48 protein-coding genes and 1 riboswitch (1 of these 49 only partly in view) are annotated in these 57056 nt (G+C 73.6%); of the genes, 21 read left to right on the forward strand and 27 right to left on the reverse strand.

Annotated features, from left to right (window positions below):
• Positions 1-130, reverse strand: the beginning of a protein-coding gene (locus tag AC5L34_RS18635; protein ID WP_494826134.1) for a glycosyltransferase family 2 protein. The gene continues 1442 nt to the left of window position 1, outside the view; the window shows 130 of its 1572 coding nt (coding positions 1-130); it begins with the start codon at positions 128-130; its stop codon lies off the left edge, out of view.
• Positions 127-1698 (reverse strand): glycosyltransferase family 4 protein, encoded by a 1572-nt coding sequence (locus AC5L34_RS18640; RefSeq protein ID WP_494826217.1) that lies wholly within the window; start codon positions 1696-1698, stop codon positions 127-129. The genes AC5L34_RS18635 and AC5L34_RS18640 overlap by 4 nt, the downstream gene beginning before the upstream one ends.
• A 287-nt stretch (positions 1699-1985) precedes the next feature.
• On the opposite strand from AC5L34_RS18640, the gene AC5L34_RS18645 reads away from it, so the two are divergent.
• Positions 1986-3263, forward strand: coding sequence for a hypothetical protein (locus AC5L34_RS18645; protein WP_494826136.1), 1278 nt, complete (start codon positions 1986-1988; stop codon positions 3261-3263).
• 15 nt (positions 3264-3278) lie between these two features.
• On the opposite strand, the gene AC5L34_RS18650 is transcribed toward AC5L34_RS18645, so the two are convergent.
• Both AC5L34_RS18650 and AC5L34_RS18655 read right to left on the reverse strand, forming a co-directional pair.
• Complete coding sequence (locus AC5L34_RS18650; RefSeq protein WP_494826138.1) at positions 3279-5090, reverse strand: DUF6311 domain-containing protein; 1812 nt, start codon at positions 5088-5090, stop codon at positions 3279-3281.
• Between the two features lie 103 nt (positions 5091-5193).
• On the reverse strand, positions 5194-6753 hold the full coding sequence (locus AC5L34_RS18655; RefSeq protein WP_441176489.1) for a glycosyltransferase family 4 protein: 1560 nt from the start codon (positions 6751-6753) through the stop codon (positions 5194-5196).
• A 222-nt stretch (positions 6754-6975) separates the two neighbouring features.
• Here AC5L34_RS18655 and AC5L34_RS18660 point away from each other — a divergent pair, with 222 nt between their 5' ends.
• Positions 6976-8157, forward strand: a complete 1182-nt coding sequence (locus tag AC5L34_RS18660; RefSeq protein ID WP_494826140.1) for an acyltransferase — start codon at positions 6976-6978, stop codon at positions 8155-8157.
• A 141-nt stretch (positions 8158-8298) separates the two neighbouring features.
• Here AC5L34_RS18660 and AC5L34_RS18665 read toward each other — a convergent pair whose 3' ends face one another.
• From AC5L34_RS18665 to AC5L34_RS18680, 4 genes are all read right to left on the reverse strand, one after another.
• Positions 8299-10863, reverse strand: a complete 2565-nt coding sequence (locus AC5L34_RS18665) for a glycosyltransferase family 4 protein (protein ID WP_441176346.1) — start codon at positions 10861-10863, stop codon at positions 8299-8301.
• Positions 10864-10944: 81 nt separating this feature from the next.
• Positions 10945-11982, reverse strand: a complete 1038-nt coding sequence (locus tag AC5L34_RS18670; protein WP_494826143.1) for a Gfo/Idh/MocA family protein — start codon at positions 11980-11982, stop codon at positions 10945-10947.
• Positions 11979-13088 carry a DegT/DnrJ/EryC1/StrS family aminotransferase gene (locus tag AC5L34_RS18675; protein WP_494826145.1) on the reverse strand — a complete coding sequence of 370 codons (1110 nt, stop codon included), beginning with the start codon at positions 13086-13088 and terminating at the stop codon, positions 11979-11981. Before AC5L34_RS18675 ends, AC5L34_RS18670 begins: the two co-directional genes overlap by 4 nt.
• Positions 13089-13181: 93 nt before the next feature.
• Positions 13182-13862: a TetR/AcrR family transcriptional regulator gene (locus AC5L34_RS18680; protein ID WP_441176344.1), complete on the reverse strand. Its 681-nt coding sequence runs from the start codon at positions 13860-13862 to the stop codon at positions 13182-13184.
• 151 nt (positions 13863-14013) lie between these two features.
• Here AC5L34_RS18680 and AC5L34_RS18685 point away from each other — a divergent pair, with 151 nt between their 5' ends.
• The 4 genes from AC5L34_RS18685 (at position 14014) to AC5L34_RS18700 (ending at position 19129) form a co-directional block, all read left to right on the forward strand.
• A complete protein-coding gene (locus tag AC5L34_RS18685) occupies positions 14014-14910 on the forward strand; it encodes an ABC transporter permease (protein WP_441176343.1) in 897 nt (298 codons plus the stop codon).
• On the forward strand, positions 14903-15718 hold the full coding sequence (locus tag AC5L34_RS18690) for an ABC transporter ATP-binding protein (RefSeq protein ID WP_441176342.1): 816 nt from the start codon (positions 14903-14905) through the stop codon (positions 15716-15718). Before AC5L34_RS18685 ends, AC5L34_RS18690 begins: the two co-directional genes overlap by 8 nt.
• A gap of 144 nt (positions 15719-15862) precedes the next feature.
• Positions 15863-17365 carry a D-ribitol-5-phosphate cytidylyltransferase gene (locus AC5L34_RS18695; RefSeq protein ID WP_494826149.1) on the forward strand — a complete coding sequence of 501 codons (1503 nt, stop codon included), beginning with the start codon at positions 15863-15865 and terminating at the stop codon, positions 17363-17365.
• Positions 17366-17401: 36 nt separating this feature from the next.
• Positions 17402-19129 carry a CDP-glycerol glycerophosphotransferase family protein gene (locus AC5L34_RS18700; RefSeq protein WP_441176340.1) on the forward strand — a complete coding sequence of 576 codons (1728 nt, stop codon included), beginning with the start codon at positions 17402-17404 and terminating at the stop codon, positions 19127-19129.
• A gap of 19 nt (positions 19130-19148) precedes the next feature.
• Here the strand turns inward: AC5L34_RS18700 and AC5L34_RS18705 are convergent, their stop codons facing one another.
• From AC5L34_RS18705 to AC5L34_RS18715, 3 genes are all read right to left on the reverse strand, one after another.
• On the reverse strand, positions 19149-19892 hold the full coding sequence (locus AC5L34_RS18705; RefSeq protein WP_441176339.1) for an alpha/beta fold hydrolase: 744 nt from the start codon (positions 19890-19892) through the stop codon (positions 19149-19151).
• Between the two features lie 105 nt (positions 19893-19997).
• Positions 19998-20849 (reverse strand): C39 family peptidase, encoded by an 852-nt coding sequence (locus tag AC5L34_RS18710; RefSeq protein ID WP_441176338.1) that lies wholly within the window; start codon positions 20847-20849, stop codon positions 19998-20000.
• A 230-nt stretch (positions 20850-21079) separates the two neighbouring features.
• A riboswitch (cyclic di-AMP (ydaO/yuaA leader) is annotated at positions 21080-21220 on the reverse strand.
• Positions 21221-21574: 354 nt separating this feature from the next.
• Positions 21575-22804 carry an acyltransferase family protein gene (locus AC5L34_RS18715; protein WP_441176337.1) on the reverse strand — a complete coding sequence of 410 codons (1230 nt, stop codon included), beginning with the start codon at positions 22802-22804 and terminating at the stop codon, positions 21575-21577.
• 309 nt (positions 22805-23113) lie between these two features.
• Between AC5L34_RS18715 and AC5L34_RS18720 the strand changes: the two genes are divergently transcribed.
• The 3 genes from AC5L34_RS18720 (at position 23114) to AC5L34_RS18730 (ending at position 26695) form a co-directional block, all read left to right on the forward strand.
• The gene (locus tag AC5L34_RS18720) at positions 23114-24439 is read left to right on the forward strand and encodes a polysaccharide pyruvyl transferase family protein (RefSeq protein ID WP_441176336.1); all 1326 of its coding nucleotides are present in this window, start codon (positions 23114-23116) and stop codon (positions 24437-24439) included.
• 112 nt (positions 24440-24551) lie between these two features.
• Positions 24552-25187, forward strand: a complete 636-nt coding sequence (locus AC5L34_RS18725) for an alpha-ketoglutarate-dependent dioxygenase AlkB (protein WP_441176335.1) — start codon at positions 24552-24554, stop codon at positions 25185-25187.
• Between the two features lie 179 nt (positions 25188-25366).
• Entirely contained in the window at positions 25367-26695 is a 1329-nt protein-coding gene (locus AC5L34_RS18730) for a uracil-xanthine permease family protein (protein WP_441176334.1), read from the forward strand.
• 194 nt (positions 26696-26889) lie between these two features.
• Here AC5L34_RS18730 and AC5L34_RS18735 read toward each other — a convergent pair whose 3' ends face one another.
• Both AC5L34_RS18735 and AC5L34_RS18740 read right to left on the reverse strand, forming a co-directional pair.
• Positions 26890-29379, reverse strand: a complete 2490-nt coding sequence (locus AC5L34_RS18735) for a DNA gyrase/topoisomerase IV subunit A (RefSeq protein ID WP_441176333.1) — start codon at positions 29377-29379, stop codon at positions 26890-26892.
• 29 nt (positions 29380-29408) lie between these two features.
• Positions 29409-31466, reverse strand: a complete 2058-nt coding sequence (locus tag AC5L34_RS18740) for a DNA gyrase/topoisomerase IV subunit B (protein WP_101409039.1) — start codon at positions 31464-31466, stop codon at positions 29409-29411.
• Positions 31467-31993: 527 nt separating this feature from the next.
• Between AC5L34_RS18740 and AC5L34_RS18745 the strand changes: the two genes are divergently transcribed.
• Positions 31994-33253, forward strand: a complete 1260-nt coding sequence (locus AC5L34_RS18745; RefSeq protein WP_441176332.1) for an SGNH/GDSL hydrolase family protein — start codon at positions 31994-31996, stop codon at positions 33251-33253.
• Positions 33254-33381: 128 nt separating this feature from the next.
• Here AC5L34_RS18745 and AC5L34_RS18750 read toward each other — a convergent pair whose 3' ends face one another.
• Both AC5L34_RS18750 and AC5L34_RS18755 read right to left on the reverse strand, forming a co-directional pair.
• Positions 33382-34023, reverse strand: a complete 642-nt coding sequence (locus tag AC5L34_RS18750; RefSeq protein ID WP_441176331.1) for a class I SAM-dependent methyltransferase — start codon at positions 34021-34023, stop codon at positions 33382-33384.
• A gap of 9 nt (positions 34024-34032) precedes the next feature.
• Entirely contained in the window at positions 34033-34530 is a 498-nt protein-coding gene (locus AC5L34_RS18755) for an RrF2 family transcriptional regulator (protein WP_441176330.1), read from the reverse strand.
• 112 nt (positions 34531-34642) lie between these two features.
• Between AC5L34_RS18755 and AC5L34_RS18760 the strand changes: the two genes are divergently transcribed.
• The 3 genes from AC5L34_RS18760 (at position 34643) to AC5L34_RS18770 (ending at position 38315) form a co-directional block, all read left to right on the forward strand.
• Positions 34643-35911: a globin domain-containing protein gene (locus AC5L34_RS18760; protein ID WP_441176488.1), complete on the forward strand. Its 1269-nt coding sequence runs from the start codon at positions 34643-34645 to the stop codon at positions 35909-35911.
• Positions 35912-36132: 221 nt separating this feature from the next.
• Positions 36133-37350, forward strand: coding sequence for a glycosyltransferase (locus AC5L34_RS18765; protein ID WP_441176329.1), 1218 nt, complete (start codon positions 36133-36135; stop codon positions 37348-37350).
• 101 nt (positions 37351-37451) lie between these two features.
• Positions 37452-38315, forward strand: a complete 864-nt coding sequence (locus AC5L34_RS18770) for an alpha/beta hydrolase family protein (protein WP_441176328.1) — start codon at positions 37452-37454, stop codon at positions 38313-38315.
• Between the two features lie 6 nt (positions 38316-38321).
• Here the strand turns inward: AC5L34_RS18770 and AC5L34_RS18775 are convergent, their stop codons facing one another.
• Together AC5L34_RS18775 and AC5L34_RS18780 are read right to left on the reverse strand one after the other, a co-directional pair.
• Entirely contained in the window at positions 38322-40100 is a 1779-nt protein-coding gene (locus tag AC5L34_RS18775) for a SpoIIE family protein phosphatase (RefSeq protein ID WP_441176327.1), read from the reverse strand.
• Positions 40101-40172: 72 nt separating this feature from the next.
• The gene (locus AC5L34_RS18780; RefSeq protein WP_172896549.1) at positions 40173-40343 is read right to left on the reverse strand and encodes a hypothetical protein; all 171 of its coding nucleotides are present in this window, start codon (positions 40341-40343) and stop codon (positions 40173-40175) included.
• Between the two features lie 202 nt (positions 40344-40545).
• On the opposite strand from AC5L34_RS18780, the gene AC5L34_RS18785 reads away from it, so the two are divergent.
• Positions 40546-41181: a hypothetical protein gene (locus tag AC5L34_RS18785; protein WP_441176326.1), complete on the forward strand. Its 636-nt coding sequence runs from the start codon at positions 40546-40548 to the stop codon at positions 41179-41181.
• A gap of 575 nt (positions 41182-41756) precedes the next feature.
• On the opposite strand, the gene AC5L34_RS18790 is transcribed toward AC5L34_RS18785, so the two are convergent.
• The 3 genes from AC5L34_RS18790 to AC5L34_RS18800 form a co-directional block, all read right to left on the reverse strand.
• Positions 41757-42284 (reverse strand): DinB family protein, encoded by a 528-nt coding sequence (locus AC5L34_RS18790; RefSeq protein WP_441176324.1) that lies wholly within the window; start codon positions 42282-42284, stop codon positions 41757-41759.
• Positions 42285-42360: 76 nt separating this feature from the next.
• A complete protein-coding gene (locus AC5L34_RS18795; RefSeq protein WP_363895589.1) occupies positions 42361-42552 on the reverse strand; it encodes a hypothetical protein in 192 nt (63 codons plus the stop codon).
• Between the two features lie 107 nt (positions 42553-42659).
• Positions 42660-43580 carry a DUF72 domain-containing protein gene (locus AC5L34_RS18800; RefSeq protein ID WP_441176323.1) on the reverse strand — a complete coding sequence of 307 codons (921 nt, stop codon included), beginning with the start codon at positions 43578-43580 and terminating at the stop codon, positions 42660-42662.
• A gap of 132 nt (positions 43581-43712) precedes the next feature.
• On the opposite strand from AC5L34_RS18800, the gene AC5L34_RS18805 reads away from it, so the two are divergent.
• The 5 genes from AC5L34_RS18805 (at position 43713) to AC5L34_RS18825 (ending at position 48088) form a co-directional block, all read left to right on the forward strand.
• Positions 43713-44216: a DinB family protein gene (locus tag AC5L34_RS18805; RefSeq protein ID WP_441176322.1), complete on the forward strand. Its 504-nt coding sequence runs from the start codon at positions 43713-43715 to the stop codon at positions 44214-44216.
• A 106-nt stretch (positions 44217-44322) separates the two neighbouring features.
• Positions 44323-45249, forward strand: a complete 927-nt coding sequence (locus AC5L34_RS18810) for a hypothetical protein (RefSeq protein WP_494826156.1) — start codon at positions 44323-44325, stop codon at positions 45247-45249.
• Positions 45250-45513: 264 nt separating this feature from the next.
• Positions 45514-46560 (forward strand): NAD(P)-dependent alcohol dehydrogenase, encoded by a 1047-nt coding sequence (locus tag AC5L34_RS18815; RefSeq protein WP_441176320.1) that lies wholly within the window; start codon positions 45514-45516, stop codon positions 46558-46560.
• A 24-nt stretch (positions 46561-46584) separates the two neighbouring features.
• On the forward strand, positions 46585-47100 hold the full coding sequence (locus tag AC5L34_RS18820) for a 2'-5' RNA ligase family protein (protein ID WP_089001207.1): 516 nt from the start codon (positions 46585-46587) through the stop codon (positions 47098-47100).
• A gap of 136 nt (positions 47101-47236) precedes the next feature.
• Positions 47237-48088 carry a S1 family peptidase gene (locus AC5L34_RS18825; protein ID WP_441176319.1) on the forward strand — a complete coding sequence of 284 codons (852 nt, stop codon included), beginning with the start codon at positions 47237-47239 and terminating at the stop codon, positions 48086-48088.
• 49 nt (positions 48089-48137) lie between these two features.
• Here AC5L34_RS18825 and AC5L34_RS18830 read toward each other — a convergent pair whose 3' ends face one another.
• The 4 genes from AC5L34_RS18830 to AC5L34_RS18845 form a co-directional block, all read right to left on the reverse strand.
• Positions 48138-49058: a carbohydrate ABC transporter permease gene (locus AC5L34_RS18830; RefSeq protein WP_441176318.1), complete on the reverse strand. Its 921-nt coding sequence runs from the start codon at positions 49056-49058 to the stop codon at positions 48138-48140.
• A 58-nt stretch (positions 49059-49116) separates the two neighbouring features.
• Positions 49117-50067, reverse strand: coding sequence for a carbohydrate ABC transporter permease (locus AC5L34_RS18835; RefSeq protein ID WP_441176317.1), 951 nt, complete (start codon positions 50065-50067; stop codon positions 49117-49119).
• A gap of 10 nt (positions 50068-50077) precedes the next feature.
• Positions 50078-51427 (reverse strand): extracellular solute-binding protein, encoded by a 1350-nt coding sequence (locus AC5L34_RS18840; protein WP_441176316.1) that lies wholly within the window; start codon positions 51425-51427, stop codon positions 50078-50080.
• Positions 51428-51585: 158 nt separating this feature from the next.
• On the reverse strand, positions 51586-52668 hold the full coding sequence (locus AC5L34_RS18845) for an NYN domain-containing protein (RefSeq protein ID WP_441176315.1): 1083 nt from the start codon (positions 52666-52668) through the stop codon (positions 51586-51588).
• Between the two features lie 277 nt (positions 52669-52945).
• On the opposite strand from AC5L34_RS18845, the gene AC5L34_RS18850 reads away from it, so the two are divergent.
• Complete coding sequence (locus AC5L34_RS18850; RefSeq protein WP_441176314.1) at positions 52946-54094, forward strand: endonuclease; 1149 nt, start codon at positions 52946-52948, stop codon at positions 54092-54094.
• An 82-nt stretch (positions 54095-54176) separates the two neighbouring features.
• Here AC5L34_RS18850 and AC5L34_RS18855 read toward each other — a convergent pair whose 3' ends face one another.
• The 3 genes from AC5L34_RS18855 to AC5L34_RS18865 all read right to left on the reverse strand — a co-directional run bounded on the left by AC5L34_RS18855 (position 54177) and on the right by AC5L34_RS18865 (position 56087).
• A complete protein-coding gene (locus AC5L34_RS18855) occupies positions 54177-54299 on the reverse strand; it encodes a hypothetical protein (protein WP_441176313.1) in 123 nt (40 codons plus the stop codon).
• 28 nt (positions 54300-54327) lie between these two features.
• On the reverse strand, positions 54328-54960 hold the full coding sequence (locus tag AC5L34_RS18860; protein WP_441176312.1) for a CG0192-related protein: 633 nt from the start codon (positions 54958-54960) through the stop codon (positions 54328-54330).
• A gap of 95 nt (positions 54961-55055) precedes the next feature.
• Positions 55056-56087, reverse strand: coding sequence for an MBL fold metallo-hydrolase (locus AC5L34_RS18865; protein ID WP_441176310.1), 1032 nt, complete (start codon positions 56085-56087; stop codon positions 55056-55058).
• A 131-nt stretch (positions 56088-56218) separates the two neighbouring features.
• Here AC5L34_RS18865 and AC5L34_RS18870 point away from each other — a divergent pair, with 131 nt between their 5' ends.
• The gene (locus AC5L34_RS18870; RefSeq protein WP_441176309.1) at positions 56219-57019 is read left to right on the forward strand and encodes a crotonase/enoyl-CoA hydratase family protein; all 801 of its coding nucleotides are present in this window, start codon (positions 56219-56221) and stop codon (positions 57017-57019) included.
• Positions 57020-57056 lie beyond the last annotated feature (37 nt).

The raw sequence follows: 57056 nt of genomic DNA on the forward strand, positions 1-57056 counted from the left end.
CGTCGTCGACCGCGACGACCTCCAACCGGTCCAGCCCGATGGTCTGCTCCACCAGGGAGGTCAGGCACCGGGTGAGGTCCGGCATCGTGTTGTAGACGGCCGTCACCACCGTCACGTCGGGCGTGGTCACGCGCCGACCCGCAGGGCTGGCGGCTCGGCGCCCGGGGTGGTGTCGTCGCCGCCGGCGCCGCGACCGGCGGGCAGCAGCCGGGAGTAGACGCCGTCCAACACCCGCGCCTGCGCCTCCCACGTCCACGACTCCAACAACCCCGGACGCTCGTACGCCTCCCGATAACGCCCCGGATCCGCCAACACACCCCGCACCACCCGCACGAAGTCCCCCACATCCTCCGCCCGGAACACCTCACCCTGACCCGTCGACCGCACCGTCTCCGCCATCGTCCGCACATCACTGACCACCAACGGCAACCGCGCATGCGAATACTCGAAGAACTTCGTAATCAACGCGATCTCATGATTCGGCCAATGATGAATCGGAATGACCCCCACCGAAGCCCCCGACAAGAACGGCACCACCTGATGATGCGGCACGTACGACAACACGTGCACCCGCCCCGCCACACCCAACTCCCCCGCCCGCACCACCAACCCCTTCACGTACGCGGAGTCGGGCTTGTTGACCACGAAGGCGACGTGCGTGTCGGGCAGCTGCGGCAGCGCCTCGACCATGACGTCGAGGCCCCGCCGCGCGGCGGCCACGCCGCTGTAGACCAGCAGCGGCACGTCCGGCCCGATCCCGCACAGTTCGCGGATGTCCGGGGCCGGCTCGTCGCCGGGGCCGGGCAGCTCGGCCAGCGCGGGGGCGTTGAGCACCACCTCGGGGCGTTCGGCCAGGCGGTGCTCCTGCTGCAACAGGTCGGCCAGCCCGCCGGAGACGGTCATCGCCGCGTCGGCGTACGGCACGAACTCCCGCTCGTGCGCCATGTTGCCGGGCAGCCAGCGGACGTTGTCGCGCCACGCCTGCACGCCGGGCAGGTACTCGTGGGCGTCCCAGACGACCGCGATCCGGCGGCCCTGGGCGGCGGCGCGCAGCTTGGCCCGCGCGGCCACCCCCAGCATCCGGAAGTCGTTGGCGTGGATCAGGTCCGGCCGCAGTTCGTCGACCGTCGGGCCGTAGGCCAGCTCGTAGTCCCACAGCCCCGGCTCCAGCCGCCGCCAGGCGCCGTCGCCCTGCACGGTCTGCCAGAACTTCGTGTACGCCCGGTCCAGCGGGCCGTCGAGCTTCTTGCGGCCCTGCCGGGACCGGGTGAGCTGCCAGTGGCGCAACGAGACCCAGCGGCGGGCCACCCCGGCGGCCAGCTCCTCGGCGCGCAGCGCGTGCCACCGCAGCGGTGACGGGCGGCGGGCGCCACCGTCGCGCGCGGCCACCGTCAGCGCGGCCCGCCGAAAGGTCAGGTCCGCCCGCCAGGCCTTCATCGCCTGGCTGCGGTGCGCGGCGATCCCGGTGGGCGGGTACGCCAGCGGCCAGCGCAGCCAGCCGCGGCGGAACTCGTGCCGGCGCTTGGCCAGCGGCTCGGGCATCGGCAGCAGGCGCACCTCGGCGTCGCCGAGCCGCCAGCTCTGGGAACGCCCGGCGGCTGTGCGACCGAGCAGGACGACCTCCCAGCCGGCGTCGGCGGCCGAACGGGCGGCCTTCTGGACCCGGGAGTCACCGTTGACCCCGTTGTCGACCAGCATGACAACACGCCCCCGGGCGCCGGCGCCGCCGTTCAGCCCCATCGTCTGCTTCTCCGCCTCTGCCCGGTGCCGTCCGGCCGGGTCACCCGGCCCGGATCCCGAGCGATTGTACGAAACCGCCGGCCGGCGGTCTCGCACCATGGATTGTGGGAAAGCGCGGGTCGGCATCGCCTCCGCGCGCCCCGGAGCGTACCCTCCCCGCTGTCCGTCCCGGCGCCGACCGCGTCGTTGCGCACCCCGCGCGAGGAAACTGTCAGCCGGATACGTTCCGCCGGAAGTAGGGCGAGATGTCGAGTAACCAAACACGCGGTGCCGCGCCGGCGGACGGTCGGCCCGCCGCGCCCGACGCCCGGCGGGCCCGCGTCCGGCTGGTGCTCGGCCTGCTCGCCGCGGCCGCGCTCGGCAGCCTGCTGTGGTGGGGCCGCTGGGAAACCGCGCCACAGCACGCCTATCCGGACACCTACTGGTACGCCCGGCAGGCGGCCACCATGACCGGCACGCCCTCCGCCGAGGCGGACCGGTTCGCCGCCCGGCTGGTCTGCCGTAAGGGCATGCCGAGTCCGCGCCCGGGTGTCTCCTGCGTCGCCGCGACCCGGCAGTGGGCGGCCGACATGCCCCCGCGCTACCAGCGGATCTTCACCACCCGACCCGGCTACTCGCTGACCACGGCACCGTTCGTACTGGTCTTCGGGGAACGGGGCATGGTGCTGGCCACCGCCGCGCTCGCCGTACTGGCCGGCGTGTTGGCGGCCCTGGCGGTGCGGCTGCTCGGTGGAGGCCTGGTCAGCTCGCTCGCGGCCACCGCGCTGCTCTTCCTGCTGCCCACCGGCTTCTGGCTGAGCCGGCTGCTGGCCGAGGCCGGCGCGACGGCGTTCGCCCTGGCCGCGCTCTGCGCCGCCGTACCCCTGCTCCGGCCGGGCGGGACGGCGCGCGGCCGGCTGCTGCTCGGCGGCGCGGTGCTGGCGGGGCTGCTCGCCTCGACCGTCACCCGGCCGGCCACCGGCCTGCTGCTGTCGGCGGCGCTGACGGCGGTGTTCGCCGCGCTGACCCTGCTCCGCCGCCGCCGGGCCGGCTGGGAGCCGGGGCTGGTCGTGCTCACCGCCGCGTGTGGCGTGGCCACGGCGGTCTGGCTCGGCCTCAGCGCCGCGCTGGACATCCCCGGCGCGGCGGAGACGCTTCAGGACAAGTTCACCGTGCACTTCACCCGGCCGGACGTGCCCGACCCGTGGCCGCGCCTGGTGGAGCTGAACCGGGACTTCTGGCCCGCCCAGCTCAACGCCTGGTGGAACGGGGGCGCGCCGCTGGCCGCCTCGCCGTTCCTCGCCCTGCTGCTGGTCGGCTTCGCCGCCCTGTTCCGGGCGCTGCCCGGGCGGGCCGCGCTGCTCTTCGCCACGACCGGAGCGACCGGGCTGCTCACGCTGGTGGCCCACCCGAAGGAGTCCGAGGCCGACCGGCTGGTCCTGGTCATCTGGCTGCCGGTGGTGGTGGGCCTCGCCATGCTGCTGGGCAGACCCGCCCGGCCCACCTCGGACTCCGCCGGCGAACCGGGGCAGCCCCCGGCGTAGGAACCGCCCGTCCGGTCAGCGGGTCAGCGGGCGGACGTCCCAGAGCCAGACGTCGTCGACGCGCCGGCCCGGACCGAAACAGGCGTCCAGCGCCGAACGGAGCGCCTCGGCGCGGGGATGCCGCGGCAGCGCCACGGCGTCCGCCCGCCAGTGCCGCACGTCCAGCTCCGCCTGCGCCCGTTCCGCGGGGGTGATGGTGACCGGTGCCGGTCGTCTGCCGGTGGCCACCTCCGTCAGCAGGGCCGCGGTGGGCCGGGGATCCACCCCCCACCGGCCGGTGTCGTCGGTGGGCGAGGTCGGTCCGAGGAAGTAGCCCTGCGGTACGGCGAAGCCGACGCCCCCGGCGGCGCCCCAACGCACCGAGGTCATGTTCTCCACCGGCACCGGCACGAGCGTCCGCCCGGGCGCCACGTGGTCGCGCCATCCGCCGGCCGTGACGAACCGGGGCACCTCCGGGCGTCCCACGGCCGGCAGCGGGGTCGGCAGCAGCGGCACCAGGGCCACGGCCAGCGCCACCGCGACCAGCGGCCGGAGCGGTACGACGCCCACCCGGGCCGGGATCCGACCGGAGAGCAACCGGTCCACCACGATCGCGACGAGCACCCCGAGTGCGGCCGTGGTGATCAGCGCGAAGCGGGCCACCACCATCGCGTCGACCACCGGCAGGCCGTTCAACAGGCGGAACGGGCCGGGAACCCCGGGGCCGCGGACCGCCCAGTTGATCGTGTTGCCCAGCGAGAAGAGCGCGGCCAGCACCGCCGTGAAGCCCAGCACCCGGACCAGGTGCTCCCGGCGCAGCCACGCCACCGCGGCGACCGCCAGCAGCACGAGCGGCCAACCGTAGAAGCTGGCCTCCTCGGTCACGTTGGCGGCCAGCCGGCGGTCACCCTGCGGGCCGCCGGCCAGCGATTCCGTCGCGTAGCTGAAGTAGGAGGCGAGCCGCAGCGCGTACTTGTCCGGGTCGGTGGGGTGGCCGCTGCGGTGCTGCGGGCCGAGGAACTGCATCCAGAGCGGGTACGCCGTCACCAGCAGGGTCAGCGCGCCGGCCACCCCCAGCACGGCCAGCGCCCGGGGGGCCGCCGCCAACGCCGCCCGGGGTCGGAACAGCACGTGCCCCAGCAGCGCCATCGCGCAGGCCAGGGCGAGGATGAAGAGGATCTCGACGCTGACGAAGAACTGCGCGGAGACCAGGCCGCCGAGGATGAGCCCGTCGCGCAGCGGACGCCCACCCCGGGTCAGCCGGGCCACCCGCCACACGATGAAGGGGATCAGCCACTGCGCGGTGATGTGCGGGTGACCGTTGCTGTGCGAGACCAGGGCCGGCGCGAAGGCGCAGCAGGCGGCGCCGACCAGCGCCGCCGCCCGGTTGCCGACCACGTGCCGGGAGAGCACCCAGTACCAGGCGAGGCCGGTGCCGGCCAGGTTGAGGGTCATCAGCACCAGGTACGACAGCGCGGCGCCGCCGAGCAGGGTGACGGGCGCGAGCAGCACGCCGGGCAGCTGGATGCCGACGTTGGTCATCAGGTTCACGCCGTCGGGCGCGTTCTGCAACCGGGTGAAGAAGGGGTTCTCCAGGTTGGCCACCGCGTGCGCCGCGTGGGCCAGCATCCACTCGTTGAAGTCCTGGTCCGCCGGCTGCGCGCCGAGCACCCGGCCGCGCACGTCCCGCCAGCCCCGACCGGTCACCCAGAGCGCGCCGGCGAGGAGGACGAGCACGGCGACGAGGTCCGGCCGGCGTCGGCGCGGCTCCCGGGGCGGATCAGCCGGCGCGCGCTCCTCGGCGGCGTCGGTGGACAGGTCGGTCGCCGGGGGTTGCGCTGCGGTCACGGTGCCCGATCCTACTCATGGCGACGTGCTCCACAGTGCCCCCGCTCCGGCCGCGTCGCCGCCCGCTGCGCGCCCCGTCGCCGCAGGCGGCCGGACCGTGCGGTCAGACCCCCACCTGCCGGGACGGGTCGGCGGCGGAGCCGTGCGTCGGGGCGGGCGGGTGGTCCGGCAGCAGCCGGGAGTAGACCCCGTCCAACACCCGCGCCTGCGCCTCCCACGTCCACGACTCCAACAACCCCGGACGCTCGTACACCTCCCGATAACGCCCCGGATCCGCCAACACACCCCGCACCACCCGCACGAAGTCCCCCACATCCTCCGCCCGGAACACCTCACCCTGACCCGTCGACCGCACCGTCTCCGCCATCGTCCGCACATCACTGACCACCAACGGCAACCGCGCATGCGAATACTCGAAGAACTTCGTAATCAACGCGATCTCATGATTCGGCCAATGATGAATCGGAATGACCCCCACCGAAGCCCCCGACAAGAACGGCACCACCTGATGATGCGGCACGTACGACAACACGTGCACCCGCCCCGCCACACCCAACTCCCCCGCCCGCACCACCAACCCCTTCACGTACGGGGCGGCCGGGCGGGGCACGACCAGCGCCACGTGGGCGTCGGGCAGTTCGGTGAGCGCCTCGACCATGATGCCGAGGCCCCGCTGCTCGGCGGCGGCGCCGCTGTAGACCAGCAGCGGCACGTCCGGCCCGATCCCGCACAGCTCGCGGATGTCGGGCACCCCGGCGCCGGCGCCCGCCGCGTCCGCGCTGCTCGGGGTGTTCAGCACGACGGTGGGCTGCTCGGGCAGGTGGTGCCGCTCGCGCAGCAGGTCGGCCAGCCCGTCGGAGACGGTGAGCACCGCGTCGGCGTACGGGGCGTACTCCCGCTCGTGCGCGGTGTTGGCCGGCAGCCACCGGGGGCTGTCGTTCCAGCGCCGGATGCCGGGCAGGAACTCGTGGGCGTCCCAGACCAGCGCGACGCGCCGGCCCTTGGCGGCGGCCCGCAGCTTGGCCCGCGCGCCGACCCCGAGCATCCGGAAGTCGTTGGCGTGGATCAGGTCCGGCCGCAGCTTGTCGACCACCGGCCCGTAGGCCAACTCGAAGTCCCACAGTGCCGGGTCGAGCCGTCGCCAGGCGCGGTCGCCGGCCACCGTCTGCCAGAACCGCGTGTAGAGCTGGTCCACCGGCGTGGCCAGGCCCTTGCGTGCCTCCTGGGCCCGGCTGAGCTGACGGCGCCGCAGCGACACCCAGCGGCGTGACACCTTCGTCGCCAGCAGCTCACCGCGCAGCAACTGCCGGCTCAGCGTCAGCCCGGCGGAGGAACGCCCCTCCCCGCGGGCCTGGCTCAGCGCGCCGAGCCGCGCCTCCAGGTCGGCGCGGCGGGCGCGTACCTCCTGCTCGCGGCGGGCCGCGATCCCGGTGGGCGGGTAGGCCAGCGGGCCGCGCACCCAGTGGCGGCGGAACTCGTGCGGTGGCCGCGCGAGCGAGGTGGTCATCGGCAGCAGCCGGACCTCGGCCCCGCCGAGCTGCCAGGTCTGCACCTTGCCGGTGGCCGAGCGGCCCAGCAGGACCACGTCCCAGCCGGCCTCGGCGGCCGAGGCTGCGGTCTTCTGCACCCGGGAGTCGCCCTCGACGCCGTTGTCCACGAGCATGACCACCCGGCCACGGGTGGCGGGGGCGGCCGGTCCGGCGGCGCCGTCGGTCATGGTGCCTCCTCGTTCTGTGCGGCCCCGTCGGGCCCCGGCGAGTGTACGGCAGCGGCAGTTGCCCGGAACGCCACGACTGCCGGTGCGTCGGGGGCGACCGACGGCTGTCGACCCACCGGCCGCAGCATCGTCGGCGGACGCGACCGGCCGGGGCACTAGCATGGCCCGGTGACCGCCTCCCACCCTGTCAACGTCGCGCCGGCCGCCGGGTCCGGCCCCGCTCCGTCGCCGGCGCCGCACCGGCCGGACGCAGCCACCGTCACCACGGACCCGGGCCCGCAGCGCCCCGCCGGCGGACCACCGCCACGCGAGTACGGGCTGGACGCGCTGCGGGTCGTGGCGATCTGCGGCGTGGTGGCGATCCACGTCTTCGGCGTCATCGTGGGCCAGGACGACCTGCGCGGCAACCTCGGCTGGTGGGTGGCCACCGCGATCGACATCGGGGCGATCTGGACCGTACCCGCGTTCATCATGATCAGCGGGGCGTTCGTGCTCGACCCCCGGGCACACCGGGCCGGCCCGGCGGCGTTCTACCGCAAGCGGTTCGCCCGGATCCTCCCCGCCATGATCGTGTGGCACGTGGTGTACGTGGTCGTGGTGCGGATGGCGATGCGCGGCGAGGAGATGAGCCTCACCCTGCTGACCCGCCTGCTGATCGACGGCAAGGTCTTCACCGCGCTGTACTTCCTCTGGCTGATCGCCGGGCTCTACGTGCTCGCGCCCGTCCTCGCGCCGTTCCTGCACGCCGGTGGGCGGCACCGGGCGCTGGTCACCGCCGGCGTCGCGCTGGGCTGGACGATGGTCGCCTACATGATCCCGGGCATCGCCCTCATCCTCGGCGACTCCCGTCCCAACATCCTGACCAGCTGGAACCGGTGGTGGCCGTACGTCGGCTTCTTCATCGCCGGCTGGGCCCTGCGCCGGGTCGTGCTCAACCGGCTCTGGACGGCGCTCGCCCTGCTCGGCGCCGGCCTGCTGCTGGCCGAGGCGATCTGGCAGTTCGGGGTGGCGCCCCAGCACCGGCTGCTCCAGGCCACCTTCCCGGTGATGGCGACCGGCACGCTGGTCGCCGCCGCCACCCTGCTGATCTTCATGGCCTCGGTGAGCATCGGGTCCCGGGTCACCTGGCGCCCCGCGGTGGGCCGCCTGGTGACGCGCCTCTCCGACGCCTCGTTCGGGGTGTTCCTGATCCACCTGCTGGTCTTCGAGGTCTTCCGGCAGCTCATCCCCGACGTGGAGGCGGGGCGGTCACTGGAGGTCATCGGGTTGACCTACCCGGCCGTGCTGGTGATCTCCTTCGCCGTCTCCATGCTGGCGTCGAAGATCCCGTACGTCCGCGCGGTCTTCTGACCGCCCCCACCGCGAGCGCCGACGGCGGCCCGGACGATCGGAATCGTCCGGGCCGCCGTCGCTCGTGGGCCCGGGCCTGACGGCCGACGGCCGCCCGCCTCCCGCCTCAGCGGGGGGACGGACGGCCGCCGGCGCGTCGTCTCAGCGAAGGAACGAGGTGAGCTGACGGGCCGTCCAGGTGCCGTCGTGATAGGTGCGGGCGTACTCGGCGGAGGCCAGGCCGATCTTGGCGGTCGCCTCCCGGTCGTCGAGCAGGGACTCCACGACCGAGGTGAGGTTGGTCGGGGTGGCGTTGACGATCGGCAGGTCGCCGCCGACGGTCTTCGTGACCTGCTCGCTGAGGTAGGCCACCACCGGCTTGCCGGCGGCCATCGCCTCGACCGCGAAGGTGCCGAAGCTGCCCGTGGTGAACTGGTCGAGCACCAGGTCGCAGTCGCGGACCAGCTCACGCATCTCGGCCCAGGCGACCCCCTCGGCCAGCCGCAGCTCGATGACGCCCCGGTCGTGCAGGGCCTGCATCGCCGGCAGGATCCGGTCGGTGCCCTTGGTCCACCGCTTGGACGGCGCGTGCAGCACCAGCGGCCGGGGGCGCTGCATCACCGGCCGGTCGCAGGCCCAGGCGTCGACGTCCACCACCAGCGGGGCCCACGTCGCCCAGGGCAGGTCCTCGAGCAGGTCCGGCGTGGTCACGAAGGCCGGCAGCCCGGACTCCTCCGCCACCCGGCGGTTGCGCTCGGCCTTCTTGCGCAGCTTCGCGGCGATCCCGTCGGGCGCGTCGCTGAACAGGGAGAACTCGTGGCGCTGCTGGTGGCGGTCCGGGTGCCGGATCTCGCTGCCGTGCGCCAGCAGCGCGACCTTGATCCCGGCCTTGCGCAGCGCCGGCAGGTCGCCCTCGATGTTGTCGCCGTTGAGCTGGCCGAACAGCGGCATGAACGCGTCCACCAGCACGTGGGTGTACTGGCTGAGCACCCGGTTGAGCTGCTCCAGCTGGAAGTCGAGTTCCGGCTGCCGCAGCGAGTCGAGGTAGATGTCCGCCGGGTAGTCGAACGAGCCGGGCAGCTTGTTCATCACCACCTGCACCGACACGTCGGTGTTGTCGCGGCAGATGGCCCGGGCGAAGGCGGCGGCCTGGCCGGCGTAGTTGGCCGGACCGAGACCGAGGCGGATCGGCGTGTCACCGAGCTCGCGCCAGCCGCCCAGGGGACGCGGCTCGGCGGTGCCCGTCGACGGCGCGGTGACCGGGCGCTCCTGCACCGTCCACGGCACGTCGCGCGGGCCGGCGGGCGCGACGCCGGAGAGGTCCCGGTAGAGCTGGAGCAGCTTGCTGCTCTGCCGCTCCCAGGACAGGTCGTCGAGGATCGGCTCGCTGATGTGCGCGGCCAGCTCGGCCCGGCGGGCGGTGGCCCGGCGTACCGCCTCCGTGAAGCCCGCCACGTCGCCGGAGGTGAAGGTCTCCCCGATGTCGTGCCCCTCGACGAACGCCCGGACCACCTGCACGTCGCTCGTGACCAGGGGAAGGCCGGCGTGCAGGTACTCGGAGACCTTCGTCGGCAGGGACAGCTCGCAGTTCGGGGTCCGCTGGAACGGGATGAGGCCGAGGTCGGCGGAGCTGAGGTAGTCGGCGACCTCGTACGGGGCGACGTAGGGAACCACGTGCACCCGGTCGCGCGTGCCGTTCGCCTCGGCCCGGGCGAGCAGCTCCTCCAGCAGCGGGGTCATCCGGCCGCTGACCAGGGCCAGGTGGTGCTCCGGCAGCTGCGGCAGCGCCGCGATGACGGTGTCCAGCCCGCGTTCCTTGCCGATCCAGCCCGCGTACACCATCAGCGGCACGCCCTCGGCGATGCCGGCACGCTCCCGTACGGAGGCGGTCACGGCGCCGCTGCGGATGCCCTCGCGCACCGGCGAGTTTCCCACCACCATCGGGGTCTTCGGCAGCCCGTACTCGGTCTGGAGCTTCTCCGCGATCTGCTCGGAGACGGTGACCACCGCGTCGGCCCGGCCGATGAACTCCCGCTCGGCGGCCCGCACGCCGCTGGCCTGCTGCGGCTTGGGCCAGGCGACGCCCTGCACGTACTCGTGGGCGTCGTAGAGCCAGACGCAGCCGCGCCCACGCGCCCGCAGCCGCGCGGCGCTCATCGCCGCGGTCGGGATCGTGTTGATGTCGTTGGCGTGGATGACGTCCGGCTCCAGCTCCTCCAGCACCGGCCCGAACGCCAGGTCGATGTCGAGCAGCGTCGGCCAGTCGGTCCGCCAGTCGCCGGTCGGCGGCAGCGGCTGGGTGCTGTGGAACTGTTCCCAGCCCCAGGCCCGCAGCCGGAACTGGTGGACCGCCTCGTGCGCCCGTAGCCAGGCGCGCGGCGGAGGGTTGCGCTTCGCCGTCTGCGACCGCAGCCAGGCCTGGTGCGAGGCGCGGTAGCGCGCCAGCGCGGACTTGTCCGGGATGCCGAACTGCGTCAGCGTACGGCGGACCCGGTGCTCGCGGGCCGGCCGGCGCGACAGGGTCTGCGGCACCGGCACCCGGATGACCTGGATCGGCCCCATGGCGGAGCGCTCCGGCTCGCCCTTCTTGCGGCTGCTCCGGCCCACCAGGACCACGTCCCACCCGTCCCGGGCGGCGGCGATGGCGGTCTTCTGTACGCGGGAGTCGCCGGTGATGCCGTTGGCGACCAGTACGACGAGCCGCGGCGCTCGGCGGGGCGTTGACATGCGCTGTCCTTCGTGGAGGAGGGCTGGCGGTGGAGGGTGCCCGACCGCGGTCCGCCGGACGCGGACCGCGGTCGCCCGGGGTCAGCGGGTGGAGAGGGTGTCCCCCGCCGGGGACGCGGTGCCCGTGCCCACGGCGATCGTGCTGCCGTCGGTCGCGGAGCGCAGGACGGCGCCGGCCACCTCGACCGTTCGCAGGCCCTGGCGCAGGGTCACGATGTCGCTCTCCTTGCCCTCGACCGCGTCGCGGAAGCGCTCGTGCTCGACCAGCAGCGGCTCCCGCTTCGGGATCGCGTAGCGCACCATGTCGCCCTCGGCGACGCCCCGGAACGCGCGCAGCGCCTCCCACTCGGTGTCGATGGCGCCGTTGGCGTAGAAGGTGAGGTCGGCGGTGAGGGTGTCGGCGACGAAGCAGCCCCGGTCACCGGTGATCACCGTGGACCGCTCCTTGAGCGGGCTCAGCCAGTTGACGAGGTGGTTGACCATGGTGCCGTCGGCGAGCTGCCCCACCACGGCGACCATGTCCTCGTGCAGCCGGCCGCTGCGCGAGACCGTCCGGGCCGACACCGAGGTGTATTCCTGGCCGGTCACCCAGCTGGTCAGGTCGATGTCGTGGGTGGCCAGGTCCATCACCACGCCGACGTCGGCGATGCGGTGCGGGAACGGGCCCTGCCGGCGGGTGACGACCTGGTAGACCTCGCCCAGCTCGCCCGCCTCCAGCCGGGTGCGCAGGTTCTGCAGGGCGGGGTTGTAACGCTCGATGTGCCCCACCCCGGCCACCAGGCCGGCGGCCTCGAACGCCTCGACGAGCCGCATCGCCGCGTCCACGCTCTGCGCGAGGGGCTTCTCGATCAGGGCGCTGACGCCGTTGGCGGCCAGTTCCATGCCGACCTGCTCGTGCAGCGCCGTCGGGCAGGCCACCACCGCGTAGTCGACGCCGAGGGCGAGCAGGTCGCCGAGCTCGGGTACGACCGGTGCGCGCAGCGTGCCGGTGGTGTCGCCGGCCGGGTCGACGATGCCGACCAGCTCGACGCCGTCCAGGCCGGCGAGGACGCGGGCGTGGTTGCGGCCCATCGCGCCGAGGCCGATCAGGCCGGCGCGCAGCTTGCGGCCGGCGCTCATCGGGCACCCCCGGCGAGGTTCGCGCCCTCGGCGATGCGCTCCAGCTCGGCCTCGGTCAGCGAGGGGTGCACCGGCAGGGAGACGACCTCGGCGGCGGCCCGCTCGGTCTCCGGCAGGTCCCAGGGGCCGGGCTTGCCGTCCTCGGTCAGGTAGGGCTTGAGCCGGTGGATCGGGGTCGGGTAGTAGACGGCGTTGCCGATGCCCAGCTCGGTGAGGCGCTGCTGGGCGGCGTCCCGGTCGCCCTGCACCCGCACCGTGTACTGGTGGTAGACGTGCCGGGCGGCGTCGGCGACCGGCGGGGTGACCATGCCGGTGATCTTCGAGTCGAGGAACTTGGCGTTGGCCCGGCGCTGCTCGGTCCACTCGCCCAGCTGGCCCAGCTGGACCCGGCCGATGGCCGCCGCGACGTCGGTCATCCGCATGTTCGCGCCGACGATCTCGTTGGCGTACCGCTGCTCCATGCCCTGGTTGCGCAGCAGCCGCAGGGTGCGGGCCAGCTCGGCGTCGCCGGTGCTGACCATGCCGCCCTCCAGGGCGTGCATGTTCTTGGTCGGGTAGAAGCTGAAGCAGCCGGCGGTGCCGAAGGCGCCGACCGGGGTGCCGTTCAGCGCGGCGCTGTGGGCCTGGGCGGCGTCCTCGACGACGGCCAGGCCGTGCCGCTCGGCGATCGCCATGATCCGGTCCATCGCGGCGGGGTGGCCGTAGAGGTGGACCGGCATGATCGCCACGGTGCGCGGGGTGACCGCGGCGGCGACCGCCTCGGGGTCGAGGCAGAAGCTGCCCGCCTCGATGTCCACGAAGACCGGCTCGGCGCCGACCAGCCGGACGGCGTTCGCGCTGGCCGCGAAGGAGAACGACGGCACGATGACCTCGTCACCCGGGCCGAAGCCGAGGGCCATGAGGGTGAGCTGCAGGGCGGAGGTGCCCGAGTTCACCGCGACGCAGTGCCGCCCGGCGACCAGCTCGCCGAACTCCTCCTCGAAGGCCGCGACCTCGGGACCCTGCACCACCCGGCCGCTGCGGAGCACCCGAACAGCCGCTTCGATCTCGGCGTCACCGATGATCGGCCGCGCTGGGGGAATGAACTCTGGGTGCGGCCCAGCCATGGGGCATCCTCCTGTGTCAGATGGTGCTCGGGTGGGGTTCGGGGTGCGATACTAGCCCGTTGCAGATCGGGTCGAGACCGACGAGGTCAACGTTCACGCACCGGCCCGGTGGGGTTCAGAAGCGGTCAGGGACCGGGTGTCCCACACCGCCGGTTCGTCGAGGGACGGACCGGTACATGCTACCCGTAGGGCCGCGACGATCGCGGCGGCCATGCGGGCGATCTCCGGCGTGTCAAGAGGTGTCCGCGAAATCGCCAGCCGCCAGTAGACCGGCCCGACGATCAGATCCGCCGCGCCGCGCCGGTCGGCTCCCGCCGGCAGCTCGCCCCGCTCGACCGCCCGGCCGATGACGAGTTCGCCGACCCGGTCCTGGTAGCCGGTCAGCGTCCGCTGGAGGGTCTCGGCGATCTGCGGGTTGCGCGCCGCCTCGGCGAGCAGGTCCGGGATGATCTGCGAGGCCAGCGGGTGGCGTAGCGCACCGGCGGCGACGAGCAGCAGCAGCTCCACGTCGCCGTGCAGGCTGCCGGCGTCCACCATCGGCAGCTTGCGCCCGGCGACCGCGGAGACCATGTCCAGCACCAGCTCGAGCTTGGAGCGCCACCGGCGGTAGATCGCCGTCTTGCTGACCCCGGCCCGCCGGGCCACCGCCTCTATCGACAACCGCCCGTAGCCGACCTCCGCCAGCTCCTGGGTGACCGCGCGGCGGATGGCCGTGGTGATGTCGTCACGGAGCACCGCCGCACCGGCCGGCACCCGCCTCTTATCGGTCTTCACGTGCAACAATGTAGCGCAGCGACGGTACGGTTGCGTCCCGACGTGTTTTCCACTACGGTTCGCCCGGCGACGAGGCGGCGCTCCGCACCGGCCACGCTCTCCCGTCGTCGCGCACAACCCGTTGGCACGAAAGAGATCGGAGCGCCTAACCATGGCCAACACCACGGTGGCGGACCCGGATTCCGGGCTCACCGGGGCCCAGCTCGCCCAGCGCTACGGTCTCCGGTTCGCCGGCGAACGGCCGTCCCTGGGCGAATACGCGGGGCAGCTCTGGCACTACCGGCACTTCATCGCCGCGTACGCCAACGCCAAGCTGGTGGCGTCGTTCAGCAACGCCCGGCTGGGGCAGCTGTGGCAGGTGCTCACCCCGCTGACCAACGCGGCGGTCTACTACCTGATCTTCGGCGTGGTGCTGGAGCAGGACAGGACCCCGAACTTCATCGCCTACCTCTGCACCGGTCTGTTCATCTTCAACTTCACCCAGACCGCGGTGCAGAACGGCACGCAGTCGATCACCAGCAACCTGGGCCTGATCCGGGCCCTGCACTTCCCCCGGGCCTGCCTGCCGCTGGCCGTGACGATCACCCAGTTCCAGCAGCTGCTCGGCTCGATGGTGGTGCTCGTCCTCATCGTGCTGGTGACCGGCGAGCCGATCACCCTGGCCTGGCTGATGCTGCCGCCGGCGATCCTGCTCCAGACGGTCTTCAACGCCGGGCTGACCATGGCGATGGCCCGGTTGGGCTCGAAGCTGGCGGACCTCAAGCAGGTCATGCCCTTCGTCATGCGCGCCTGGATGTACGGCTCCGGGGTGCTCTACAGCGTGGACCTCTTCAGCGAGCAGCTGCCCTCCTGGGCCTCCAGGCTGGTCGAGCTCAACCCGGCGCTGGTCTACATCGAGCTGGCCCGGGTCTCGCTGCTGGAGAACACCCCGACGCTCAGCTCCTCCCTGCCCCAGCTCTGGGTGACGGCGCTGGGCTGGGCGATCGTGATGGGCGTCGGAGGTTTCATCTACTTCTGGCGAGGCGAACAGGAGTACGGCCGTGGTTGAGCACTTCGAGTCGTCCAACGACGTGACGGTGACGCTGCCCAAGGTGCGGGAGCGCATCCCCACCGTGGTGGTGGACGACGCACACGTCATCTACCGGATCCACAAGGGCGCCGGTGGGGGCGGCGGCCCGGTCGGCGCGCTCAAGCGGATCATGAGCCGCACCTCGGCGCCGAACATCCGGGAGGTGCACGCGGTCAAGGGGGTCAGCTTCACCGCGTACCGGGGCGAGGCGATCGGGCTGATCGGCAGCAACGGCTCCGGCAAGTCGACCATGCTGCGCGCCATCGCCGGCCTGCTGCCGGTCAACCGCGGCGCGGTCTACACGCAGGGGCAGCCCTCGCTGCTCGGGGTCAACGCGGCCCTGCTCAACGACCTCTCCGGCGAGCGCAACGTCGTGCTGGGCTGCCTGGCCATGGGCATGTCGCCCGAGGAGGTGCAGCGGCGGACCCCGGAGATCATCGACTTCTCCGGCATCAACCAGCGGGGCGACTTCGCCTCGCTGCCGATGCGCACCTACTCCTCCGGCATGGGGGCCCGGCTGCGGTTCTCCATCGCCGCGGCCAAGAAGCACGACGTGCTGCTCATCGACGAGGCCCTCGCCACCGGCGACAAGATCTTCCGCAAGCGCAGCGAGCGGCGGGTACGGGAGCTGCGGGAGGGCGCCGGCACGGTGTTCCTCGTCAGCCACCAGCTCTCCTCGATCCGGGACACCTGCGAGCGGACGATCTGGCTGGAATCGGGCGTCCTGCGCATGGACGGCCCGACCGACGAGGTCGTCCGGGAGTACGAGGCGTTCAGCGGCAAGTAGCGCCCCGGCGCACGTACGGCATCCGCCCGGTGCCGGCCGACCGCGTCGCCCCGTGGGGGCGGCGCGGTCCGCGCGTTAAGGTTCATCCGGTCGCCGCCCGGGCGGAACCTTCTGTTCACGCACCCTGAGAGTGAGGCTTCGGCAATGACGCAGGACCACACCGCTGGCCCGACCGCCGCACCGGAGAACCCGGTACCGTGGCGGCCCTCGCGGACGGTGGCGGTGGTGCTGGCCGGCGGCACCGGGACCCGGCTGGGCCTCGGCATCCCGAAGCAGCTGCTCAAGATCGCCGGTAAGCCGATCATCGAGCACACCCTGGCGGTCTTCGAGGCGGCGCCCGAGATCGACGAGATCGTCGTGCTGATGGCCACGGGGCACGTCGCCGACGCCCAGCAGATCGTCGACAAGGCCGGGTTCCGCAAGGTCACCAAGGTGATCGAGGGCGGCGACACCCGCAACGCCACCACCCGGATCGCGCTCGACGCCGTCGGCGAGGACGACTGCAACATCCTCTTCCACGACGCGGTGCGGCCCCTGGTGAGCGGCCGGATCGTCCGCGAGTGCGTGAACGCGCTCTGGACGTACTCGGCGGTCGACGTGGCGATCCCGTCGGCCGACACGATCGTCCAGGTCGACGAGGACGACTGCATCACCGACATCCCGGTGCGTTCCTCGCTGCGCCGGGGCCAGACGCCGCAGGCGTTCCGCTCGGGCACCATCCGCGAGGCCTACCGGCTCGCCGAGGGCGACCCGCACTTCGCCGCCACCGACGACTGCGGGGTGGTGCTGCGCTACCTGCCCGGCACGCCGATCAAGGTCATCGACGGCTCCGACGAGAACATCAAGGTCACCCACCCGGTCGACGTACATCTGGCGGACAAGCTGTTCCAGCTCGCCGCCGCGCAGGCGCCCCGGGTGACCGACGAGCGCAGCTACACCGAGGAGCTGACCGGCCGGACCATCGTGATCTTCGGCGGCAGCTACGGCATCGGCCACGACCTCGCCGAGCTGGCCCGCCGCTACGGCGCGCAGGTCTTCCCGTTCAGCCGCTCCAGCACCGGCACCCACGTCGAGCGCGCCGAGGACGTCGAGGCGGCGCTGAAGACCGCCTTCGAGGCCACCGGCCGGATCGACCACGTGGTGGTCACCGCCGGCATCCTGGAGAAGGGCGCCCTCGCCGAGATGGACCAGGAGACCATGGACCGGGTGCTCCAGGTCAACTTCGTGGGACCGGTCATCGTGGCCCGCCAGTCGCTGCCCTACCTCCAGCAGACCAAGGGTCAGCTGCTGCTCTACACCTCCAGCTCCTACACCCGGGGCCGGGCCCGCTACGCGCTCTACTCCTCCACCAAGGCGGCCCTGGTCAACCTCACGCAGGCGCTCTCCGACGAGTGGGCGGAGTTCGGCGTACGGGTCAACTGCGTCAACCCCGAGCGGACCGCGACCCCGATGCGCACCAAGGCGTTCGGCGAGGAGCCGGAGCACACCCTGCTCGCCGCCGAGACCGTCGCCCGGTCGTCGCTGGACGTGCTGATCTCGGACCTGACCGGTCAGGTCATCGACGTGCGTCGCGCCCCCGGCGAGGTGCCGGCCCAGCCGGGGCCCGCGCGGGCCGAGCGGGACGCGAGCCTCGCCGACGCCGGCTGACGGCGGATTCGGACCACGGCGGGAAACGGAGCCGACATGCGTGGTGACCTGGTTCGGAAGCTGCTCGCCCGCGCGCTGGCCACCGGCCTGGCGGTGCTGGCGTTCCTCGTCGTCGCGCTGACCGGCGCGACCGGCTGGGGGCTGGGGCTGGCCGTGGGCGCCCTCGCGGCGGCCGCCTGGGAGCGGCGGGTACGCCCGGGCGCCGACAACGCGGCGGAGACCGCGCTGGTCGCGGCGGCGATCCTGGTCGGCTACGCCCGCCGCCTCGACGCCGGCTTCGATCCCGCGCTGGCCGCGACCGCCCTGGTCCTGCTGGGGCTGGTGCTGCTGGTCAATCCGCTGCGGGACGCGGGCGGCCTGGAGGTGCGCGCCGCGAACCTGCCGGTGCGCTCCTGGACGCCGCTGGTCGCCGCCCGCCTCGGCGACGCCCTGTCGGGGCTGCTGGCCCTGCTGGCGCTGGCGGCCGTCGCGGGCCTGCCGGCCGGCGTCGCGCTGGCGGCCGTACTGCTGGTGGCCGCCGGCGCCGGGGCGGTCGGGCTGGACCTGGCCCGGCGCCGGTTCCGCCCGGGGGCCGGCGGTTCGGCGGTGTCCCGCGCGCTGCGCCGGCACCAGCCTGAGTTCCTGCTGCACTTCTCCGCGCCGCCGGGCTCGGAGTACCAGGTCACCATGTGGCTGCCGTACCTGGAGCGGATCGGCCGGCCGTTCCTGGTGATGGTGCGCGAGCCGGAGTTCCTGCCGTTGATCGCGGCGGCCACCAGCGCTCCCGTGGTCTACTGCCCCACCACCAGGGCGATGGACGAGGCGCTGGTGCCCAGCCTGCGGGTGGCCTTCTACGTCAACCACGGCGCGAAGAACAGCCACTGCATCCGCTTCACCCAGCTGACCCACGTCCAACTGCACCACGGCGACAGCGACAAGGCGCCCAGCGCCAACCCCGTCTCGGCGATCTTCGACCGGATCTTCGTCGCCGGCCAGGCCGCCATCGACCGGTACGCCCGCGCCGGGGTGGACATCCCGGCGGAGAAGTTCGTCGTCGTCGGCCGCCCGCAGGTCGAGTCGATCGAGGTACGCCCCGAGCCGGCGCACGGCCGGGCCGACCCGACCGTGCTCTACACGCCGACCTGGACCGGGCACAACGCGGACGCGAACTACTGCTCCCTGCCGGTGGCCGAGACGCTGCTGCGCCGGCTGCTCGACCGGGGCGCGACGGTGATCCTGCGGGCCCACCCGTACACCTCGCAGAACCCGGCGTCCGCCCGGCAGCTGGGCCGGCTCACCGAACTGCTGGCCGCCGACCGGGCGCGCAGCGGCCGGCAGCACGTCTTCGGCGCCGCCGCCAGCCGGGAGCTGACCCTGACCGAGTGCGTGAACCGCTCGGACGCGTTGATCTCCGACGTGTCCGGGGTGATCTCCGACTACCTCTACTCCGGCAAGCCGTACGCGGTGACCGACATGGTGGGCTCCGGCGACCGGTTCTGCGAGCAGTTCCCGCTCGCCGGATCGGGCTACGTGCTGCGGCGCGACATGTCCAACGCGGACGAGGTGCTGACCGCGCTGCTGGACACCGATCCGCTGGCCTCCGCCCGCTGGGTCACCCGGAGCCGCTACCTGGGCGACTTCCCCGCCGAGTCGTACGCCGAGGCGTTCCTGACGGCCGCGCGGCGGCAGCTCGACGAGGGCTGGAACCCGCCGGCCCCGCGTACCGCCGGCGGGCCCGGCCTGCCGGTCGACCCGGACGAGGCGACGCTCTCCCCCGCCACCTGACCCGCCCCGGCGGGGACGGTCAGCGGTACGGCTCGACGAGGTCCAGGACCGTCCCGGGGGCCTCCACGTGGGCGTTGTGCCCGAGGCCGGGCAGGGTGGCGACCGGCACGCCCAGCTCCTTGAGCTGAGCGTCGGTGACCATGGGGTCGTGCTCGCCACGGGCCAGCAGCACCGGCACGTCGGTCGCCGCCAGCAGCGCGGGCAGCTCCGGCTCGCCCACGTCGAACGCGGCGGGGTCCATCGCCAGCCGCCAGCGGCCGTCGACCTGCCGCAGCCCGGCCTCCACGACGGGATGGTCCGGTGCGAAGAGCCCGGTCAGGCCGGCCACCCGCAGGTAGCGGCGGGCCGCCTCGTCCCGGCTCGCGAACCAGGTCACCGGACGGGCCGCCAGCTCACCCGCCTTCGCCAGCTCGGCCGGCGACCAGACCGCCTTGATGCCGACGCCGACCACGGCCTCGACCGGAACCCCGGCGCCGCGGGCGGCGAGCGCCAGCCCGACCACCCCGCCGAGGGAGTGCCCCAGCACGACGAGCCGGTCGCCCGCCGTCAGCCCGGCGGCGATCCGCCCGGCCAGCCCCGCGAACGAGTACTCCGGCAGCGGCGGCGACCAGCCGTGGCCGGCGAGGTCCGGCGCCAGCCACCGTCCCGCCCAGCGACGCTCCAGCAGCGACGCGCAGGGCAGCCACACGTCGCCGGTCGCACCCATGCCGTGCAGCAGCAGAAGCACGCGCCGGCCGTCGCGGTCACCCGATTCATCGACCATGCCGCGCAGTCTGTCACCGACCGGGGCGCCGGGCGAGGGCCGTGACCCGGACACGACAGCGGGCGCCGGCCCCCGGGGTGGGGGGCCGACGCCCGTCGGGATCGCTCAGGCGGAGTAGCCGCGGGTGGCAGCCCAGTTCGCCAGGGCGATGGTGCTCATCCAGTACGACGCGGTCGCCGGGTTCGCCGAGTCGGCGATCTTCACGAGCCGTCCCTCGTCCTGGTAGCCGACCACGGCGATGTAGTGGCCGCCGGGGAACGAGTGCCAGCCGCCGTCGGTGTCCGTGGCGCTTCCCGCGACGTTCACCACGACGCCCCGCCCGTCACCGATGGCCGCGACGACGTCGGCCTGGAGCCGGTCCATCTGCGCCGGGGTGGCGGCGCCGCCGGGGATCATCCGGGTCCGGTACGGCTCGCCCTTCACCGTCGCGTTCAGCACGCGGGTGGTGTCCTGGGCCGAGTCGGTGCCCATCTGGTCGGTGCCCAGCTGGGCACCGAGGGCGTCCTGGCTGCGCGCGATGCCGGCGGCGCTGAGGGCGTGCCGGACGGCCGCCGGACCGCAGTTGTAGAACGTGGTCTGGGCCTGGTAGTCGTAGTCCAGGCTCTTCGCGGCCGGGGGCTTCGGCGGCTCCGGCTTGCGCGTCAGGTCCGGGTCCGGGGCGGTGCTGGTGGCGCTGGCCGAGGGGGCGGCGGTGGCGGTGGCGGTGGCCGGGGCCGCGCTGGACGGGGCCGTCGCGATCCGGGCCTGGCCGCGCGAGGCCGCGGTGTCCTCGCGTGGCTCGCTCGCGGCGACCGGGGCCTGCGCGGCGGCGGGGGCCTCGTCGGCTCCGGCCAGCAGCGCGCCCGTGCCCGACGCCAGCACGAGCGCCGCGGCGGACGCGGCGGCCAACTGGTACGAACGCTCGGACGTGAGGCGACGTAGCTGTCGCCTGAGGTGGTGCTTCACGATTTCCTCCACGGGCTCGGGGGGCGAGCGGCCGGCGGTCCGCGCCGAGGGCAGGGCGGACCGACCGCGCGGACGGGCGTCCGTGCGGGTCGTGGGCCACTCAGGGAATGCGCCCGGGATGCCGGGCGACGGACGGTGACCGGTCGGTCAGCTCGCGACCTGCGAAGGGGCGAGCGCGGGCACCGCGGCGCCGTGGAGACGGCGGAACAACCGAGGGGTGGGTGGGTGCTGCACGGGGATGGAACTCCTTCCGACGCCGCCGACCGGGTTAGCTGACGGATTCGGGCGGGAAGAACGCCCTACCACAGGCCTGCGGCCCACGGATTCACCCCACGAAGCACTGGGTCCCCGGCTCGTCGTTCACGATTAGGCGGGTCGGTGCGGCGTCGCCTCTGGACGATCGGGTACCGCACCGGACGCGCCGACATTACTGGCCGGTCCGCCCCCTGCCAACCCCACCCCACCTGCTTAAACCTTGATGGGGACGCAATTTTTGCGGGCACCTCACCACTGACGTGACTCAATGGGACGACCGTTTCTGCCGGCGCCCGAGGGTGACAACGGGACGAGTGGCGGGCATCGACCCCGAAACCCCGGCGGGAAACGACCCGGCCGCGCCCGATGACCGGTTCGGCGTCGCGGTGACCGGCGTCACGGAAACGGTCGGGCTTTCTCGACGGGTGGGATTCCGCCCCGGGGCGCTGGCCGCGCGGGCGGGTCGGCCCGCGCCGGGGCGGTCAGCGCGAGTCGACGTACGCCGCGGGGTGGTCGGCGGGCCGGGGACGCGGCACGGCGTCGCCCCGCTGCCCCGGCGGCGGCCCGGAGGCGCCGGGGTCCTTCCCGCCGTCGTCCCCGTCCCGCGGCGTCGGGCGGGCCGCCCTGCGCGGGGTGAGCAGCCGCATCATGGGCGTCTCGACGAAGCGGTGCAGCAGGGCGGCCAGGGCCAGGTTGACCAGCAGGAAGCCGAGCACCACCGCCAGCCCCCACCAGCCGGGGAACCCGACGCCCCAGTCGCCGGTGAACCGCAGGACGCTGATCATCACCAGGACGTGCACCAGGTAGAAGGCGAAGGAGACCTCGCCGAGCCAGACCATCGGGCGGGACCGCCACGGCGAGCGCCGCCCGCGCACGTCGGCGTCCGCCGCCGCCGCGATGACCAGGATGTACGCCACCGAGAGCAGCGCCGCCCACAGTTCGGCACGGACCCACTGCGCCGCGAGCACCCAGGTCGCCACGAAGACCAGGCTGGCCACCGGCAGGCCCGGGCCCCGCCACCGGCCGCGCCGCATCAGCTCGGCGGCGGCCACGCCCATCCAGAACTCCAGCGACCGCACCGGCGGGAAGACCTGCGTGAACCACCAGCGGCTCTCCTCCGGCACCAGGGACTGGGCCGGCCAGAGCGCCAGGATCAGCAGCGGCACCGCGACCACGACGGCCCACAGCGCCCACGGCCGGGCCCGGCGGATGAACGGCAGGGCCAACGGCAGGCAGAGGTAGAAGAAGAACTCGCAGGACAGCGACCAGCTGACCGTGTTGATGCTGTAGAAGTGGCCCGGCCGGGGGTCCCAAGCCTGGAGGAGGAAGAGGTTCTCCACCGCGACGACCCGGTCCACGGGGTCGGCGAACCAGGCCGCGACCGCCAGGGCCGCCACCCACAGCACCACGTGGCTCGGCCAGATCTTGGCCACCCGGCGGCGCCAGAACGCCCGGCGGGTGTCGCTGGGCCGGGCCGACCAGACCAGCACGAAGCCGCTGAGGATGAAGAAGAACTGCACGCCGGAGAGGCCGAGGGCGAAGGCCCAGTCCACGACGGCCTTGTGGCCGGGCTCGGCGATGATGCCCATCGTCGCGACGTGGAAACCGAAGACGAGCAGGGCGGCGACCCAGCGCAGCCCGGTCAGCGACGGCAGGCGGCTGGCCGGGGACGCGGGCCGGACGGCCGGCGCGTCGGTCGCGGTCCCCGTCATGCCGGCATCCCGAAGATCCCCAGGGTCACCAGCACGTACGTCTCCTCCTCGGCCCCGTCGGGCACCTGCGCGGGGCCCGTCGGCGGCCCACCGGTCGGCGCCGCCCCGCCGGGCACCCTACCCGGCGCCCCTGAGACTCTTTTCCGTCCCGTCCGTGAGTGTCCGTTCCGTCCCACCAGGCGGCGCGCGTTCCTCCCGCCCCTCGGTGACCGTTGCGTCCCGAACCGTGACGGGCGGCGACAGCCTCCGGATCCGCGCCGACCGGTGGCTAGTATTCCGGGACCCGGAGGCCACGAGAGGCGGGGACGGATGCACCAGCGGATCCTGATGCGGGCGAAGAAGGGCCCCTTCGACGTCTACTCCCCGGAGGAGACGCACGAACGGAACTGGATCGGCGACAACAACGGCAACCTGGTCTTCAGCCACGCCGCCCACAAGCTCCTGCGTACCGCCACCGCCGAGATCACCTCGACGGAGTTCAGGATCGACCCGCGCGACGCGGACATGATCAACGAGCGGTACGACGTCTACGTGGTGCCGCTCGCCAACGCCTTCCGGCGCAGCTACGCCCACCGCGTCGAGGTCATGACGAAGCTCATCGAGCAGCTCAAGATCCCGGTGGTGGTGCTCGGGGTGGGCGTGCAGACCGACATCCACGGCGACCGGGAGTACCTGCGCCCGATCGACGACGTCGTGACCCGCTTCGTACGGGCCGTCCTCGACCGCTCGCACAGCATCGGCGTACGGGGCGAGATCACCCGGGACTACCTGCGCACCCTGGGCTTCTCGGCCGTCGACGTGATCGGCTGCCCCTCGATGTTCCTGCACGGCGACGGCCTGCGGGTGGAGAAGCGCAAGGCCGCGCTGGCTCCGGAGGACCGGCTCGCGCTCACCGTCTCGCCCTACGTCACGTCGATGGCGGAGATCATCGCCCGTCATCACGCGCGGTACCCGAACCTGCGCTACCTGCCGCAGGACCTCAAGACGCTCGGCACGCTGCTCTACGGCGACGCCCCCGCCGACCGCGGCCGGTCCAGCAAGATCCCGATCCACACCTCGCACCCGCTGTTCACCGAGGACAAGGTGCGGATGTTCGTCGACCCCTGGACCTGGATGGACTACCTCTCCGGGTTCGAGTTCGCGTTCGGCACCCGGATCCACGGCACCATCACCGCGCTGGTCTCCGGCACGCCCGGCTACCTCTTCGCCCACGACTCGCGCACCCTGGAACTCGCCCGGTACTTCGACATCCCGCACCGGGTGATGACGGAGGTGCCGGTCGACGTCGACGCCGCCCAACTCTACGAGGAGGCGGACTACACGGCGCTCAACGCGGGCCACCGGTCGCGCTACGAGACCATGCTCGCCTTCCTGGCCAGGCACGACCTGGGCAACGCCTTCGCCGACGGCGACAGCGCGGCCCGGTTCGACGCGCAGGTGCGCTCCACCGCCTTCCCGCCGGCCGTACGCCCCGCCGCCGCGACCGCCACCGACGCGTTGCTGGAGCGGATCCAGTGGCTGCGCGACCGCAACGCCGCACTGCGCAAGGAGACCGAGACCCTGCGCGGGCAACGGCTCCAGACCCGGGTGAAGCAGGTGATCGGCGGCCGGGTACGCCGGATACTGAACCGCTGAGCCCCGCACCACTGCGGAGGGGCTGCGGGGCGGTCGGCGGTCCGCGTGGTGGCCAGCGGGCCGCCGGCCGGCATCCGTACACCTGTACCAACACGGCGGGTACGCTGGGCGGATGACCGGGGCCACCTACCAGCCGTCGATGCTCGACCTCACCGCCGCCGGACCGTCGCTGGCCCCGCTGGCCGGCCGGCTGCGCCGGCACCCGCTCAGCCACGGCGCGTGGGTCGACCACCTCCCCGGCTGGGTCACCGGCTCCGACGAGGTCTTCGACGTCCTGCTGCGCGACGTCCCCTGGCGCGCCGAGCGCCGCACGATGTACGACGCCGAGGTCGACGTGCCCCGGCTGCTCTGCTGGTACGCCGGGCACCGACCGCTGCCGCACCCGCTGCTGACCGAGGCGCGCGCCGCCCTCACCCGGCACTACACGCCCGAACTCGGCGAGCCCTTCGTCACCGCCGGCATGTGCCTATACCGCTCCGGCCGGGACAGCGTCGCCTGGCACGGCGACACCCAGGGCCGTTCCGCGCACACCGACACGATGGTCGCCATCGTCTCGTTCGGCTCGCCCCGGCCGCTGCTGCTGCGGCCCCGCGGCGGCGGCGACAGCCTGCGCTTCCCACTCGGCCACGGGGACCTCGTGGTGATGGGCGGCTCCTGCCAGCGCACCTGGGAGCACGCCGTGCCCAAGACCTCCCGGCCCGTCGGGCCCCGCGTCAGCGTCCAGTTCCGCCCAGCCGGCGTCGCCTGACCCGCCCACCGGGGCGGCAACCGGCCGTGAGCCGGAGCGGCTTCGGCCCGGGCCGCTGTTAGGGACCTGCGGCCGGCGGAACCCGCCCGGCACGCAGGGCCGCGCCGGGCCTCTGCTAGAAACGACTCCTGGGTTTCACCTGCGCCCCCGTCACCTCTTCACGACGCGAAGGGCGTTCCATGACCCAGTCCTCCACCGAGCCGCGCTCCCGTTGGTCCGCGTGGGCGGTCCACGGCGACGGCCGGTCCATCCGCCCCGGCGACGTGGTCCACCCCGGCGAACGCCTCTCCTGGCCGCGTACCCTCGGCGTCGGTGTGCAGCACGTCGTGGCGATGTTCGGCGCCACCTTCACGGTGCCGCTGATCACCGGCTTCCCACCCGCCACCACGCTCTTCTTCTCCGGGGTCGGCACGCTGCTGTTCCTGCTGATCACCGGCAACCGGCTGCCCTCGTACCTCGGCTCGTCCTTCGCCTTCATCGCGCCGGTGCTGGCGGCGAAGGCCGGCGGGGACATCGGCCCGGCGCTCGGCGGCATCGTCGTCGCCGGCGTGGCGCTGGCCGTCGTCGGGCTGGTCGTCCAGCTCGCCGGGTCCCGCTGGATCGACGCGCTGATGCCACCCGTGGTCACCGGGGCGATCGTCGCGCTGATCGGCCTGAACCTCGCCCCGGTGGCCTGGGACGGCGACGGCAGCGGCACCGGCGTGAAGGCGCAGCCGCTGATCGCGGTGGTGACCCTGGCCGCGATCCTGCTCGCCACGGTGGCGTTCCGGGGCTTCCTGGCCCGGCTGTCCATCCTGCTCGGGGTGGGGGTCGGCTGGGCCCTCGCTGCCGCGCTCGGCGACCTGGATCCGAAGGCGGTCGACGGGCTGCGCGACGCCGCCTGGGTCGGCCTGCCCGAGTTCCACGCGCCGAGCTTCAGCCTGCGCGCGGTCGTGCTGGTGATCCCGGTGATCCTGGTGCTGATCGCCGAGAACGCCGGGCACGTCAAGGCGGTCGCCGCGATGACCGGCCGCAACCTGGACCGGGACATGGGCCGGGCGTTCATGGGCGACGGGTTGGCCACGATGCTCGCCGGCTCCGGCGGCGGCTCCGGCACCACCACCTACGCGGAGAACATCGGCGTGATGGCGGCGACGCGGGTCTACTCCACCGCCGCGTACTGGATCGCCGGCCTGACGGCGGTCCTGCTGGGGCTGAGCCCGAAGTTCGGGGCGCTGATCCTCACCGTGCCGGCCGGCGTGCTCGGCGGCGCCACCACCGCCCTGTACGGCCTGATCGCCGTCCTCGGCGCGCGGATCTGGATCGAGAGCCGGGTGGACTTCCACGACCCGGTGAACCTCATGACCGCCGCCGTCGCGGTGATCGTCGGCGCGGCCAACTACACCCTCACCGCCGGCGACCTCTCGTTCAACGGCATCGCCCTGGGCACCGCCGCCGCCCTGATCGTCTACCACGGTATGCGCCTGGTCGCCCACCTGCGCGGCACCACCCCCACCCCGGCACCCTGACCCCACCCTGTGACCCTGCCCCCGCCCGGCCCCGGCCCCTGCTTCGTCGATCATGACGTTGACCGACGCGAACCTGACATTTCACACCGCTAACCTCATGATCAACGGGCAGAGGGCGGGGCAGGGGCGGGGGCCGGGTGGGTAGGGACGGAAGGGGGCCGACTGCAGTGCAGCCGGCCCCCTTCCGTGGGCGGTCAGTCGCGGTCGATCTGGTGGCCGATGACCGTGGGGCCCAGCATCACGGCGAAGCCGGAGCCGTCGCGGCGCGGGTCCGCCGCCGGCAGTTCCACCGGCTCGCCGGTCGCCGTGGCGCCGACCGGCCGGGGCCCGACCCAGGCGACGGCCACGTCCGTCTCACCCTTGAGGAAGCGATGGGCGCGCACGCCGCCGGTCGCCCGCCCCTTCGCCGGGTACGCCTCGAACGGCGTGACCTTCACCGTGGCGCCCGTGGAGGTGACCACCATCGGCTCGCCGTGACCCGGGTCGTCGGTGCGTACGGCGCCGAAGAACACCACGCGGGCACCGGCGGGCAGGTTGATGCCCGACATGCCGCCGCCCTTGATCCCCTGCGGCCGGACGAGTCCGGCGGCGAAGCGCAGCAGCGACGCCTCCGAGGTGACGAAGGTCAGCGTCTCCGCGCCGTCGGTGAGCCAGGTCGCCCCGACCACCTCGTCGCCCTCCCGCAGGCCGATCACCTCGAACTCGTCGGAGCGTACGGGCCACTCCGGCGCGCAGACCTTGACCACGCCCTGCCGGGTGCCCAGGGCCAGGCCCGGGGATCCCTCTGCCGTGGACCCCAGCGGTGCCAGCCCGACCACGGTCTCCCCCGGCTCCAGCGGCACCACCTCGGCGGCGGCCATCCCGCCGCGCAGTGAGACCGTCCCCGCCTGTTCGGGCAGGACCGGCAGCGGCAACACGTCGACCTTGAACGCCCGGCCGGCGCTGGTCACCAGCAGCACCCGCCCCCGGGCGGTGGAGTGCACGACGGCGCGTACGGCATCGTGCTTGACCCGGCCGTGCCGCCGGCGGCCCTCGGACGCCTCCTCCGACTCGGCCGCCGTCCGGGCGACCAGCCCGGTAGCGGAGAGGATCACCTGGCAGGGGTCGTCGGCCACCTCGAGCGGGCCGGCCGGCGCGGACGCGGCCAGCACCTCCTTGAGGTCGCCGTCGACGAGCGTGGTGCGCCGCGGGGCACCGAACTGCTTGACCACCGCCGCCAGCTCGTCGGAGACGACCTTCTTCAGCACCTTCGGGTCGTCGAGGATGGTGGAGAGCTCGGCGATCTCCTTGCGGAGCTTCTCCTGCTCGGCCTCCAGCTCGATGCGGTCGTACTTGGTCAGCCGGCGCAGCGGAGTGTCCAGGATGTAGGTGGCCTGGATCTCGGAGAGCCGGAACTTCTGCATCAGGCCGTCCTTGGCGGCCTGGGCGTCCTCGCTGGCCCGGATGAGCTTGACCACCTTGTCGATGTCGAGCAGGGCGATCAGCAGGCCGTCGACCAGGTGCAGCCGCTCCTCGCGCTTGCGGCGGCGGTAGGAGCTGCGCCGGGTCACCACCTCGTAGCGGTGGGCCAGGAAGACCTCCAGCAGCGCCTTCAGCCCGAGGGTCTGCGGCTGCCCGTCGACCAGCACCAGGTTGTTGACGCCGAACGACTGCTCCAGCGGGGTGAGCCGGTAGAGGTCGGCGAGCAGCGCCTGCGGGTTGACGCCGACCTTGCACTCGACCACGAGGCGGGTGCCGCTCTCCCGGTCGGTGAGGTCCTTGACGTCGGCGATGCCGGTGAGCCGCTTGGTCTTGTTGACCTCGTTGGTGATGGCCGCGATGACCTTCTCCGCGCCGATGCCGTACGGCAGCTCCACAACGGTGATGGCCTGCCGGCCCCGGCTGCCCTCCAGCGGACCGATCTCGACCTTGCCCCGCATCCGGACGACCCCGCGCCCGGTCTCGTAGGCCCGCCGCACCTCGTCGAGCCCGAGCAGCAGGCCACCGGTGGGCAGGTCCGGACCGGGGACGAACTCCATCAGCTTGTCGAGCGTGGCGTCCGGGTGGTTGATCAGCCACCGGGCGGCGGAGACGACCTCGCCGAGGTTGTGCGGGATCATGTTGGTCGCCATGCCGACCGCGATGCCCGAGGCGCCGTTGACCAGCAGGTTGGGGAACGCGGCGGGCAGCACCGTGGGCTGGGTCAGCGAGCCGTCGTAGTTGGGCTCGACGTCGACCGTGTCCTCGCCGAGCTCGCCGACGAGCAGCATCGCCTCCCGGGACATCCGCGCCTCGGTGTATCTCGAGGCCGCCGGCCCGTCGTCCGGGCTGCCGAAGTTGCCGTGCCCGTCGATGAGGGGGGCGTTGAGCGAGAAGTCCTGGGCCAGGCGGACCATCGCGTCGTAGATGGCTGTGTCGCCGTGCGGGTGGTACTTGCCCATCACGTCGCCGACGATGCGGGCGGACTTGACGTGCCCCCGGTCGGGGCGGTGCCCCTGCTCGTACATGGACCAGAGGATGCGCCGGTGCACCGGCTTGAGGCCGTCGCGGGCGTCGGGCAGGGCCCGGGAATGGATCACCGAGAAGGCGTACTCCAGGTAGGAGTCGGAGACCTCGGTGACCAGCGGGTTGTCGAAGACCCGCGCGCCGGCCTGGTCGAAGGCGGACAGGTCCGCCTTGGCGCGGTCGTCCTTACGGCGTGCCATCGTTCAGCTTCCCTCTCGGCGGGCGGTGCTCATGCGTCGATCGCCTCGCGGTCGACCCGGTCGGCGGAGTCGATCAGCCAGTTGCGGCGCGGCTCGACCTTCTCCCCCATCAGCAGTTCGAGGATCCGCTCGGCGGCGTCGACGTCGTCGAGGGTGATCCGGCGCACGGCCCGGGTGGCCGGGTTCATCGTCGTCTCCCACAACTCGTCGGCGTCCATCTCGCCGAGACCCTTGAAGCGCGGGATCGGGGTGACGATCTGCTTGCCGGCCTTCTCCAGCTTGCGGACCGTCGCCTCCATCTCCGCCTGCGTGTAGGTGTAGATCGTCTGCGGGTTGCGCCCCCTGGTGGTGATCTTGTGCAGGGGCGGCATGGCCGCGTAGAGGCGGCCGGCCTCGATCAGCGGCCGCATGTAGCGGGCGAACAGCGTGATCAGCAACGTGCGGATGTGCGCGCCGTCCACGTCGGCGTCCGCCATGATCAGCACCCGGCCATAGCGCATGGCCGACAGGTCGAAGGTGCGGCCGGAGCCGGCACCGAGCACCTGCACGATGGCGGCGCACTCGGCGTTGTCCAGCACCTGCTGAAGGTTGGCCTTCTGCACGTTGAGGATCTTGCCGCGAATCGGAAGAAGCGCCTGATACTCGGCAGACCGGGCAAGTCGCCCTGTTCCAAGGGCGCTGTCGCCCTCCACGATGAACAGCTCACTACGTTCGATGCCCGCCGCGCGGCAGTCGACCAGCTTCGGCGGCATCGACGCGCCCTCCAGGGCGGTCTTGCGCCGGGCGGCGTCCTTCTGCTGCTTCTGGGTCAGCCGTACGCGCGCCGCGTCGACGATCTTCTGCAGGACCGTACGCGCCTCGGCCTTGGTCCGGCGGTCCTCCAGCCAGGCCTTCAGGTGCTGCTCCACCAGCGTCTGGATCACCTTGGTGATGCCGGCGGTGGAGAGCTCGTCCTTGGTCTGCGAGGTGAACTGCGGCTCGGGGATCCGCACGTGCACGACGGCGGTCATGCCCTCCAGGACGTCGTCCAGGGTGGGCGGATCCTCCTTGGCCTTGAGCAGGCCACGGGTGTTGCGGACGGCCTCCGCCAGGGTACGCGCCAGACCCCGCTCGAAGCCCTTGCGGTGGGTGCCACCGTGCGCGTTGCGGATGGTGTTGGTGAAGCACTCGACGGTGCGCTCGTAGCCGGTGCCCCAGCGGAAGGCCACCTCGACCTCGGCCCGACGCTGCACGTTGGACTGCATGACGCCGTTGGCGTCGGCGGCGTTCTCGCGGTAGGTGCCCTCGCCGGTGACCATCAGCATGCCCGAGACGGGCCGGTCTCCTGCCGGCGCGAGGAACTCCACCATGTCGGTCAGGCCGTTGGGGTAGTGGAAGCTCTCCTCGGTCGGCTCCTCGCCGGTGTGGTCGCGCAGCGTGTAGCTGACGCCCGGCACCAGGAACGCGGTGTTGCGCAGCTTCATCCGCACCGCGTCGGCGTCCAGCGTGGCGCCGGTCTCGAAGTAGCGCGTGTCGTGCCACCAGCGGATCGACGTGCCGGTGCGCTGGCCGCGCTTCATCGCGCCGACGATCTGCAGCCCGGGCCCCGGGGTGAACGCGGCGTCGGGCCCGTCACCGTCGAAGACCCCGGGCACGCCGTGCCGGAACGACATCGCGTGGACCTTGCCGCCCCGGCGCACGGTGACGTCGAAGCGGCGGGACAGCGCGTTGACCGCCGAGGCGCCGACGCCGTGCAGACCGCCGGAGGTCTTGTAGCCGGAGCCGCCGAACTTGCCGCCCGCGTGCAGCCGGGTGAGCACCAGCTCGACGCCGGAGATGCCGGACTTGGCGTGCACGTCGGTGGGGATGCCCCGCCCGTCGTCGTCGACCTGGACCGAGCCGTCGGCGTGCAGCGTCACCTCCACCTTCGTGGCGTGGCCGGCGACGCCCTCGTCCGTCGAGTTGTCGAGGATCTCGTTGACGAGGTGACCCACGCCACGGCTGTCGGTGGAGCCGATGTACATGCCGGGCCGCTTCCGGACGGCGTCCAGCCCCTCGAGGTGCGTGAGGTCGTCGGCCCCGTACAGGGTCTCAGGCTCTGCGGTCAACTGGTCGTACTCCCAGGTCTCGGCGATGTGGTGCCGCGTCCGACGTCGCGGGTCGGCCGGCGCGCCGCAGCGAGCCTAACCGGGAGATGCGACAGGACGACGGCGCCCCGCAGCGACGCACGCGGCTGGTGGCGGGGCGGGCCCGGGCGGCGGGGTCGCGCGCTCCGTCCGGTTCCGGCGTATCGGGACCACCGTGACCGGTTTGCGAACGAGCCGGCGGCGGGTGGGTCCAGCCGTGACAACACCGGCGCCCCGGCCGGCCTTCCCGGCGTCGCCCCGCCGGCCCGGGGGCGCCCGCCGCACCCGGCGGCGCGACGCCACGGCCCGGCGGCCCGAGGCCTCCGCCCGACGCCTCCGCCCGACGGCCCGACGCCTCCGCCCGACGGCGGAACCGACCGGCGCGCCGGGGCGGACGTGTCCGCCATCGAAAGATTCTGTTACCGGTCCATTGACGCCCGTCGCGTCTGGATGATGTGATCTCGCTCTCAGAGGATCTTTCATATTTCGATGGACAGATGGAGGACGTGATGTCCAGGTTCCGTCGTACCGCACTCGCGGCGGCGCTCGCCGTGGCCACCGCCACGCTGTCGACCGCCGTCGGGCTGTCCGCCCCGGCCTCGGCAGCCCCGCCCACCGCCGCGGTGGCGCTCGGCGACAGCTTCATCAGCGGCGAGGGCGCCGGGGCGTACACCCCGGTCGCCGACGTCAACGGGGTCGCCCAGGGCTTCCCGGGCTGGACCGCCGCGAACAGCAACGCGTACTTCTGCCACCGCTCGGCGAACGCCTCGCTGCACCGGGCCAACCTGCCGGGCATCCAGGACCGGTTCAACCTCGCCTGCTCCGGCGGCCAGCCGCACGACATCGCCGCCGCCTCCTCGGCCCGGGCCAACGGCCGCCAGGTGGCCGCCCAGCTCGACCAGCTCCGCGCGGTCGGCCGGACCCACGACATCGACCTGGTGCTGCTCGGGCTCGGCTCGAACAACAGCTCGTTCACCTTCGGTCAAGTCGCGGAGAAGTGCGCCAACCGGTTCATCGCCGACGCCTGGACCGGCTGGTGGGAGTTCTGGGCCTACCTCGGCGGACCGGTGGAGCAGAAGCCCTGCACCGACGCCGACCTGGCCACCGCCGCCCAGTGGAGCGCCGCGACCGCGGAGACCACCTCGGCCGTACGCCAGCTGCTCACCACGCTGCGCGAGATCGACGCCGACGGCCAGCACCGGATCGTCCTGCAGGACTACACCAACCCGCTGCCGTTCGACCTCGAGCCGCGCTTCCACGAGGAGGACAGCCGCAGCGACACCCGGGACAAGTTCCGCGCGCTGGGCGCCGAGCGGTACGCGGCCGGCTGCCCGATCCACCGGGCCAGCCTGCTGCCGGGACACCGCTTCTCCCAGGGGCTGGGCACGATGGTGAAGTCCACCCGGGACACCCTGGCCGCCGAGTTCCCCGGCGCGGACCTGGTCTACCTCAACGTGCAGCGGGCCTTCGACGGTGCCCGGCTGTGCGAGTCCGGCACGAGCCCGACCGGAGCCCTCGCCACCCCGATCCGCCTGCAGGACAGCCCGCCGAACGGCGTCTTCGTCACCAGCCTCTCCGGCAAGGACAAGATCGCCATCCAGCGGATCGCGAACACCTGCGTGAGCTACTTCCAGACCTGCCAGGAGTCGTGGCACCCGAACGCCGCCGGTCACCAGGTGCTCGGGCAGTGCCTGACGGGCGCGGCCACCACGGGTGCGCGCTCCGTGGCCTGCGTCCGCGCCGGGGACGGCTCGATCACGGTCTCCTGACCGCGACACCTCCCGGAGCCCGGAACCCCGTGCCGCTCGGCGCGGGGTTCCGCCGCGTCCGCCCCCCAAACGGCGGCGGTCAGGCGGCACGGCGGTAGGTAGGCAGCACAGCCGCGGCCGGGGGCGGGTCAGTCGCGGGTGGCCGCGCCGAGCACGTGCGGGGCGGCCGGGGCCGGGAGCGCGCTGTCGGGGAAGCGGAACGCGTCCAGCTCGGTGACGGTGAAGCCCGCCGCCCGGATCGCGGCCACCGTGTCGCGGCCGGTGTGGCAGCCGCCGCAGAGCAGCGGCCACACGGTCGCGTCGACCAGCCGCTGGACGCGGCGCAGGCCGGGGGTCTGCGCGCGTACGTGCTCGAAGAAGCGCACCTGCCCGCCGGGCCGCAGCACCCGGCGGGCCTCGCGCAGCGCGGCGGCCTGGTCGGCCACCGAGCAGAGCACCAGGGACAGCACCACCGCGTCGGCGTCGCCGTCGGGCGCCGGCAGCGCCTCGGCGAGGCCGTCGACCACCTCGACGGGTACGGGCGCGTCGGCCGCCGCCACCCGCGCCGCCGCCCGCAGCCGGGGTTCCGGCTCAACCGCCAGCACCCGCTCGACGGTGCCCGGGTAGTGCGCGAAGGTGCGGCCGTTGCCGGCACCGACCTCGACCACCCGGCCCGCGAGGCCGGCGACGAGCCGGCGGCGGTGGGCGGCCGCGCCGGCGGCGTCCATCGCCACGCTCGCCCGCGCGAACACCCGGGCGAACACCGGGTGGGAGACCGGACCACGGGACATCGTCGCTCCTCAGACCGGATCGGGTACGGCCCGCCGGCCGACCGGGGACGCCGACGCGACAGGCGTCGGCGCCGGTCGGGGGCGGGGCAGGCCGAGGGCGAGCAGCACCGGGCCGGTCGGCCCGTCGACGAGCCCGCCGAGGGTCACGCCGTCCAGGACGGCGAGGAAGGCGTCGCGGGCCCGGCGCAGTTCGCCGCGCAGCCGGCAGGCCGCGCGCAGCGAGCACGCCGGCTCGTCGCAGGAGACCACCTCGTCGTCGCCCTCGAAGGCCCGCACCACGTGCCCGACCGTGGTGTCCCCGCCGCCCTCGGCGAAGGCCACCCCGCCGGAGCGGCCCCGGATGGTGACGAGCACGCCGAGCCGCTGCAACCGCTGCACCACCTTGGCGACGTGGTTGCGGGGCAGGTCGAGCTGGTCGGACAGCTCGTCCACGGTCATCCGTCGCGGGTTCGCGGCGGCGAGCATGGCGATACGCAGCGCCATGTCGGTGGACCGGTTGAGCTTCACGTCTCGACCCTAGCCACCGCGGTCGAGCCCCACCACGGTCGAGCGGGCCCAGGATGTGATCCGGACGACCCCCGACCCGGGACCTTCGGCCCTGAAGAGGTATCTCGAATACCTGTTTTGCTGTCGGGGTTCGAGCGGTTCACCTCAGAAGGAGACAGTCGTGCTCTCGGAGTCCTCAGCAGCAGTGGTGACGGCGACCCTGCCCGCCGTGCAGGCGCACGGCGAAGCGATCACCGGCCGGTTCTACCAGCGGATGTTCGACGCGCACCCCGAACTGCTCGACATCTTCAACCGCAGCAACCAGGCCACCGGCACCCAGAAGGCCGCGCTCGCGGCCGCCGTGGTCGCGTACGCGGAGCACCTGACCGGCGGCAGCCGCGCGCCGTGGGGGCCGATCCTGAACCGCATCGCGCACAAGCACGCCTCGCTCGGCATCACCGCCACCCAGTACACGATCGTCGGCCGGCACCTGCTCGCCGCCGTCGGGGAGGTGCTCGGCGACGCCGTCACCGCCGAGGTGGCGGCGGCCTGGGACGAGGTCTACTGGCTGCTGGCCTGCGAGCTGATCGCCCGGGAGGCCCGCCTCTACACCGAGGCCGGGCTGGCCGAGGGCGAGCCCGTGTGGCGCGACTGGCGGATCACCGCCCGGACCACCGAGGCACTGGACGTCGTGTCGTTCACCCTGGTCCCGGCCGACGGCGGCCCGGTGCCCACCTTCGTCCCGGGCCAGTACACCTCCGTCGCCGTCGACCTGGACGGCGGGCGCGGTCAGCAGATCCGCCAGTACAGCCTCTCCGGCTGCCCCGGCGCCGCGCACTGGCGGATCACCGTCAAGCGCGTACGCGGCGTCGGCGGCGCCCCCGACGGCATGGTCTCCACGTTCCTGCACGAGCGCGTGGGCGTCGACGACGTCCTCCGGCTCAGCCCGGCGTTCGGCGAGGTCAGCGCGGTGGCCGGGGAGGGCCCGCTGCTGCTGGTCAGCGCGGGCATCGGCCTGACCCCGGCGATGGCCGCACTGGAGCACCTGGCCGCCACCGAGCCGCAGCGCCCGGTGGTGCTGGTGCACGCCGACCGGGCCGGCGCGGCGCACGCGTTCCGCGGCGAGCTCCCGCGCCTGCACGCCGCGCTGCCCAACCTGCGCACCGCCCTCTGGTACGAGGACCTCACCGACGGCGAGCTGGCCGGGGTGACCGCCGAGGTCATCGCGGGCCGGGTCGACCCGGCACTGATCCCGCTCTCCCCGGACGCCCACGTGCACCTGTGCGGGCCGTTGCCGTTCATGAACACCGTCCGGGGCGGCCTGCTGCGCCGGGGGGTGCCCGTGGAGCGGATCGCCTACGAGGTCTTCGGGCCGGGCATGCTCCACGACAACCGGTCCTGACCCACTGTCGTCGGCCGGTCACGGGCGGTGGGGCGGTTCGCCCCGCCGCCCGTCGGCGTCTCCACACCCGACGGAGAGTCCCTCACGACGAGCCGGGCGGGCGGCGGTTAGGAGGGGAGGTCCAGGGTAGGGACTCCTGCGGCGGGGTCCGCCAGGCGGCGAGGAGACGCCCCGGGGCTCGACCGGGTCCCCGCCGACGGGCCGGCCGATGGAGGAAGCACATGCGTATCGCGATGATCTCGGAGCACGCCAGTCCGCTCGCCGTCGGAGGGGCGGGGGAATCCGGCGGTCAGCACACGCACGTGGCGGAACTCGCCGCCGCCCTCGTCGGCGAGGGGCACGACGTGCGCGTCTACACCCGGCGCGACTCGACCGCCCCGCCCGACTCCGTGCTCACCTCCGACGGCTACCAGGTGTGCCACGTGCCGGCCGGGCCGGCGCTGCGGGTGCCGAGAGACGAACTGCTGCCGCACCTGGGCGAGTTCGGTCGCTGGCTGGCCGGCCAGTGGCGCGACGGCGACTGGGTGCCGGACGTGGCGCACGCCCACTACTGGACGAGCGGACTGGCCACCCTGCACGCCGGCCGGCGTACGGGGGTGCCGGTGGTGCTGACGTACCACAGCCTCGGCTCCGTCAAGCGGCAGACGAAGGGCGACCGGGACGCCAGCCCACCAGGCCGGGTGGGCTACGAGCGCGCCCTGGGCCGGGCCGCGGACCGGGTCATCGTGCAGTGCCAGGACGAGGTGGGCGAGCTGGTCCGCCTCGGCGTGCCCCGGTCCCGAATGACGCTGGTCCCCGCCGGGGTCAACCAGGAACTGTTCCGTCCCGGCGGGCCCGTCGCCCCGCGCGATCCGGCCCGTCACCGGATCATCACCGTGGGACGGCTGGTGGAACGCAAGGGCATCCAGGACGTCGTACGCGCCCTGCCGGCCGTCCCGGACGCCGAGTGCGTGGTGGTGGGCGGACCGCCCGCGAAGCTGCTGGCGGCGGACGGCTTCGCCCGTCGCCTCCGCGCGCTCGCCGAGTCCTGCGGGGTCGCCGACCGGGTGAAGCTGCTGGGCGGGCTGCCCCGGGAGGAGCTGGCCCCGTGGTACCGCTCGGCGGACCTGCTGGTGGCCGCCCCCTGGTACGAGCCGTTCGGGCTCACCCCGCTGGAGAGCATGGCGTGCGGGGTGCCGGTCGTCGGCACGAACGTCGGCGGGATCGCCGACAGCGTGGTCGACGGGCTGACCGGCGACCTCGTGCCGCCACGCGACCCCCGGATCCTCGGTTCCACGGTCCGCCGGCTGCTCGCCGACAAGGTCCGTCGTTTCGCGTACGCGACGGCGGCGCTGGACCGGATCCGCAACCGGTACTCGTGGAAGCGCTGCGCCGAGCAGCTGAGCGCGGTCTACGCCACGGTCAGCACGGTCGGCCGCCCCGCTCCGGCGGTGGCGTGACGCGGACGGGCGGGGCGTCACGCGGGCGATCCGACGGCGCGCGCGTGACGCCCACCACCTGATGGTTACCCGCCGGTAGCCTCGGGCCGTAGCCTGGGGCGGTGAACGCGACGGGGGAATACCGACAGGAGTTCGTCGAGGTCGACGGGGCCCGCCTCGGGCTACAGGTGTATCCCGATCCGGACGGCGTCACCGACGCCCCGCTGGTGCTGATCACGCCCGCCATGGGGGTCCGGGCGCGCTACTACCGCCCGTTCGCCGCCGCGCTGCGGGCCGCCGGCCTGGCCGTGGCCGTGGCCGACCTGCGCGGCACCGGGGAGAGCACCCCGAAGCCGAGCCGCGCCTGCCGGTACGGCTACGCGGAGCTGACCGCCGACGTGGGCGCCGCGCTGGGGGCACTCAAGGCCCGCCGGGACGGGCGCCGGACGCTGCTGCTCGGGCACTCCCTCGGCGGGCAGGCCGCCCTGCTGCATCTCGCCGTGCACGGCGGGCACGACGTCGACGGGCTGGCGCTGGTCGCCGTCGGCGTGCCGTGGTGGCGCAGCTACCCGGGCCTGCGCGGGTACGGCGTCCTGCCGTACACCCAGGGGATCGCGGCGACCGCCCGGCTGCTCGGCGTCTGGCCGGGCTGGGGCTTCGGCGGCCGGCAGGCGCGCGGCGTCATCCGGGACTGGGCGCACACGGCGCGGACCGGGCGTTTCCCGCACCTGGACGGGGTGGACGCCGAAGCGGCCGTGCGGGCGCTGCGCACCCCCGTGCTCGCGGTCAGCGTCGACGACGACCAGTACACGCCGCACGAGACCCTCGACCACCTGTGCGCGAAGCTGGCCGCGGCGCCCGTCGCCCGCGAGCGCTACACGGCGGCGCAGGCCGGCGCCCGGATGGACCACTTCACCTGGGTACGCGCGAGCGGGCCGCTGGCGGCCCGGGTGGCCCGCTTCGCGGCGGACCTGCCGGCCCGCTGACCGCCCTCAACCGACCCGCAGCACCAGCAGGGCGACGTCGTCGTCCGGCTCGGCGGTCAGCCCGGCGAGCAGCGCGTCGCAGAACGCCTCCAGCGGCAGGTGGCACAGCCGTCCGGCCGCCGCCCGCAGACGTTCGATGCCGGCGTCGACGGGCAGGTCGCGGCGCTCGACGAGCCCGTCGGTGTAGAGCACCAGCGTCGCGCCCGGTTCGAGGTCGGTCTCGTGGTCGCGGCGCGGCAGCGGCCCGACACCGAGCAGCGGGTCCGGGTCGGTGACCAGCAGCCGCGCGGTGCCGTCCGGGTGCACGAGCACCGGCGGCGGATGGCCGGCGTTGCACCAGGTGAGGTGCGCCGACCGCGGATAGCCTGCGGCGCCCGGGACGCGCACGTGCCCCACCAGGGCCGAGGCGAACGTCGACACGCCCAGCCCGCGCAGGGCCCGTTCGAGCCCCGCGAAGATCGCCGCCGGCGGCTCACCCAGCACGTACGCGATGCCGCGCAGCGTGCTGCGGATCTGGGCCATCGCGGCCATCGCGGCGCGGTCGTGCCCGGTGACGTCGCCGATCACGACGGTGGTGGCCCCGTCGGCGGCGGGGAACGCGTCGTACCAGTCCCCGCCAACCTGCTCGTGCTCCACCGCCGGGTGGTACCGCACCGCGATGTCGAGGCCGGCCACCGGCGGCGGGTCGGAAAGCAGGCTGCGTTGCAGCGTCTCCGAGGTCCGCCGCTGTTCCCCGTGCACCCGGATCCGGTCGAGCGTCTGCGCGCACTGCGCCGCGAACGCGCCCAGCACCTCCACCTCGCGCCGCTCGAACGGGTGTGGCGCGCGCCAGCCGACGGTCAGGGCGCCGAGCAGCCGCTCCCCCACCCGCAGCGGCAGTGAGGCCCACGCCTCCAGTCCCGTGGTGTCGAGGACCGCCGCCATCTCCGGCGTGAAGTCCAGCGCGGCGGCCCGGTCGGGCAGGAAGACCGTGCGACCCGCGTACGCCGAGACGCTGGACGGCAGCGGACCGGTCAGCGACAGCTCGGCGTAGCGGGCGCGGGTGCCGCCGCCGAGGCTGTCGGTCAACGTCAACCGCAGCAGGTCGGTGTCGTCGCGCACGGCGACGGCGCCGCCGTCGGCGCCGAGCGCCCCGAGCCCCCGGTCGACGACCACCTCGGTCAACTCGGCGACGCTCTCGCAGCCGGCGAGGTCGGCGGCCAGGTCGACCAGGGTGGCGAGGCGGCGGTTTGCCACCGCCTGTGCCTCCAGCGCGCCGCGCAGTTCCTGCGCGCGGGCGTACAGGTCGGCCTCGGCCGCCGCCATGCGCCGCCGGAAGCTCTCGCCGCGGGCCTGTTCGTCCCTGGTCCGCTGCCGTTGCTGGACGAAGTCCGTGACGTCCTCGGGCCGGTGCAGCAGCAGCACGACGCGCCCGTGGTCGTCGAGGATCGGCACGTTCATCGGGCTCCAGTACCGCCGCACGAAGCCGCCGACGCCGTCGGGGATGTCGTAGCGCTGCAACGCCATCGTGTCCGCCCGGCCGGTGTCCCAGGCCCGCAGCAGGGAGGCCCGCAGGTTGGGCACCCCGGTGCCCTCCGGGTCGTCCGGGTTCGCCGGGAACGCGGCGAACACCTCCCGCCCGAGCAGTTCCGCACGGGTACGGGCGGTGGCGCGCAGATACGCCTCGTTGACCTCGACGATCACCAGGTCCGGATCGAGCACCAGGTACGGCGACGGCGCGGCGTCGAAGATCCGCGCGTGGTCCACCGCCGACGGTTCGCCCGACCGGTCCCACCCGTCGCCCACGTCCCTCGCTCCCGACCTCGCCCGCCCCGTACGCACGTCCCGGGCGGCCCCCGCCGCCCGGGACGCCGCTGCTCACTCGTCGGTGTCGACGGGCACCATCTCGCCGTCGCGCTCCACGCGGGTCTCGCCGCGCTCGGCCGGCGGCGGCACCTGGGCCGTGGTCTTGCGCGGATCGTTGTCCGGGTGCATCAGCACCGCGTCGGTCGACGCGGTCTTCTCCCGGCTCTCCTCCGGCTGCGACATCGGCTACCCCTCTCGTCGGGTCGTCCGACGATCTACCCGCCACCGGCCCCGCCGACTCCTCTCGGCCGCGTCCCGTCGTCGACCGGGCACGGACGCCGGGCCCGGTATCTGCGCTGCCGGGGCGTATCAGCAGGTGACGGGCGGGATTAGCCGACCGGGCGGCGGGTATGCCGCACCGCCCGACACGGTGGAAGGGGATCAGATGTCCGAACGACACACCGCACTGCGCTCGATGCACGATCTGGGCTTGGCGGCCTGGTTCGGGGGCTCCCTGATGGGAGCGTTCGGTGTCAACGGCGCGGCGGCACAGATGAACGACTCGACCCAGCGGTTGCCGATGGCCTCGGCCGGCTGGGCCCGGTGGACCCCGGTGAACGCCGCGGCGATCGGCGCCCACCTGGCGGGGGCCGTCGGGGAACTGGTGACGGAGAGCCCTCGGGTGGCCGCCCAGTCGGGAGTGGCCCGGGCCAGCACGCTGAAGACGGCGTTGACGGTCGGCGCGCTGGCGGTGACCGGCTACAGCCGGCTGCTCGGCATGAAGCTGGAGAAGGCCGGCGGGCCGGCGGTCGAGGGGGTCACCGAGCCGAACTCGCACACGCCGTCGAACGTGGCGTCGTGTCAGCGGCAGATGCGGATGCTCCAGTGGGCCATCCCGGCGATGACCGGGGCGCTCATCGTGATGACCGCGTACATGGGCGAGCAGCAGAAGCCCGGCGAGGTGTTCCGGGGCATGCTCGGGCGCGTCGGCGGGATGCGCAAGGCGCCGAAGGGGATGGGCGCGCTCATGGCGATGACCGCGGCCAGGCAGAAGCGGATGGCGAAGTCCGGCCGCTGCTGACCGGCGTACGCCGAGGGGCGTCCCGCCGACTCCTCGGCGGCGGGGCGCCGCTCCGCGTGTCCTGCGGCCGCCCGGGATCCGGCGCCGGCAGGCATGACCGCCCCGGCGACGGGGATTCGGAGCCTCTACCGGCGGACCGAGTAGCGAGGTGGCCCATGACGGCAGGAGACGGACGCGGCGGGGAGCGACGCCCACCGGAGGCGACCACGCCCTGGGTGACCAGGGACGGGCTGGACGCGGAGCCGCCGTGGGGCACCGGCGGGCACGACCCCATGGACGAGGGTAGCGAGGAGACCGCCGTACCGGAGGGGCGGCGCGGGGATCAGCGGGCCGGTGAGCCGGCGGGAACGTCCGGACCGGCCGGGCGGCACGGTTTCGGCCCGGTCGAACCGACGCCCACACGGCCGGCGGGCCCCGGCGCTCCGCCGGACCCGGCGCCGGCCCGCCGGTCCTTTCCCGACGCCGCCGACGTCGAGCCCCGGACGGAGGACGCGTTGCGGACCCGGGGTCGACGGTCGTGACCGGTACGGACCCGGGCGCGGCGAGCCGGGTCACCCGGCGCGGGCGTCCGGCGGTCAGCCGCGTCCCGCGACGCGCAGCAGCCGGAGTTGGCCGATCTCAGCCGCGTTCTTCATCAACTCGGCGTTGACCCAGGCGAGCATGTGCCCGACCGTGTGCCCCGCGTCCTCCTGCCAGGGGAACGACGCGGGGGCGTCGAGGTCTGCGTCGGTGAGCCGGTCGAGCTGACCGAGCCACTCGGCGCGCAGGCCCCGCAGCCAGGCGATCGTCGGCCCGCCCGGGCCCGGCCATCCGACGTCGGTGCGCTGCCGGGGTGGCCGTCCCCCGAGATGGTCCATGGCCACGGTCCACCACCAGCCCATGTGCCACGACAGCCAGCCGATCGTCGGAACCGGCACGGGATCGGGTTCGGTGTCCGCCCAGTCGGGGGTCCACCCGCCGGCGGGGCCGGGACGGACCGTCCAGCAGCGCGCCGCCGGTTCCCAGAGGAAGTCCGCCGCCTCGATGCGTTCGAGATGGTATTCGAACAGCGACCACGTCAGGTCGAACTGCCAGCGCAGGAGCGCACGGGAGGTTGCCGCCATCGGGCGATCATGCCCGAGGCCGGCGGCCCGGTCGACGCAATAAGGCCGCGTGCCGGGCCCCTCCCGGGCGGTCGCCTCAGCCGCCGGCGGTGTCCTCCCCCGCGACCTCGGTGGGGTCGTCCGCCACCGGATGGCCGGTGTCGTCCACCAGGCCGGGCGCCATGCTTCCGCCGTGGGCGTCCTGCGCCTGCCGGGTCTCGCGCGCCGCCGCGTCCTGCGGTACGCCCGGCGTCGCGTCCTCGTCGTGTTCCTGCCGCCGCTCACCCATCACCGCGTCCCCTTCCGTCGCTCACGCCCCGGGCGGTACCCGGGCGGCCGGTGGGAAAACCTCCCCGCCGACGCTCCGTCCGGGCCGGACGACACGTGGCGCGGCGCTCAGGACGGGGAGCCGGCTGCGGCCCGCTCCGCCCGACCCCGCCCCGCCGGCCGCACGCCCAGCAGCTCGGCGAGCCGGGCGGCGTCGCGTTGGGCCTGGTCCTCGCAGCAGTTGTTGAACAGCGCGTGCAGCTCCTGTGCCTGCCCGGCCAGCTCGACCAGCAGCTCCGACCAGCGGCGCAGCTCCTCGTCGCCGTACGCGTAGCGGAACTTCTCCTGCTTGTCCCCGGTCTCCCAGGCGGTGCTGTGCCCGTGGAACCGCACGACCGCCAGCTCCGCCGTGGCGAAGAGGATGGGCGGCACCGACGACGGATGCCCCTGCGGCATGTCGACGCAGACGAACGACAGGTCCCGCTCCCGCAGGAACGCGAGCGTGTCCAGCGCCGCCGTGCCGTCGAACCAGGACCCGTGGCGCAGCTCGACGGCGACCCGCCACGGTCGGCACCGCTCCGCCAGTTCGGCGATGCGCCGCTCGGCGGCGGCTCCCCGGGCCAGCCACGGTGGAAACTGGAGCAGGACCGCGCCGAGCCGGTCGGCCGCCGCGATCGGGTCCAGCGCCGCCCGGAACCGGTCCCACAACTCGTCGTACGCGGCCGCCGGCAGGTCGCGGCGGCGGATGCGACTCGGGCCGCCGGTCGGACGCAGGTCGCGCGGCAACGCGGCCACCGGTGTCGGGTGGCCGGTGAAGAGGCTGAACGCCTTGACGTCGAAGGTGAAGCCCTCGGGCGTGGCGTCGACCCAGCCCTGCGTCGTCTCTGGCACGGGGACCGCGTAGTAGGAGGTGTCGACCTCGACCAGCGGGAAGTGCCCGGCGTAGAAGTCGAGCCGGCCGGCCGGGGTGCTCGCCGCGCGGGGATACCAGCCCGAGCGCAGCAGCATCCGGTCCGCCCAGGACGACGTGCCCACCTTGATCACACCCATGTAGTTCAGTGCACCCCGGACCGGACGAAACGGCAACCGGTGGCGGAAACCCGGCGTCCGGGAAGCCGTTTCTGTCGGTGGGCGGTCCTAGGCTCAGCCGCGTTCTGAAGGAGCCCAGGAGGGAGCGTGGCGATGTCCACGACCGATCAGTTGACCGGCGAGCGGGCCGACCTGGTGGAGACGCTGCGCCTGCATCGCGGCTTCCTGCGGCGGACCGTCGAGGGTCTGACCGACGAGCAGGCCGCCGCCCGCAGCACCGTCAGCGAGCTGTGTCCCGGCGGTCTGATCAAGCACGTGACGCAGGTCGAGCAGCGGTGGATGTGGTTCGCCGTCGGCGGTGCCGAGGCGATGAACCGCGAGCCGCTCGACTGGGCCGGCCAGTTCCGCATGAACGAGGGCGAGACGCTGGCGGGGCTGCTCGACGACTACGCCCGGGTGGCCGCCGAGACCGACGGGCTGGTCGGCACCCTCGACCTCGGTGCCACCCACCCGCTGCCGCAGGCCCCCTGGTTCCAGCCCGGCGCGAGCTGGTCAGTCCGCCGCGTCCTGCTGCACCTCGTCGCCGAGACGTCCCAGCACGCGGGGCATGCCGACATCCTGCGCGAGGCGATCGACGGCGCCAAGACGATGGGCTGAGCCAGGCCCCGGTCGCCGACCCGGCCCTTGTCGGCCGTCACACCCCGACCCGTGTGACGGTCCGGCGGCCCGTGGCGCTGAGGGACACGAGATGAAAGCACATCGGATGGACCAGGAAACCGTCGAGCGGCTGCTCGGCGGTCCGGTCCTCGACCCGCAGGACGGCCCACGTCCCGTCGCGTCGCTGTTGACCGCGGTGCGCGCCGCACCCCACCCCCGGGAGCTGGCCGGCGAGGAGGCCGCCGTCCGGGCCTACCGGCTGGTCCGGGCCGGGCGCCCTCCCGAGTTGCCGCAGCGACGCCGTCCCGCCCTCGCGGGCTTCGGCGTGCGCGCCGCGCTCGCCGGTGCGGCGCTCGCGCTCACGGGCGGGGTGGCCCTCGCCGCCACCGGGGGCACCCTGCCCCACCCGTTGCGGGCCCCGGCGCCCACCACCGCCGCTGTCCAGCCTGCCCCCGACCGGGACGCCTCCCGCACGGCGGTTCCCGACCCTTCGCGGGCGCCGACGGGCGGGGCCGACGGCCGGCCGGAACCGGACGCGGCCGTCCGGGAGTCCTGCCGGGCGTACCGGGCCGACGGCGACGACGGCCCGGGCGGTGCGCTCGACGACGCCGCCCTCGCCGACCTGATCCGCGCCGCCGGTGGCCGCGAGGAGGTGGCCGGCTACTGCGAGCGGGTGCTGGCCGACGAACCGCGGAGCCCCGGCCCGGCCGGCAGCCCGTCCGGTCGGCCCGGCGCCGATCCGACCGGCCCGCCGGGAGCGGGACCGACCGGGCACCCCGGAGGCGACCCGACGGCCCGCCCCGGAGTCGGGCCGACCATCCGCCCGGGCACGGAGCCGACGAACCGCCCAGGCGCAGAGCCGACGAGCCGCCCGGGCACGGAGCCGACGAGCCGCCCGGGCACGGAGCCGACGAGCCGCCCGGGCACGGAGCCGACGGGCCGGCGCTCGGGGCCGTCCACGTTGTCGCCGTCGGAGGCGGCCGCCCGGACGGCCCACCCCCGGCCCGCCGTGGACCCCGCCCTCGACGGGTGACCTCCCCGTGAGCCGCCTGCCCTGTGCGGAATGACCTCCCCGTGGACCGTCCCGCCCTCGGCGGGATGACCGCCCCGTGAGCCGCCCGCCCTCGGCGGAATGACCGCCCTGTAGGCCGCCCTCGGCAACCCGGGCGCCCCCGCCGACGGCCGCGTTCCCGGCTCACCCGGAAGGGGTGAGCCGACCCGCCGCGGGGCCCGTTTGGCCGGTCGCTGAACGGGCAGCCGGCAGTCGGACCGGAAGCGGGAGAACAGGAGGCGTCTGATGCGCGCACTGCGGTTGCCGGGCTGGAAGTCGGAGCCCGAGCTGGTCGAGGTCGACGAGCCGACCCCCGGCCCGGGTCAGGTGGTGGTCAAGATCGGCGGTGCCGGGGCCTGCCACTCCGACCTGCACCTGATGCACGACTTCGAGGCCGGCGCGGTGCCCTGGAACCCACCGTTCACCCTCGGCCACGAGAACGCCGGCTGGGTGCACGCGCTGGGCGACGGGGTCACCGGGCTGACGGTGGGCCAGCCGGTGGCCGTGTACGGGCCGTGGGGCTGCGGCACCTGCGCCCGCTGCCGGGTGGGCGTCGACCCGTACTGCGAGAACGTCGCCGAGGCGCCGGTGCCCGGCGGGGGCGGCGGCCTCGGCCTGGACGGCGGCATGGCCGAGTACATGCTGGTGCCGCAGGCCCGGCAGGTGGTGCCGCTGCCCGACGGGCTCGACCCCGTACTGGCGGCGCCGCTGACCGACGCCGGGCTCACCCCGTACCACGCGATCCGCCGGTCCTGGGCGAAGCTCGGCCCGACCAGCACCGCCGTGGTGATCGGCGTGGGTGGGCTCGGGCACGTGGGCGTGCAGATCCTCAAGGCCACCACCGCGGCGCGGGTGATCGCGGTGGACACCCGCGAGGAAGCGCTGCGGCTCGGCGAGGAGTGCGGCGCCGACCTGACCATGCTCTCCGGCGCGGACACCGCCCAGGAGATCCGCCAGGCCACCGGCGGTCGGGGCGCCGACGTGATCCTGGACTTCGTCGGCGCCGACCCCACCCTCGCGCTCGGTGCCGCCGCCGCCCGCACCGTCGGCGACCTCACCATCGTCGGCATCGGCGGCGGCACCCTGCCGGTGGGCTTCTTCTCGGTGCCGTACGAGGTGAGCATCCAGACCACGTACTGGGGCAGCCGGCCGGAACTCATCGAGGTACTCGAACTGGGCGCCCGGGGACTGGTGAAGCCGAAGGCCACCACCTTCTCGCTGGACGAGGCGGTCGTCGCGTACCGGAAGATGGCCGACGGCACGCTGGAGGGTCGGGCCGTCGTCGTGCCGTGAGCACCGCGCCCCTAGAGTGATCATGTGGTCGCGGCGCTGGAGCTCTACCTGGACACCGACGCCACCCGACGGATCCGGGTGCTCTGGGACGCGCTGGAGTCCGAGGGCGTGCAGAGCATGCGGTCGCTGCTGGAGCAGCGCCACCGGCCGCACGTCTCGCTCGCCGTCGCGCCCCGCTTCGATCCGGAGCGGGTCGCGGCGGCGCTGCGCGGGACGGTGGTGGCCGCGCCGTTGCGGCTGAGCTTCGAACACGCCGGGCAGTTCGTCGGCCGCGTCCTGTGGCTGGGCCCGACCCCCACGGTCGAGTTGCTCGCGCACCACGCGCGGGTGCACGGCCGGCTGGCCGAGGCCGGCATCCCGCTGGTCGAGCACTACCAGCCGGGGCGTTGGGTGCCGCACTGCACGCTGTCGATGCGCGTGCCGAACGTCCTGATGGCCGCCGCCGTGCGCCGCTGCCTGGAGGTGCTGCCGCTGGAGGCGACCGTGGTCGGCGCCGCCCTCACCGACCACGCCCGGGGCATCTCCCACCCGCTGCCGTAGCCGGGCCGCCCCGATGCCGCCGTCGCCGTCGCCGTCGGTGGCACCCTCACGGGCCGGACCGACCGGCCGCTTGTCCGCGTCACGCCCGGGGGTGGATCCTGTAGGGAATCGACAGAAACGAATCTTTGGAGGTTCGATGCGTCGTTTCCCGCTCGCCCTGCTCCTGCTCGCCGCGCTGCTGCTCGGCCTGCCGGCGCCCGCCCACGCCGCCCCCGCCCCCGCCGACGCAGCCCGCGCCGCGACCGCGCTCGCGCAGATCCGCACCACCGGCACCGCCTGGGGCCTCGACCCCGCCACCGGCCGGATGACCCTGACCGTCGACGACACCGTCTCCGCCCGGGACGTGGCCGCGCTGCGGGCGACCGCCGCCCGGGCCGGTGCGGTGCTCCGGCACGAGCCGGGTGAGCTGCGGCTGCTCATCGCCGGTGGTCAGGCGATCTACGGCGGCGGCGGGCGGTGCTCCCTCGGCGCCAACGTCCGCAGCGGCAGCACCTACTACTTCGTCACCGCCGGGCACTGCACCGCCGCCGGTGCGACCTGGTACGCCAACAGCGCGCAGACCACCGTGCTCGGCAGCCGGGTGGGCAGCAGCTTCCCCGGCAACGACTACGGGCTGGTCCGCTACACGAGCCTGGTCGCCCACCCCAGCGCCGTCTACACGTACCCCGGCCTCGTCACGATCAACGGCGCCGGCAACGCCCACATCGGCCAGACGGTCTGTCGCAGCGGCTCCACGACCGGGGTCCGCTGCGGCACGGTCACCGGGCTCAACGTGACCGTCAACTTCGCCGGCGGCGCCGTCACCGGGCTGATCCGGACCAACATCTGCGCCGAGCCGGGCGACAGCGGCGGGCCGCTCTACGTCCCCGGCACCGGCGTCGTCCTCGGCATCCTCTCCGGGGGCAGCGGCAACTGCACGACCGGCGGCACCACCTACTACCAGCCGATCGTCGAGATCCTGGCCGCGTACGGCGTGACCATCCCCTGAGCCCGCACGTGCCCGGCCCGACCCGTAAGACGGGCCGGGCACGGCGGGGTCAGCCCTTGCGGCCGGTGGTGGCGATGCCCTCGACGAAGTGCCGCTGGGCGAGGAAGAACAGCACCAGCATCGGCACGGTCGCGATGACGCTGCCCGCGAGCACGATCTCCCACTGCTGCTCGCCGCCGTAGCCGAAGCGGTCCAGCACCACCTTGAGCCCGCGCGGGAGGGTGTACAGCTCCTCGTCGCGCAGGTAGATCAGCGGCTTCATCAGGTCCGTCCAGCTCGCCTTGAACTCGAAGATGAAGGCCACCAGCAGGGCGGGCCGGATCAGCGGGAAGGCCAGCTTCCAGAACAGCTGCGGGTAGCTCGCCCCGTCGACCCGGGCCGCCTCGAAGTACTCGCGCGGCAGTGAGAGCAGGAACTGCCGCAGCAGGAAGATGTAGAACGCCGAACCGAACAGGTTGCCCGCCCACAGCGGCACCTGCGTGCCGGTCAGCCGCAGTTCCGTCCAGATCAGGTACGTCGGGATCATGGTCACCGCGAACGGCAGCATCATCGTCGCGAGCACCAGACCGAACAGCACATCGCGCCCCGGGAACCGGAAGTACGCGAAGCCGAACGCCACCCACGCGCTGGACAGCGTCACCGCGAGCGCCGCCGCCGTGCCCACCACCACGCTGTTGAACAGCCAGGTGACCATCGGCACCGCCTGCCACGCGTCGGCGTAGTTCTCCGGCGCGAACGGGGTGGGCAGGAACCCGCCGGAGAAGACGTACTCGCGGGGCCGCAGCGAGGCGCCGATCAGCCAGACGAACGGCAGCATGAACACCACGGCGGCGCCGACGAGCGCGACCACGAACAGCACCCGCTGCCACAGCGGGCGACCGCTCTCCTCGGCCGCCGCCCGCCGGTCGGCGCCTCCCGGCGCGCTCGCGGGTACGGGCGCGGCGACGGCCCGCTGCACCGTGGCCGTCACGACCGGCTCCCCTCGGTCGGCCGCCGGGCCACCCCTCCACGCCGCCTGCTGTCCACCGTCACGGCTGGTCCCCCTCGTAGTACACGAACCGGTTGCCGAGCTTCACCTGCACCAGCGTGATGATCAGGATGATCACGAAGAGCAGCCAGGCCATCGCCGAGGCGAAGCCCATGTGCAGGAACTGGAACGCCTCCTGGAACAGGTGGATCACGTAGAACGACGCGGCGTCGCTGTTGAACGATCCCTGCGTCTGCCGGTTGCCGAAGTACATGGTGTAGACCTCGGTGAACATCTGCAGCGACGAGATGGTGTTGACGATCAGCGTGAAGAACAGCGCGCCCGAGATCATCGGCAGCGTCACGTGCCGGAACCGGGCCCAGCCGCCGGCGCCGTCGATGCTCGCCGCCTCGTACAGGTCGCGCGGCACGTTCTGCAGAGCGGCGAGATAGATGATCACGGTGGAGCCGAGGCTCCACAGGCCCATCAGGACGATGCCGGGCATCACCCAGTCCGGGTCGGTGGTCCAGCTCGGGCCGTCGATCCCGATCAGGGCGAGGCCGCGGTTGATCAGGCCGTCCTGGGTGTTGAGCAGGAGCAGGAACAGGATGCCCACGGCCACCGCCGGGGTCATCACCGGCAGGTAGAAGACGGTACGGAAGAAGCCCTGCAACCGCCCGACCCGCTTGAGCAGCAGCGCCAGCCCCAGCGAGATCGCCATCACCAGCGGCACGTGCAGGAGCGTGTAGTACACGGTGTTGCCCAGGCTGCGCGCCACCATCGGGTCGGACATCAGCTCCCGGTAGTTGTCCAGGCCGGTGTACCGGGGCGCGTTGATCGCGTCGTACTCGGTGAGGCTGAGCCAGGCGCTGGCGATCATCGGCCCGGCGTTGAAGATCAGGAACCCGACGATCCACGGCGCCAGGAAAAGGTACGCCCAGCGCGCCTCCCGCCGGGCCAGCGGCGTACGACGCCGCCGGCCCGTGGGAGCGGGGACGGTGGTGGTGGCCATCCCCCGGGGCCTACTTCGAGGCCTTGTCGAGGGCGGCGGTCGCCTCCTGCTGGGCGCGGGCCAGCGCCTCCGCCGGCGGCGCCTGGCCCGAGAGGACCCGGTTGACCGCGTCCGTCCAGGCCTTGTCGAACTCGGCGCCGGCGGGCGAGGCCGGCATCGCGAAGGCGGCGTCCTGCACGGAGCGGATAGTGGCCACCGCGTCGTCGAAGCGCTTGTTGCCGGTGGGCTGGTACAACTCGTCGAAGATCCGCTTGTCGGCGGCGACGTTGCCCGTGTAGACGCCGGTGAACGGCTGGCCGGCGGCCTTGCGCGCGTCGGCGCGGGCCTTGGCGGCGGCGACCCAGGTGTCGGTGGCGGTGACCTTCTTCATGAACGCGCACGCGGCGTCCGGGTTCTTCGCGCCCTTGGGGACCACCCAGGCCAGCCCGGAGGAGAGGGTCACCGGCTTGCCCTGCCGGTCCACGAACGGCTTGACCACCAGTTCGGCCTTCGGGGTGTTCTTGGCGGCCTGGTTGAGGAACCACTCCTCCATGGGCCAGGCGACGATCTGGTTCTTCGCGAGCGGGTTCTGCGCGCCGAAGAAGTCGAAGGTGTCCCGGAAGGACTTGAACTTGCCCCAGCCGGCCTGGTCCTGGATCAGCCTGACCCCGGTGGTGAGCGCCTCGACCACCTTCGGGTCGTCGAGGTTGGCCTTCGTGCCGTCGGCGGAGAGCATGTCGACGCCGTTGGCCTTGGCCCACATGGGCAGGAACTCGGGGATCTTCGGGTCGATGCCGATGCGGGAGAGCCGACCCCCGGAGACGGTGGCGAGCCTGGCGTTGAGCGCGGGCAGCCCGGCCCAGTTCGCGAGGTCGACGTCGTCGACGGTCAGGCCCTTCTGCCGCAGCAGCGCCTCGTTGAGGTAGAGCACCCGGACGCTGGAGAACTCGGGGACGCCGTAGACGGTGCCGTCGAGGGTGACCTGTTCCTTCGCCGCCGGCCGGTACTGCCCCATGTCGATGTCCTGCTTGTCGACGCAGTCGGTCAGCGGTTGGATGGAGCCGCGCTTGGCGTAGGTGCCGATCAGCTTGCGGTCCATGTAGACCAGGTCGGGCGGGTTGCCGGAGGCGACGGCGGAGAGGAACTGCTGCTCGTCGAAGGCCCCCTCGGTGATCTTCAGGTCGACGCCCGGGTTGTCGCGCTTGAACGCGTCGACGCGCGTGGTCGCGATCTCGTCGGAGAGGCCGAAGCCCATCGTGGACAGGGTGCCCTCGGTGGCGGTACCACCGCCCTCGTCGCCGTCCCCGCCGACGCCTCCGCATCCGCTGACCGCCAGGGCGAGCACCCCGACGAGCGCGGCAGCACGCACCATCCGTGTCATTGACTCTTCCTCCTGCCAATCGGCGGGCGACGATGCCCGCTCGGACCGGCACTTCTCCGGTCAACGACCGCGCTAAACGTCTTTCAAGGAGGAATTGGCGTTTGTGGGAAACACAAGTCGAAACGGGAGCGTCCGCAACGACGCCGGGCGGCAGCTGCTCAGGCGGCCCGGGGGGTGAGGAGGTAGTCGTCGGCCTCGGGGCTCCACCGCAGGTCGACGACGCCGCTGGTGGCGGCCGCCTTGCAGAACTGGAGGAAGCTGCGGTAGCCCAGCTTCTTCTCGCTGAAGTCCGGCCGCGCCCGGCGCAGCTGGTTCTTCAGGCCGGAGAGGGCCACCGCGCCCTCGTCGCCGGCGAGGTCCGCCACCACCGAGCCGAGCAGCCCGAACGCCACCTCGCGGTCGCCGTGCTCGGGCAGGGACACCTCGGGGTCACCCTTGGCGGGCCCCTCCGCCAGCTCGACCACGTTGTGCCCGGCGAGGTGCCGCAGCAGCTCCCCGAAGGTGCGGAACCCGTAGTCGGACTCGCTGAACGTCGGGTCCTTGCGCAGCAGGGTGCGCTTCAACGTCGAGGCGGTCACCTCGCCGCTCGAACTGCCCTGGAGGCCGGCGACGGTCTGGGCCACGAGCACGGCGAGCGTGTCGACGTCCCGGGCGGCCTCCTCGGCCGCCGGCTGCGCCTCGGGCTCGGGCTCCTGCTCCACCCGCGGCACGTCGGGGCTGGGCAGGCGGGCCGGGCGCCCGCGCCGGACCCGGGCGGGAGGGACGTCGACGCCCTCCAGCCGGTCGTAGTAGAGGAACTCGTCGCACGCGGGCGGCAGCAGTGCCGAGGTCGAGTTCTCCACTCCGACGCCGATGACGCGCTTGTTCAGCTCGCGCAGCTTGTGGACCAGCGGGGTGAAGTCGCTGTCGCCGGTGCAGATGACGAAGGTCGAGATGTACCCGCGCTCGAAGGCCAGCTCCACGGCGTCCACGGCCATCTTGATGTCGGCGGCGTTCTTGCGCGACGCCCCCATCCGCTGGGGAATCTCGATGAGCTCGACGTGCGAGCGGGTGAGCATCCGCCGGTCCTCGTCGAAGTAGGACCAGTCCGCGTACGCCCGGCGCACCACCACCCGGCCGCGCTCGGCGAGGGCGTCGGCGATGGGGCGGAAGTCGAAGGCCACCCCGCCGAGATGGTCGCGGGCCCCCAGCGCGAGGTTCTCGTAGTCGAGGAAGAGGGCGATGCGGTCTTCGTGATCCACGCAGGTCAGCCTACCCCCGGCGAGGCGCCGGGCCGCCCGGTCCGTCGCCGCCCGGCGCGGTGAGCGCCGGGTGCTGGCGACCCTGACCTACCTGAGCGCCGGTCCGACGCCCGGGTAGCATGCTCCGGCCGGTGCTCCGCCCGGTGGTCAGGTACGCGCCGACGAGGCGCTGGCCGAAAGTTGCGCTCCCGCTCTCCCGGCGTTCACGCCCGCACCGCTAGCATCGCTGCTCATGAATATGAGGAGCAGTGCCCGCTCGGGGCCCAGAAGGCTGGCGATGGCGATCGCGCTGGCCGTCGTGCTGGTGGCGCCCGTGGCGGTGACGGCGGCGGCGTCGGCCGCCACCACCCTGACCGTGGCCCAGGCGCTCGCCGCGCAGGACGGTCGGACGGCCACCGTGACCGGCTACGTCATCGGCCAGCCGACCAGCAGCACGACGGTGCTCAGGTCCGGTTTCACCTCGGACACCGCGATCGCGATCGCCGACACGGCGGCCGAGACCGGGCCGAGCCGGATGCTCTACGTCCAGGTCACCACCGCCTACCGCAGCACGTTCGGGCTGCTCACCAACCCGGGCCTGCGGGGCCAGCGGGTCACCGCCACCGGCGCGCTCACCGCCTACTTCAGCCACGGCGGCCTGAAGAACCCGACGGCGATGACCCTCGGCGGCACCGCTCCCTCGCCGAGCCAGTCGCCGACCCCGGTCCCGACCACCACCCCGGTACCCGGCGGCGACTACGACTCCACCTACTACGCCAACGCGGTCGGCAAGTCCGGCGCGGCGCTGCGCAGCTCGCTGCACTCGATCATCAAGGTGCAGACGAAGCTCTCCTACGACCAGGTGTGGGAGGCGCTGCGCGACACCGACCAGGACCCGGCGAACAGCAGCAACGTCATCCTGCTCTACACCGGTCGTTCCCAGAGCAAGACCAGCAACGGCGGCGGCGTCAACGACTGGAACCGTGAGCACGTCTGGGCCAAGTCGCACGGCGACTTCGGCACCGCGACCGGGCCGGGAACCGACGTGCACCACCTGCGGCCGACCGACGTCTCGGTCAACTCGACGCGCGGCAACAAGGACTTCGACAACGGCGGCAGCCCGGTCACCGAGGCGCCGGGCTGCTACACCGACGCCGACTCGTGGGAGCCGCGCAACGCCGTCAAGGGCGACGTGGCACGCATGATCATGTACATGGCGATCCGGTACGAGGGCACCGACGGCTGGCCGAACCTGGAACTGAACCAGTCGGTCAACAACGGCACCGCGCCGTACCACGGCAGAATGTCGGTGCTGCTCCAGTGGAACCAGGCCGACCCGCCGGACGCGTTCGAGAAGCGCCGCAACCAGCGGATCTACGAGCGCTGGCAGGGCAACCGGAACCCGTTCGTCGACCACCCGGAGTGGGCGGGCGCCATCTGGGGCTGAGCCGTCCCCGCCCGACGTCGCGGCCGGTCCCCGATCCCGGGACCGGCCGCGCGTCGTGACGGGCCGGGCCGGGTCGCACCGGTCAGCCGGTCGCCCCGGCGACCACCACCCGGCCGCCCGCCGGCTCCGGGACGAAGGGCAGGCTCCTCGGTCCCACCGGCCGGCTGACCGCCAGGTTGATCGAGGCGCTGAGCAGCACGAGCATGTCCCGCCCTTCGTGGACGAGGCTGCGCTCAGCGCAGGCGGGCGTACGCCAGGGGCAGCGGGGTGGGCTGGTCGCTCCACGTGCCGGTCAGCACGGCGCCGTCGGACGCGGTGCCGCCGTCGAGACGGCGCACGACGGCCAACTCCACGGGATCGGTGACGATGAGGGTGAAGTCGTCCTCCACCACGCGGCGTACGGCGCCGACGGGTGGGACCTCGGCGCCCCGGGTGCCGCTGCCGGCGATGTCCATCGTGGGCTCACGGTGCTCGCGCCGGCCGTCGACCTCGAAGTACTCCTCCGCCTGCCCGGCGTCGGCGAGGACGGCCGCCGCCAGCGTGGCGGCGTAGACGGGGTCGGCGCAGCCGTCGTAGACCCAGCGGCGGCCGAGCACGGAGTGCTCGGTGGTGCCCACGAGCCAGTCGTCGCCGCCGTCGAGGGGCGCGCCGCGGTAGGTCAGCGGCACCTGGTGGACCGGCCCGTCGCCGGCCCTGACGAGCAGCGTCTCGACGCCGACGGCGCCGGCCGGATCGTCGAACCGGTAGGACGCCACGCGCTCGACGTCGGCGCCGGCCGCCCCCTGGTACCACGGTCGGCCGGGCAGCCACGCCGCCAGCAGTGCGAACTTGGTGGGGTGCATCTCCGCCCGGTGCAGCAGCGCCATACGTCGCATCGTAGGGGCACGGCCGTACTCCCCGCTGACCCGCCCGCGCCCGACGGCCCCGCCCCGAGGCGCCGGGTCCCGTACCCGCGGCGCGGTCACGCGGTGGCGTGGCGACGCACTCCCCCGGCGTCGGAGCGGGTCAGCCGGCCCTGGGCGACCAGGAGTTCCAGGTGCGCCGCCGTCTCGGTGACCGCGAGCATCGCGTTGAACACGTCGAGGTCGCCCAGCCGGTGCTCGCGCCGGGTCCAGCGCAACTGGGCGGCCACCTCGTACGCCGAACTCGCCCCACGGGCGACGGCGGCCTCCGTCTCGTCGAGCCGCGCGCCGTGGTGCGCGACGAGTTCGTCGACCCGCGCGTGCACGCTGGGCGTCACCGGCCCGTGCGCCGGGAGCAGCCGCGCGTCCGGTCGTCGCCGGACCAGCGCGAGCGAGCCCAGGAACTCGCCGAGCGGGTTCGCGGAGAGGGCGGCCTCGAACCCGATCGACGGCGTGATGGTGGGCAGCACGTGGTCACCGGCGAACAGCAGGGCCGAGCCGGTGTCGTGGAAGACGACGTGGCCGCGCGTGTGGCCCGGCGTCTCGACGACGTGCAGGGTGCGCTCGCCGTGGGTGATCCGCTGACCGTCGTGGAACCAGTCGTCCGGCAGTTCCCAGTCCTCGGTGCTCAGCCGCACCCCGGTCAGCTCCGCCAGGGTGTCGGCCAGCTCACCGGCGCCCAGCAGGCGCAGGTGGTCGAGCTGCTCGGCGAGCGGGTTGCGGTGCGGGGTCATGGACACCGTCAGGCTCGCGCGCTCGCCGGCGCCGAGGCTCACCCGCGTGCCGTACTCACGGCGCAGGTGCACGGCCTGCGTGTAGTGGTCGCGGTGGACGTGCGTCACGAGGAACCGGCGTACGTCCGCCAGCGAGCAGTCCAGCTCCTTGAGCGCCGCCTCGAGCGCGGACCTCGCCTCGGCGACCGCCCAGCCGGAGTCGACGAGGACGAGTCCGTCGTCGTCGCGCAGGACGTACACGTTCACCGCGCGCAGGCCGTCGTTGGGCAGCGGCAGCGGTACGCGATGGACGCCGGGGGCGACCTCGTACGTCCCGGGCCTGGTCCAGTCGTCGCGGTTGCCGGTGTCCGGGGCCATGACGCCGACCATAGCCCCGGCGCGGCGCGCCCCGGGCGGCCGGCCGCCGCGCACCCCGCCTTGCCGGGCCCGCCGGGCGTGTGGTTGGTTTCGGGGACAGGCCAGATCAGCAGCACACCGAGGAGACGCGCGTGGACGACCCGGTTCTCGTCGAGCGGGACGGGCACGTGGAGACGTGGACGATCAACCTGCCGGAGGCCCGCAACCCCATCTCCGGCGACGACGTGATCGACGCCCTGGTCGCCCGGGTCGACGCGGTCAACGCCGACCGGACGGTCCGGGCGGTCATCCTCACCGGCGCCGGCAGTGCCTTCTCCGCCGGCGGCAACGTCAAGGACATGGCGGAGCGGGTCGGCCTCTTCGGCGGCGCCCCGCACGAGTTGCGCGACGGCTACCGCCGCGGCATCCAGCGGATCCCCCGGGCGATGTACGCGTGCGACGTGCCGCTCATCGCGGCGGTCAACGGGGCGGCGGTCGGCGCCGGCTGCGACCTGGCGCTCATGTGCGACCTGCGGATCGCCTCGGAGCGGGCGTTCTTCGCGGAGAGCTTCGTCAAGCTCGGCATCATCCCCGGCGACGGCGGCGCCTGGCTGCTGCCCCGCGCCGTCGGGGCCGCGCGGGCCGCCGAGATGGCGCTGACCGGGGACCGGGTCGACGCCGCGACCGCCCTCGATTGGGGGCTGGTCTCCCGGGTCGTGCCGCACGGGGAGCTGCTCAGCGAGGCGCGCCGGCTGGCCGACCGGGTGGCCGCGAACCCCCCGCACGCCGTACGGATGGCCAAGAAGCTGCTGCGCGAGGCCCAGCACCAGAGCCTCGACAGCATCCTGGAGCTCTCGGCCGCGATGCAGGCGCTGGCGCACCAGACCCGCGACCACGAGGAGGCGGTCCGGGCCTTCCTCGACCGGCGCGACCCGCACTTCACCGGGGAGTGAGCGGGCCGGCCGGCCGGTGACGGCTGCGCCGCCGGAG

Source organism: Micromonospora sp. ZG13, assembly GCF_059359355.1.

What these genes read in the sequence shown, in the direction of transcription:
- AC5L34_RS18640 (WP_494826217.1), bottom strand. Translation starts at nt 1,698, where the DNA reads ATGCTGGTCGACAACGGGGTCAACGGTGACTCCCGGGTCCAGAAGGCC.
- AC5L34_RS18645 (WP_494826136.1), top strand. Translation starts at nt 1,986, where the DNA reads ATGTCGAGTAACCAAACACGCGGTGCCGCGCCGGCGGACGGTCGGCCC.
- AC5L34_RS18655 (WP_441176489.1), bottom strand. Translation starts at nt 6,753, where the DNA reads ATGCTCGTGGACAACGGCGTCGAGGGCGACTCCCGGGTGCAGAAGACC.
- AC5L34_RS18665 (WP_441176346.1), bottom strand. Translation starts at nt 10,863, where the DNA reads ATGTCAACGCCCCGCCGAGCGCCGCGGCTCGTCGTACTGGTCGCCAAC.
- AC5L34_RS18670 (WP_494826143.1), bottom strand. Translation starts at nt 11,982, where the DNA reads ATGAGCGCCGGCCGCAAGCTGCGCGCCGGCCTGATCGGCCTCGGCGCG.
- AC5L34_RS18675 (WP_494826145.1), bottom strand. Translation starts at nt 13,088, where the DNA reads ATGGCTGGGCCGCACCCAGAGTTCATTCCCCCAGCGCGGCCGATCATC.
- AC5L34_RS18685 (WP_441176343.1), top strand. Translation starts at nt 14,014, where the DNA reads ATGGCCAACACCACGGTGGCGGACCCGGATTCCGGGCTCACCGGGGCC.
- AC5L34_RS18695 (WP_494826149.1), top strand. Translation starts at nt 15,863, where the DNA reads ATGACGCAGGACCACACCGCTGGCCCGACCGCCGCACCGGAGAACCCG.
- AC5L34_RS18700 (WP_441176340.1), top strand. Translation starts at nt 17,402, where the DNA reads ATGCGTGGTGACCTGGTTCGGAAGCTGCTCGCCCGCGCGCTGGCCACC.
- AC5L34_RS18705 (WP_441176339.1), bottom strand. Translation starts at nt 19,892, where the DNA reads ATGGTCGATGAATCGGGTGACCGCGACGGCCGGCGCGTGCTTCTGCTG.
- AC5L34_RS18715 (WP_441176337.1), bottom strand. Translation starts at nt 22,804, where the DNA reads ATGACGGGGACCGCGACCGACGCGCCGGCCGTCCGGCCCGCGTCCCCG.
- AC5L34_RS18720 (WP_441176336.1), top strand. Translation starts at nt 23,114, where the DNA reads ATGCACCAGCGGATCCTGATGCGGGCGAAGAAGGGCCCCTTCGACGTC.
- AC5L34_RS18725 (WP_441176335.1), top strand. Translation starts at nt 24,552, where the DNA reads ATGACCGGGGCCACCTACCAGCCGTCGATGCTCGACCTCACCGCCGCC.
- AC5L34_RS18730 (WP_441176334.1), top strand. Translation starts at nt 25,367, where the DNA reads ATGACCCAGTCCTCCACCGAGCCGCGCTCCCGTTGGTCCGCGTGGGCG.
- AC5L34_RS18735 (WP_441176333.1), bottom strand. Translation starts at nt 29,379, where the DNA reads ATGGCACGCCGTAAGGACGACCGCGCCAAGGCGGACCTGTCCGCCTTC.
- AC5L34_RS18745 (WP_441176332.1), top strand. Translation starts at nt 31,994, where the DNA reads ATGTCCAGGTTCCGTCGTACCGCACTCGCGGCGGCGCTCGCCGTGGCC.
- AC5L34_RS18750 (WP_441176331.1), bottom strand. Translation starts at nt 34,023, where the DNA reads ATGTCCCGTGGTCCGGTCTCCCACCCGGTGTTCGCCCGGGTGTTCGCG.
- AC5L34_RS18765 (WP_441176329.1), top strand. Translation starts at nt 36,133, where the DNA reads ATGCGTATCGCGATGATCTCGGAGCACGCCAGTCCGCTCGCCGTCGGA.
- AC5L34_RS18780 (WP_172896549.1), bottom strand. Translation starts at nt 40,343, where the DNA reads ATGTCGCAGCCGGAGGAGAGCCGGGAGAAGACCGCGTCGACCGACGCG.
- AC5L34_RS18785 (WP_441176326.1), top strand. Translation starts at nt 40,546, where the DNA reads ATGTCCGAACGACACACCGCACTGCGCTCGATGCACGATCTGGGCTTG.
- AC5L34_RS18790 (WP_441176324.1), bottom strand. Translation starts at nt 42,284, where the DNA reads ATGGCGGCAACCTCCCGTGCGCTCCTGCGCTGGCAGTTCGACCTGACG.
- AC5L34_RS18795 (WP_363895589.1), bottom strand. Translation starts at nt 42,552, where the DNA reads ATGGGTGAGCGGCGGCAGGAACACGACGAGGACGCGACGCCGGGCGTA.
- AC5L34_RS18800 (WP_441176323.1), bottom strand. Translation starts at nt 43,580, where the DNA reads ATGGGTGTGATCAAGGTGGGCACGTCGTCCTGGGCGGACCGGATGCTG.
- AC5L34_RS18805 (WP_441176322.1), top strand. Translation starts at nt 43,713, where the DNA reads ATGTCCACGACCGATCAGTTGACCGGCGAGCGGGCCGACCTGGTGGAG.
- AC5L34_RS18810 (WP_494826156.1), top strand. Translation starts at nt 44,323, where the DNA reads ATGGACCAGGAAACCGTCGAGCGGCTGCTCGGCGGTCCGGTCCTCGAC.
- AC5L34_RS18815 (WP_441176320.1), top strand. Translation starts at nt 45,514, where the DNA reads ATGCGCGCACTGCGGTTGCCGGGCTGGAAGTCGGAGCCCGAGCTGGTC.
- AC5L34_RS18825 (WP_441176319.1), top strand. Translation starts at nt 47,237, where the DNA reads ATGCGTCGTTTCCCGCTCGCCCTGCTCCTGCTCGCCGCGCTGCTGCTC.
- AC5L34_RS18835 (WP_441176317.1), bottom strand. Translation starts at nt 50,067, where the DNA reads ATGGCCACCACCACCGTCCCCGCTCCCACGGGCCGGCGGCGTCGTACG.
- AC5L34_RS18840 (WP_441176316.1), bottom strand. Translation starts at nt 51,427, where the DNA reads ATGACACGGATGGTGCGTGCTGCCGCGCTCGTCGGGGTGCTCGCCCTG.
- AC5L34_RS18850 (WP_441176314.1), top strand. Translation starts at nt 52,946, where the DNA reads ATGGCGATCGCGCTGGCCGTCGTGCTGGTGGCGCCCGTGGCGGTGACG.
- AC5L34_RS18855 (WP_441176313.1), bottom strand. Translation starts at nt 54,299, where the DNA reads ATGCTCGTGCTGCTCAGCGCCTCGATCAACCTGGCGGTCAGCCGGCCG.
- AC5L34_RS18860 (WP_441176312.1), bottom strand. Translation starts at nt 54,960, where the DNA reads ATGGCGCTGCTGCACCGGGCGGAGATGCACCCCACCAAGTTCGCACTG.
- AC5L34_RS18865 (WP_441176310.1), bottom strand. Translation starts at nt 56,087, where the DNA reads ATGGCCCCGGACACCGGCAACCGCGACGACTGGACCAGGCCCGGGACG.